Below are 55,510 nucleotides of genomic sequence, written 5' to 3'. Positions count from 1 at the left end.
CTCGTCGTCAGGCGATTTCGCAGATCAAGGATCAGGACGCTGTTCGCAAGCTGTTCGACGCGATCGCAGCACGTTACGCAAACCGTAACGGCGGCTACCTGCGTATCATGAAGGCCGGCTTCCGCCAGGGCGACAATGCCGCTCTCGCCGTCATCGAATTCGTCGAGCGCGACGTTGACGCCAAGGGCGCAGCCGACAAGGCTCGCGTTGCCGCTGAAGCTGCTGCTGCCGAAGCTGCATAAGGTTTGATGCCTTTCGGGTGTCATGAGTTAAAATGCCGGGCGAGAGATCGCCCGGCTTTTTTGTTTGCGTTGTTTTCTGTGTTTAAGGCTGGCGATCGGGCGAATATTGGCTGATTTGACGAATAAGATCGGCAAGTGGCGCCATCAGGGCTACACGGTCCGAAGCATGATGAGCCAGCCAAAGCTTTTGCAGGTCTTCTTCATTGATCTCGCCATTCTCAATGTGTTCGAGAAGCTTTGATAGTGCGTTCCGATGACCGCTGTTCATCGTCCGGGCAATATCAGTGGGGGCGAGAGCCATCCCCATTGCCATGATGCTGAAAATCTCTGAAACAGCCGCTTGACTGGAGCCGGCAATTTTAGGGCGTTGCGAGGTTTTCGGGTTTTGGTCCGTCGGTTTCATGTTTTTGACGGGCGTTGCTGTGCATTGCCAACGGCGCGTCTTCCCCGCTTCCGCGCCATGATCGACGGCCGTACCAGCCGATAGCCCAACAGCACCACCATCATGCTGATATAAAACACCGGCTCCAGCGTGATCGATTTTCGCGCCAGCACGAAATGCAGCACGCCGACGATGAGCACGAGATAGACGAGTTTATGCAGCGTGTTCCAGCGGCTGCCGAGTTTGCGGATCGACCAGCGGTTGGAGGTGAGCGCCAGGGGAAGGAGCATGACGAGCCCCGCCATGCCGAACATGATATAGGGCCGTTTCAGGATATCACCGGCAATGGAACTGAAGACGAGGCCACGGTCCAGCACCAGATAGACGGTAAAGTGCGCCAATACGTAATAAAAGGCAATCAGGCCCAGCGCCCGACGATAGGCGATGAGGTTGATGTTGAAGAGATCGCGTAGCGGCGTCACCAGCAGGCCTAGACAGAGGAAGCGAAGCGCCCAGATGCCGAGGAGGTGTTCGAAATCCTTGACCGGGTTGAAGCCGAGGCCTCCGGTTGCGGCGAGGTAGAAATACCAGACGCCGGGAGCAAGGCCGATGACATACAGCGACCAGATGGCCGCCGGTTGGTAACGCTTCGGCAGAGAGGGTAAGGTGAAGGCGAAAGCCATGGTCAATAATTCGCCTTCAGGTCCATGCCGGCGTAGAGGCTCGCTACTTCATCGTAGCCATTGAACATCAGGGTAGGGCGGTTCTGGGTGCCAAAGAAGCCGCCTTCGCCGATGCGCTGCTCCGTCGCCTGGCTCCAGCGGGGATGGTCCACATGTGGATTGACGTTGGAATAGAAGCCGTATTCGCGGGCGTTGGAATTTTTCCAGGTCGTTTCCGGTTGTTTCTCGACAAGCGAAATGCGGACGATGGATTTGATGCCCTTGAAGCCGTACTTCCACGGCACGACAAGCCGGATCGGTGCGCCATTCTGGTTCGGCAACGTCTCGCCATAAAGGCCGACGGCAAGGATGGTCAGGGGATGGCGGGCTTCATCGAGGCGCAAACCTTCGACATAGGGCCATGACAGGGGCTGGAACAGGCCGCTCTGTCCGGGCATTTCCTCTGGCCGCACCACCGTCTCGAAGGAAACATATTTCGCGCTGCCCAGCGGTTCGACCTTGTCGAGCAGGCTTGTAAGTGGGAAGCCGATCCATGGAATGACCATCGACCAGCCTTCGACGCAGCGCATGCGGTAGGTGCGTTCCTCAAGCTGATATTTCATCAGCTCTTCGATGCCGAATTCCTGTGGCTTGGAAACGAGGCCATCCACTTTCACGGTCCAGGGTGTGGGTTTGAACTTGCCGGAATTTTCCTTGGGGTCGGATTTGCCGACGCCGAATTCGTAGAAGTTGTTGTAGCTGGTGACGGCATCAAGCGGCGTGAGTTTTTCATCCAGCTTGTAAGCGCCGGGTTTCGCCGCGAGCGGAGCGGCAACCGCCTCACGGCCCGCAAGCCCTATTGCCGCAAGGCCCGCCGCTGTGCCGAGGAAGCCGCGTCTGGAAAGGTAGATGTTTTTCGGCGTGATTTCGCTTGCCGAAATATGGGGCGGACGATAGGCGGGCATTGGAACCTCCACAAAAGCCGGGTGCATCGGCGATAAATCGATTATGATAGCCAATACGGCCGCTGCACAGATATGTTTCAGTCTGCTGCGGAAAAACAGCGCCGGGCAGACGGAAATCGCGCATTTGTGATAGGCCGTCGTCCGCTCGCCCGCGTTAAGGGAAAGGCGTACCGTACCGAACCGTACTGTTTTGCCCTAAGGTGACAGTGACAGCGCTTGCGGTTTGCGTTAGAAACACCGCAAAATAGGGCAGAGGCAGCTTCCACCGCGTTGCGGGCAGGCGCGCTTCGCCCCGAGATTGAGGAAAACACCATGCCAGCCTATCGCTCAAGAACGACAACCCACGGCCGCAACATGGCGGGCGCGCGCGGCCTTTGGCGCGCCACCGGCATGAAGGACAGCGATTTCGGCAAGCCGATCATCGCTGTCGTCAATTCCTTCACGCAGTTCGTGCCCGGCCACGTCCACCTCAAGGATCTCGGCCAGCTGGTTGCCCGTGAAATCGAGGCGGCCGGCGGTGTTGCCAAGGAATTCAACACCATCGCGGTCGATGACGGCATCGCCATGGGCCATGACGGCATGCTTTATTCGCTGCCCTCGCGCGAGATCATTGCTGACTCGGTCGAATATATGGTCAATGCCCATTGCGCCGATGCCATGGTATGCATTTCCAACTGCGACAAGATCACCCCCGGAATGTTGAATGCTGCCATGCGCCTCAACATCCCCGCCGTCTTCGTGTCCGGTGGTCCGATGGAAGCGGGCAAGGTTGTCCTGCATGGCAAAACCGTCGCGCTCGATCTGGTCGACGCCATGGTGGCTGCCGCCGATGACAAGATTTCTGACGAGGACGTCAAGGTTATCGAGCGATCTGCCTGCCCGACCTGCGGTTCCTGTTCCGGCATGTTCACCGCCAATTCGATGAACTGTCTGACCGAGGCGCTCGGCTTGTCTCTGCCCGGTAACGGCTCGACGCTTGCCACCCATTCGGATCGCAAGCGACTGTTCGTCGAGGCCGGTCATCTGATCGTCGATCTGGCCCGCCGTTATTACGAGCAGGAAGACGAAACCGTTCTGCCGCGGACCATCGCCAACAAGGCGGCGTTTGAAAACGCCATGTCGCTGGATATCGCCATGGGCGGCTCCACCAACACGGTGCTGCATATCCTCGCTGCCGCGCACGAGGGCGGGGTGGATTTCACCATGGAAGACATCGACCGTCTTTCCCGCAAGGTTCCGTGCCTTTCGAAAGTCGCGCCCGCCAAGCAGGACGTTCACATGGAAGACGTTCACCGCGCGGGTGGCATCATGCGCATTCTTGGCGAGTTGGAGCGCGGCGGTCTGATCAACCGCGATACCTATACGGTGCATGAAGCGACGCTCGGTGACGCCATCGACCGCTGGGACATCACCCGCACCAACAGCGAGACGGTGCGCGAATTCTTCAAGGCGGCCCCCGGCGGCGTGCCCACGCAGGTTGCCTTCAGCCAGTCCTCGCGCTGGGACGACCTGGATACCGACAGCGACAATGGCGTCATTCGCTCGGTCGAGAAACCTTTCTCCAAGGATGGTGGTCTTGCCGTGCTTTACGGCAACATCGCGCTCGACGGCTGTATCGTGAAGACGGCAGGTGTTGATGAGTCCATCCTGAAATTCAACGGCCCGGCGGTCGTTTACGAAAGCCAGGACGCGGCGGTTAAGGGCATTCTGGGCAACGAGGTCAAGGCGGGCGACGTCGTCGTCATCCGTTATGAAGGTCCTAAGGGCGGCCCGGGCATGCAGGAAATGCTCTATCCGACCAGCTACCTGAAATCCAAGGGCCTCGGCAAAGCCTGCGCGCTGATCACCGACGGTCGCTTCTCTGGTGGCACGTCAGGCCTTTCCATCGGCCACGCCTCGCCGGAAGCGGCACAGGGCGGCGCCATCGGCCTCGTGCGTCAGGGTGACCTGATCGAGATCGACATTCCGAACCGCACGATCAACCTGAAGGTTTCCGACGCGGAACTGGCCTCGCGCCGGGCCGAGCAGGACGAGAAGGGCTGGAAGCCGGAAGCACCGCGCAAGCGCAATGTCACGACGGCGCTGAAGGCCTATGCGGCCTTTGCTTCGAGCGCAGACAAGGGTGCTGTGCGGATATTGCCGGAGTAATCCTATCGCAGAGTGGGTTGGAAGGTTACGCCTGATGCGTCGCTTTCTTCCCGGAGTGCTCGAAGAGCGATAACAAGCACGCTTCGTCACCCCGGAACCTATCCGGGGTCCAGCGCGATCAAGTCCTTGATCGCAAGAGACTCTTCTTACGGCGCAGACGCGCCATGCCTGATGCCGGATCAGGTCCGGCAGGACGGAGGAGAAAGCTCTCCACCTCCATTTAAATTGAGCCGCTCTCTGAGCGGCTTTTTGCTGTCTGAATTTGGAGTGAATTCGGCTCACAAACAGATTCAATTACTTCGCGGGATGATTCCTGGTATCCCTTCAACGTTCTGTTTTTCCATCGTAATTGTGGAGCTGACTGCAGATTGTTTCTGGCGTGGCAGTCACATTGGAGTGATGTTCGTCCAGCGACCCTTTTCCAGAAAGCAGCGATGCCTAACTTCATTACCATGAAAAGACGAACCGCACTCGCCCTCATGGCATCGCTACCCTTCGCCTCACTTGCCCGTGCCCAGAGCGCCGGGAACAACGTCCGTTTCGGTCCGTTGCTGCGGGAGGCGGATGGGCTTTCCAGTCTCAAGACCGTCATCGTCAGCATCGATGGCGAGGAGATCGCTAGCCGCGCCTATCATGGTGCCGGTTTGAACGGCTCCACCAATATCAAATCGGCCTCAAAATCGATCATCTCCGCGTTGGTCGGCATGGCGATCGACCGCAAGATTCTCCAAGGTGCGGACCAGCCGATCGCGACCATTCTGCGCGGTGAATTTCCGCAAATTCCTGATCCCCGGCTGGAGCGGATCACCGTTGGTAACCTCCTGTCAATGCAATCCGGTCTGGAGCGCATGTCCGGGCCGAATTACGGCCGTTGGGTCGCCAGCCGCAACTGGGTGCGGATGGCCTTGGGGTCGGGTTTCGCCGGAGAGCCGGGTGGCGGCATGCTTTATTCCACGGCGTCGACACATCTGCTGTCGGCGATATTGACGAAGGCATCCGGCCGTTCGACGCTTTCTCTCGCCCGAGACTGGTTTCGGCCCCTGGAAGGGTTTTCCATCGGCGGCTGGGAGCGCGATCCGCAGGGCATCTATCTCGGCGGCAACCAGATGGCGATGACCGCGCGGTCGCTGCTGGTCTTCGGTGAGCTTTACCGCAGAGGCGGCGTGACACCCGGTGGTGAGCGGTTGATTTCGCAGGACTGGATCGAGCAATCATGGCGACAGCGCACCAATTCGGTCTTCAACGGCGACGGTTACGGTTATTGCTGGTTCATCAGGGAGATGGCGGGCGAGACGGTCTATTATGCCTGGGGTTATGGCGGGCAGATGCTGTACATCGCGCCGGCAAAACGACTGTCCGTCGTGATGACCTCCCGTGAAGACGCGCCATCGGCCCGAACCGGTTATCGCGACCAGCTGCATGGCCTCATGGAGAACGTCATCCGCGCGGTGTGATCGGGTCAGAGCGGCCGGTTGATGCTCTGAAACGCCTCTCCGAGACGTTTCATGCGCTCCTCATAGGCGCCGGTAAGGCAGGCAACGTCGGCTGCACATTCCTGGCGCTTCTTCAGCCACTGGCTCTGCTCGTCGCGCAACGTGTCGCGGGCGCCCATGGCCATCAGCTGGGTTAGGATATCGAAGGTGGTGGCCATCTTCACGTCCTGATCGTTCAGGGCGCGGTTGTCGCAGATGGCCTTTTCATCCGCTGCGAGATCGGATTTCGTGCAGTCGAAACTTGCAGCACCGGCCGTTGAGAGGAGCGAGGAAGCAAAAAGGATGCCGCAGGCGAGGAGGGGCTTTTTCAAATGCATGGCTTGTCTCTGTTGAGGACTGCTGGTGCGGATGAAACCAAAATACGCCTTTGCTGGTTCCATCAGCGGACGCCGCCGTGCCTGAAACCCACGGTCATCATCTTGCCGCTCTTTGCTTTACAGGCTTTGACGTTATAACTCCATCATACTGATGACGATGAGGAATCACATGCGAAGCGTGTTGAAGTATCTGTCCACCGGCTTTCTCGCCGCGCTCATTCTCCTGCCAGCGGGTGCCCGGGCGCAGGACAACAGGACCGTGCCGTCCAGCCACACGGAAATGCAGCTTTCCTTCGCGCCGCTGGTCAAGCGCACCGCCGGCGCGGTGGTGAATGTCTATGCCGAACGCATCGTGCAGCGGCGGTTGTCGCCCTTCGCCGGTGATCCCTTCTTCGAACAGTTTTTCGGGCAGCAAATGCCGAACCGCACGGAAAAGCAGTCGTCGCTCGGTTCAGGCGTCATCGTCACAGCCGGCGGTCTCGTGGTGACCAACAATCATGTCATTGACGGTGCTGACGACATCAAGGTGGCGCTTGCGGATGGGCGCGAATTTTCCTCCAAGGTTCTCATGAAAGATGACCGGGTCGATCTTGCCGTGCTGCAGATCGACGCCAAGGAGCAGTTCCCGGTGCTGCCGCTCGGCAATTCGGACAAGATCGAAGTCGGCGATCTGGTGCTGGCGATCGGTAACCCCTTCGGCGTCGGTCAGACCGTGACCAGCGGCATCATCTCGGGCCTTGCCCGCAACCAGGTGACGCAGGGCGATTTCGGCTTCTTCATCCAGACCGACGCCTCCATCAACCCGGGCAACTCCGGCGGCGCGCTGATGAATATGGCTGGCGAGCTGATCGGCATCAACACTGCCATCTTCTCCAAGGGCGGCGGCTCGAACGGCATCGGTTTCGCTATTCCGGCCAATCTGGTCCGGGTTTTTGTGGCTGCTGCTGAACGGGGCGATGCGAACTTCCAGCGGCCCTACATTGGCGCGACCTTCGATCCCGTCACTTCGGATGTCGCGGAGGCCCTTGGCCTGCATCGCGCCCGGGGAGCGCTGGTCGTCAGCGTTGTCAAAGGCAGCCCCGCGGAAAAGGCCGGCATAGAGCCGGGCCAGGTGGTGACTGCGGTCAACGGATTGGAGGTGGAGCATCCCGATGCGCTCGGTTACCGCCTGACCACGGCCGGCATAGGCAAATCTGCTGAACTGACCGTCATGGACAAGGGCAAGGAAAAGAAGCTGACGATTGCACTTGATATTGCGCCCGAGACCGCTCCCCGCGACGAACGGCTGATCGAAGGGCGCAATCCGTTCGCCGGCGCGACCGTCGCCAATCTTTCGCCGAAGCTTGCTGACGAATTGCGCATGCCCTCGCAGGTCACGGGTGTCGTCATCACCGATGTGAAGCGTGGCTCGCCGGCTTATCGTGTCGGTTTTCTGCCGAAAGATGTGATCCTTTCACTGAACGGCGCAGATATCGGCTCCACGGCCGCTGTCGAAAAGGCGCTGGATGACAATCCTGGTTTCTGGCGGGTGGAAATCCTGCGTGACGGGCAGCGTATCCGGCAGTTCCTCCGATGAGTGACGATCTCTTCGCCCCGCAAGTGCCGGTGGAGGTCGCTAACCGGCGGCCTCTCGCCGATCGCCTGCGCCCGAAGACGCTGGCGGAAGTAAGCGGGCAGCCGCATCTGACGGGCGAGGAGGGCGTTCTGCGCCGCATGATCGATAGCGGCTCGCTGGGGTCGATGATCTTCTGGGGGCCGCCCGGCACCGGCAAGACGACGGTCGCCCGCCTGCTTTCCGGCGAGGCGGGGCTGGCTTTCGAACAGATATCAGCGATCTTTTCCGGCGTCGCCGATCTCAAGAAGGTTTTCGAAGCGGCGCGTGCAAGGCGCATGAACGGTCGCCAGACCCTGCTTTTCGTCGACGAAATTCACCGTTTCAACCGTGCGCAACAGGACAGTTTTCTGCCTGTCATGGAGGACGGCACCATTATTCTGGTGGGGGCGACCACCGAAAATCCCTCGTTTGAACTGAATGCCGCTCTGTTGTCGCGGGCCCGTGTCCTGACATTTCGGTCGCATGACGAGGACAGTCTCAGCGAGCTTCTGAAGCGCGCGGAGGAGGCGGAGCAGAAGCCCCTGCCACTGACGGAGGATGCACGCGCAAGCCTGATCCGCATGGCCGATGGCGACGGTCGAGCGGTGTTGACGCTTGCCGAAGAAGTCTGGCGCGCGGCGCGGAAAGATGAAACCTTCGACACGGAAGGGCTCACGCGCATCGTGCAGCGCCGTGCGCCCGTCTACGACAAGAGCCAGGACGGCCACTACAATCTCATTTCCGCGCTGCATAAGTCGGTGCGTGGATCGGACCCGGATGCCGCACTTTATTATCTCGCCCGCATGTTCGATGCCGGCGAGGACCCGCTCTACATCGGCCGGCGGCTGGTGCGCATGGCGGTGGAAGATATCGGCCTTGCAGATCCGCAGGCGCTCGCCGTCTGCAATGCTGCCAAGGATGCCTATGATTATCTTGGTTCGCCGGAGGGTGAACTTGCGCTGGCGCAGGCCTGCGTCTACCTGGCCACCGCTCCGAAATCGAATGCCGTCTATACCGCCTTCAAGGCTGCGATGCGCGCCGCGAAGGAAAATGGCTCGCTTGTTCCGCCCAAACACATCCTGAATGCACCGACCAAGCTGATGAAGGGCGAGGGATATGGTGACGGCTACCGTTACGATCATGACGAGCCGGACGCTTTTTCAGGGCAGGATTACTTCCCGGAAAAAATGGGGCGGACCACCTTTTACGATCCACCGGACAGAGGTTTCGAACGCGAAATCCGCAAACGTCTCGACTGGTGGGCGAAACTGCGTCGCGAGCGGGAATCGCGTTAGCCCTCATCTTCACAAAATGATTCAGGCGCTTGCCAAAAAGAGTCGCGAAACTGCGCTATCGCATTGTTTTTTCAAATAAGTCAGGATGCCTTGCGCTGAGGCGCGGCCTGCGGCTGCGCCGGCAGCATCTTGACCGATGATTCCGCCAGGCCGTTATGCCCGTCGGCATCGATCACCAGATGCCAGTGCATCGTTTCGGGGATGGCGATCCGGATTGGCGACTTTTTCGCGACGCCGCCAAGATATTTGAAATCGAGCAGTTCGGTGAAGCGCTGGAAATTCGCGCCCGTCATCAACCGGACATTGTTGATGGCCGAGAGAGATACTTCAATGATCGTGCCCGCCCGCAATTCCTTCAGGTCATAATGCGTGTAGCGGAAATTCGGCCGTGCCATCGCGCGCCTCCAAGTACCGGTATTGTGGCAAAAGAGGATAGGGAGGCAGGGTTAACGCTGCCTTTAAATTCGTGCGGTTTCATCGAATTACTGGCTGTCCCGCCGGCGGCCAATGGCGATGGTGAGTATTTCAGGCCGTGTTCGACGCCCATGAAGATAATACCAACGTATAATGGGCGTATTTAATCATAATAAATTTTTTCCCCTTAGCATCGGCTCGTCGAAGTGCACTCATCGACGTTGGGGGGAATATGAAAAACGTCACTATATCTATGCGCCTATATGCGCTCGTCGCATTGTTTCTGGCAATCCTGACCGCAGCGCTGACATTCAGCCTGTTCGAAACCTTTGGCGAGATGGAACGCGAGCGCAAAGCCGGGCTTGCGGCGATGAACGAAACGGCCGTCGCTATTCTCGATCAATATTATCGCCTGGAACAAAGCGGCAGCTTGACGCGGGAGGCGGCGCAGCAGCAGGCCAAGGTCACAATCGCGGCCATGCGGTATGGCAACGGCAGCGGTTATTTCTGGATCAACGATATGCACCCCAAAATGGTGATGCATCCGATCAAGCCGGAAATGAACGGAACCGATCTTACCGCCAACAAGGACCCGAACGGCAAGGCGCTGTTCGTTGAGTTCGTGAATACGGTCAAGGCGGGCGGTCAGGGCTTTGTCGATTATTACTGGCCGAAACCGGGTGCCCCGGAGCCGGTGGAGAAATTTTCCCATGTCGCCGGTTTCGCACCCTGGGGCTGGATCGTGGGTACGGGTGTTTATGTCGACGACCTCGAAGCGGTGTTCTGGAGCGACGCGTATTTCAACATCGGCCTGTGCATCTTGTCCGGCCTTGTCGTCATTGCCGTGGCCGCCGCCGTCGTGCGTGGCGTCACTCGACCGATCGATCTCATCCGGCAGAGCATGAAGCAGATCGCCGACGGCGACGGCACGGCCGAAATCCGCTTCGCGGATCGCCGGAACGAAATCGGCGCGATTGCCAAGACATTGCTGGTGCTGCGTGACAGCGTCAATGAGCGCAGCGCCCTGCAGGCGCGTGAGGCCGACCAGCAGCGGGCGCTGGAGGAAGCGCGTCGGGGCAACGAGATGGTTCTTCGTTCCGCATCCGAGCGGCAGGCCCATGCCATGGAGCGTCTGGGGGAGGCGCTCGAGGCGCTTGCCAATGGGGATCTGACTGTTTCGCTGACAGATATCGGCGACGACTACGAAAAGCTGCGCACGGACTTCAATCGGGCCGTGGGTGCGCTCCATGGCGCCATCGAAGCGATTTCCCGGACCGGTCATGTCGTCAATGACAGCGCTGCGGATATCAGCGGCGCGACCGGCAATCTCTCGCGCCGGACCGAACAGCAGGCGGCGGCGCTGGAGGAAACGGCCGCAGCGCTTGACGAGATTACCGCCACGGTGCGCACCGCATCCGAACGGGCCAATGAGGCGCGGCAGATGGTGCAGGACACGAAAAGCAGCGCCGGCCGCTCAGGCGAGATCGTGCGCAACGCGGTCGATGCCATGGGCCGCATCGAGGAATCGTCAAAGCGGATCGGACAGATCATTTCCGTCATCGACGAGATCGCCTTCCAGACCAACCTGCTGGCGCTGAATGCCGGCGTGGAAGCGGCGCGGGCCGGCGAGGCCGGACGTGGTTTCGCCGTGGTGGCGCAGGAGGTGCGCGAACTGGCGCAACGCTCCGCCAATGCCGCCAAGGAGATCAAGACCCTTATCAATCGCTCGGCGGAGGAGGTCGGCGGCGGCGTCGCACTCGTCCGCTCCACGGGCGATGCACTGGAAGAAATCGTGGCGCTCGTAAACCGGGTTGAAGGTCACGTGAATTCCATCGCCACTGCGGCGCGGGAGCAGGCCACCGGCCTCCAGGAGATCAACACCTCCGTTAATCACATGGACCAGATGACGCAGCAAAACGCGGCGATGGTGGAAGAAACGACCGCCGCCAGCCAGACGCTCGCCGAGGAAAGCCGCCAGTTGCGCTCGCTTCTGTCGCGCTTCGAACTTGGACATGATGCCGAGCACGAGGTTTCGCGGGCGGCCTGACTTCAGGCGTCTCGATCTGATGAAGGGCGCGGTTCCGGCTGCGCCCTTTGTTTTGGGCTATCAGAACCAGCCATTCGTTATTTCCCGCAACCAATAAGGTTTCGTTTACCTCATTTCTTTAAAATTTGACCTGTATTGCCGCGGATTGCGGCCGCTGAAGGTACAGGTTCTCGTATGGCGTATGTTTCCCTTCCGCGTCGTCTTGTGACGTTGCTGATGATTTCCACGGTCATGGTGTCGTGTTCGGCGGAGGGCCTCGTGCCACCGGCGGAGGTGGACGGCACCACACGCGTGAGCGCAATCCGTTCCTCGCGGCAACAGGGCTACAGCGCGCCGGCAGGTGCCTTCCGTCAGGTTGAGCGGGCCGGACAGAGCAACGATTATCCTACGGCCATATCGCAGCCGATGCCGGAGCCTTATGCTTCGCAGGATCCGCTGCTGCAAACGCGCCAGGCAGGGCAGGGTTATTCCACCCTCGACGCACAGCATCAGGCACGCATGGCGGCTGGCGGTCATGGCAATCTGCCGGTGCAGGCGACGCAAAGCCAGGAGATGCCCCCGCAGCACATGGCCAGCAGCCAGATTGCCGAGGGCGAAGGCGGCGTGAACATGGATTCCATGCTCGGCGTGGAGCCGGTGCGGGGACTGGCGGAGGAGCAGGATGCCGAAATCGTCGAGGGGGCTTCGGCCCAGCCGGTGGTGGACGGCATCGGCACCGACAATCCGGTTGCGGTTTCTCCGGCGCGGCGCCAGTCCGGGCTCATTCCGCCGCCGCCACCCGGATCGTCCTCCCGCCGCCAGCCGGTGGAAGAGGTGGCCATGCTCATGCCGAATGATCCGACCGTTCGCGGCGGACTTCAGAGCGACCGGTCCATGCCGCCCGGCATCATGCCGTCTTCGGAGGTTGCCTGCCGCGCCGAGCTTCGCCGTCTGGGTGTCGCTTTTCGCGACGTCGCCCGTATTGCCGACGGGCCGACCTGCGGCATCGATTACCCGATCGAACTCAGCGGTCTCGCCAGCGGCGTCGCGGTTCGTCCGGCGGTGAAGCTCAATTGCCAGGTTACGCTTGCCTTTGCGAAATGGGTGAAGTTCGAACTCGTACCGTCCTCGCGTTTCCGCTATCTCTCCGGCGTCGGCCGCATAACGCCGATGGGTGGTTATTCCTGCCGCAAGATGAATTCCCGTTCCAGCAATCCGTGGTCGGAACATGCGCGGGGCAACGCCATCGATATCGGCACCATCACGCTGAAGAACGGCAAGGAAATCGATGTCCGCAAGAAGAGTTTCTTCGCTTTCCGCGAAAAGGCACTGCTGAAGGCCGTCAGATCGGATAGCTGCAAATATTTCTCCACCGTTCTCGGGCCGGGCAGTGATCCCAACCACTGGAACCATTTTCACTTCGACCTGCGTACCCGCAAGTCAGGTTACAGGCATTGCGATTAAGTCGCGCCGTTGGAGGTTGGCGGCTGAGTTTGAAAGCGTCTCCTCCGTCATGCTCGGGCCTGTCCCGAGCATCTGCAACGCCGCTATTGGCGATACTCGGCACAAGGCCGAGGATGACGTCGAACACGGAGTGCGGCTTGTCATAGGGCTGCCGCCGATGACATAGGCGCCGGATCTTTGGATATGGTCGGAATGACGAAGCTTGAGGATGTTTTGCTGCCGCTAGCTCGATAATCGCCCGCCACATTCCCACAAAAAAAAGACCGGCCCGAAGGCCGGTTGAAGAAGACAGCCTTATCGGGGGGATATCGGCGTCTTTGCAAGGGCATGAAATGGGAAGCGATCCCACAGAACGGTCCATCCGGCGCGGATTTGCGGCAAAAGATGTCGCGCCGTACTGACCTGCGGCCAACATGGCTTGCCGCCCTTTTCTGATACGCTATGAGCGTCACATGTTTGTGACAACGGCCTTCGGGAGCCTGCCTTCATGCCCCCAGTTTCAGAGATAATGATCTTCGCTGCGGCACTTGCTGCTGCGGGTGTGGTTGCAGGCCTTCTGGCTGGCCTGTTCGGTATCGGCGGCGGCGCGGTGCTGGTGCCGGTTTTTTACCAGGTCTTCGGACTTCTGGATGTGCCTGAGGCGGTGCGAATGCATCTTTCGCTCGGAACGTCTCTCGCCATTATCGTGCCGACGTCCATCCGCTCGTTCCTGACGCATCGCCAGAAGGGCGCCGTCGATATCGAGCTTCTGAAAGGCTGGGTCGTCGCCGTGCCGCTTGGCACCGTTCTCGCCTCTATTGTTGCAGCCTATGCCTCGAGTGTGGCGCTGCGCCTGATCTTTGCCTTCATCGCGCTCGCGCTTGCCTTCCGGATGATCTTCAACCGGGCGAGCTGGCATCTCGGTTCCGATCTGCCGCCAAACCCGGCCCGTTTTCTGGTGGGCACCGGCATCGGGCTGTTTTCCGGGCTGATGGGCGTGGGCGGCGGGGTGATGAACAACACCTTCATGACGCTTTACGGACGCAGCATTCATCAGGCGGTTGCCACCTCTTCCGGTGTCGGCGTGTTGATTTCGCTGCCGGGGCTTGCGGGTTACATCTGGGCCGGCTGGGGCGATGCGGGGCTGCCGCCATTTTCCACCGGCTTCATCAACTGGATCGCCGTGGTGCTCCTGATCCCCATTACCCTTGTCGTCGCGCCCTATGGTGCACGGCTGGCGCATGCGCTCAGCAAGAAGCAGCTGGAGCGGGCCTTCGGCGTGTTTCTGGTTTTCGTCGCAGCGCAGTTTTTCTATAGCGTCTACGGCTGATTTTCCGCTCCCGCCGAACGCAGTGTTCAGTCCGCCGGGCTGGCATTTGCAACCTCTGCGGTCTATATGGCGTTCATCTTACTCGGTTTTTCGAAAGAATTCGCCATGAATGCCATTGTTTCGATACGGAATCTGACCAAATCCTACGCAAATGGCTTCCAGGCGCTCAAAGGTGTCAGCCTCGATATCCGGGAGGGGGAGATACTCGCTCTTCTCGGTCCCAATGGCGCCGGCAAGACGACACTGATCTCGATCATCTGCGGTCTCGTCAATCCGGGTGACGGTTCGGTGCTGGTTGGTGGGCACGATGTGGTGAAGGATTTTCGCCAGACCCGCGCCCTCATCGGCCTCGTGCCGCAGGAACTGACGACCGACCAGTTCGAGACGGTTTGGAACACCGTCAGCTTTTCGCGCGGACTACACGGACAGAAGAAGAATCCGGAGCTGATCGAAAGCATCCTCAAATCCCTGTCGCTCTGGAACAAGAAGGACAACATGCTGCGGGAGCTTTCCGGCGGCATGAAGCGGCGTGTGCTGATTGCCAAGGCGCTGGCGCACGAGCCGAAGGTCCTGTTTCTCGATGAGCCGACGGCGGGCGTGGATGTGACCCTGCGCCGCGACATGTGGAATGTGGTCTCCGAGCTGCGCGCCAAGGGTGTCACCATCATTCTCACCACGCATTACATTGAGGAGGCGGAAGAAATCGCCGACCGGGTGGGTGTCATCAATGGTGGCGAATTGCTGCTGGTGGAAGAAAAGACGGCATTGATGAAGAAACTCGGCCGCAAGCAGCTTTTTCTTGAGCTTTCCCAGCCGGTGGAGACTTTGCCGGAAAGTCTCGCGCCCTTCGGCCTCACGCTTTCCGAAGATGGCTGCACCATCACCTATGAAATCGAGGATAATGGCGAGCAGGGCCGCATTGCCGATGTCCTGAGCGCGCTTTTCGCCGCCAACATCCATTTTAAGGATATTTCCACGCGGCAGAGTTCGCTCGAAGATATCTTCGTTTCGCTGGTGGGAGGCCAGAAATGAATTTCGAAGCCATCAAGTCCATCTACCTGTTCGAAATGGCGCGCACCCGCCGCACCCTGCTGCAAAGCGTGGTCTCTCCGGTCATTTCCACCTCGCTCTATTTTATCGTGTTCGGCACAGCGATCGGTTCGCGGATTCAGGAGGTTGGTGGGGTTTCCTATGGCGCTTTCATAACGCCCGGCCTCATCATGCTGACGCTTCTGACGCAGTGCATCGGCAACGGCTCCTTCGGCATCTACTTCCCGAAATTCACCGGCACGATCTATGAAATCCTCTCCGCACCGGTGGCGATGACGGAAATCCTTGTCGGCTATGTCGGAGCGGCGGCGACAAAGGGGTTGATGATCGGTACGATCATCCTGATAACCGCGTCGTTCTTCGTGGATATCAGCATCGCCCATCCGTTCATGATGATCCTGTTTTTTGTGCTGACGGCTGTGAGTTTCAGCCTGTTCGGCTTCATCATCGGCATCTGGGCAACGAATTTCGAGCAGTTGAACCTCATTCCCATGCTGGTGGTGCCGCCGCTGACCTTCCTCGGCGGCAGCTTCTATTCCATCGACATGCTGCCACCCTTCTGGCAGACGGTCAGCCACTTCAATCCGGTGCTTTATCTCATCAGCGGCTTCCGCTGGAGTTTCTATGAGATCGCTGACGTCAATCCCGTCATCAGCCTGGCGATGATCACGCTGTTTCTGGCGCTATGCCTCGGTGTTGTCGGCTGGATGTTCAAGACAGGGTATCGGCTGCGCAACTGATCCAGAAACGCTTTCCTGAAAATTGGACGCCCGGTCTGCGCCGGGCGTTCTCGTATTCAAAGCACAACGCGAACGCAGGTCAGGCGACCTGCTTCTGCGCCACTTCCTCGACAACCTCACCCTCGAGATAGGAAACGAGGTCCTTGATCGTCACGACCAGCAGGCCGTGGCGCTCGGCGAAGACTTCGAGTTGGGGCAGGCGGGCCATGGTGCCGTCGTCATTGGCGATTTCGCATATCGTGCCGGAGGGGAACTTCCCGGCGAGACGGCAGAGATCAACGGCGGCTTCGGTATGGCCCGTGCGTCCGAGGACGCCCTGCGGGTTGGCGCGCAGCGGGAAGATATGGCCCGGGCGAGCGAAATCTTCGGGGCGCGAGCCTTCCGATACCAGCGCGCGCACGGTCTTTGCGCGGTCGGCGGCGGAAATGCCCGTCGTGGTGCCGGGAATGTAATCCACCGACACGGTGAAGGCCGTCTTGAGGGATTCGGTATTGCGCGACACCATCAGCGGAATGTCTAGCGCGTCGAGGCGCTCTTCGGGCATGGCCACGCAGATCAGCCCGCGTGCATGGTTCATCATGAAGGCGATCTGCTGGGGAGTGATGCTGTCGGAGGCGGCGATGATATCGCCTTCGTTTTCGCGGTCTTCATCGTCAACCACAATCACCATCTCGCCGCGGGAAATGGCGTTAATGGCGTCTTCAATTCTGGCAACTGTCATTCTATTTCAAGCCTTTCAAGGGTTATGCCGTTTTGCGGCATTTTCGCGCTTCGAGAAGCGCCAAATATCCCTTGGGCGAACAATGCAATACGAAGCCCGCTAACGCGCAGGCGTCCCATGCCTTGTCCTCTTCCATCCGGACTATACCGTCGGCTCCGGCCTCTCACCGGATCTGCTGACCTTCCGGCTTTGGAAACCGGAAGCGCTCGCGGGCTCCGGGAAAGTCCCGATACCGCCGGTGGGGAATTGCGCCCCGCCCTGAGAACAGCAACAACTTAAATTATCAAATGCGAGGGAATCAAGGGGCAATGGCCCGCCGCAGCCCTTGCGCGTGAAAAGAATATCCCGATTGCAGACGCGACGAGGAATTTCCTTTCCGGTACCAAGACGTGAGAAAACTCCCCGAAATGAATCTCGAGGGGGCAGTGCTCACCGATCCCGCAACCGCAATTCGTCGGTCTGCATCTGCAGCGAACCAAGCGTCGACAAAAAGCTCATGCCAAGCAGGCTCCGGCCCAATTGGCCATCCTGGGCGATGAGGGCGGGGATGTTGCGCCGCACGATCGGGCCAATGCTGATTTCCGACAGCGTGACGGGTGCTGCCGCCGTGCGGCCATTGGCGGTCATTACCGGTACGGTATAGCGAAGATTTGTGGTGTCGATGCCGATCGCGGTCGCATCCGCATTTGCGAGCACCACGGAGCTGGCGCCTGTATCGACCAGCATGTGGATCGTCCTGCCCTCAATCCCGACATTCGCTTCGAAGTGGCCGCTCATGGATTTGTGCAGCACGATTTCCTGCTCGCCTGCCGATGTCGTCACCACGACGGCGCGGCCGGGCATCAGACCGCCGAGCAGCCGGTCGCCGAAGGATTGCAGGTCGTAGCGATAGAGATAGAGCGAGACGAGGCCGAGGATGATGACGAGCCAGACGGCGAGCTGCCGGATGACGGTGCCGAAGTTGCCGCGTCTTCCCGCCAGAATGCCGGCCGACAGCAGCCCTGCGATGGGCAGAAGATAAAGGACCTGGGCAAACTGATCATTATCGATGCCGAGCGTTCGGCCACCATTGTGATTAACGACGAGCAGGCCAAGGCCGACGGCCAGCAGAAGGAGAACGATGGTCAGTCTGTTCATGCGGTATGTGTCTCCTTGGCGGACTCGGACAGATTTGCCAATCTTTGCGGCAGCGCGCGCATGATCAAGCGGCGCGTCTCGTCGCTATAACCCGTCCAGCCGCCGATTTCATCCAGCGTGCGGCCGCAGCCGATGCAGAGAGTGTGGGTCGTGTCGAGGCGACAGATCTGGACGCAGGGTGTTTCCATGGTGATCTATATCAGGCCCTCACGCCGCAAGGGCAAGTGCGACGAGAATCACGATCTCCGTGATCTGCTGGCAAGCCCCAATGGTATCCCCGGTATGGCCGCCAATCTTCCTCTCGCACAGCCTGCCGAACAGCATGGCCGCGATGACCGCCACCGCCAGCACAAGCGCGATCTCAAACAGTGGCAGCGCGTGCAGCGTGAACAATATGAAGAGAAGAAGCCCGGCGGCCAGCGCGATGTTGCGTTCGCTTTCTCCGGGCTGGCCGGCATTGACGGCGATGCCGGAGGTCTTGGCGGCGGGCAGGGACTGCCAGTGCCACACCATCAGCGCGCGGCTCGTGACAAGCGCTGCAATCAGGCAGGCGGCAGCGGTTTTGCCCGGCAGGGTTTCGATCAGTGAGGCGAGTGCAGCGGCGCGGAGCGCGAAGGAAAGAACCATGGCAATGGTGCCATAACTGCCGATACGGCTGTCCTTCATGATTTCAAGCATACGAGACTTGTCCCTGCCGCTGCCGAAGCCATCGGCCGTGTCGGCAAGCCCGTCCTCATGCAGCGCGCCTGTCATGAGCGCCGTCAGGCCGATGGCGAGCCACCCGGTGAGCTGCGGAGAGGCATCGAAGCGCGCAAACACGACAACCAGGAAAGCGGCGGGCAGGGCGATCAGCAGTCCCGCGGCGGGGAAGGCGCGGGCGGCCCGGTCCATCGACACGCCCGAGTCGCCTTCGAAGAATCGCGAAGGGACGGGCAGGCGGCTCAGAAAGGCGAGGGAATGCATGACATCTGTTATAAAATCCCGGGCCTTCATGCTCTCTCCGTTGCAGTCGCTGCATTTCCGGTTGTTCCGCGGCGCATCCGCTATTATGAGAGGCGCAACAAAGACCGATTTGCCGGAAAACACAAGTTTCCGGACGCATGAGCCGATGCGAAAGCCAGACCGGCTATGAGAGAGACTGATATCATGAGCATGAGCGGATTGCCCTTCGATGATTTCCGCGCGCTGCTGCGCGAGCTTCCCGGCCCGGACACGCACGCGCTTGTTGCGGCGAAGGAGCGCAATGCGCAGCTGACGAAACCTGCCGGTTCGCTCGGCCGTCTCGAAGAAATCGCCATGTGGCTTGCCGCCTGGTCCGGCCGTTCGCCTGCCGTCAACCGTCCGCTGGTGGCAATCTTCGCCGGCAATCACGGCGTGACCCGCCACGGCATCACGCCCTATCCGACGTCTGTGACCCAGCAGATGGTGGAAAATTTTGCCGCCGGTGGCGCGGCGATCAACCAGATCTGCGTGGCCAATGATCTCGGCCTGAAGATTTTCGATCTGGCGCTGGATTACCCGACCGGCGATATCACCTGTGAACCGGCGCTTTCGGAGCGTGACTGCGCCGCCACCATGGCCTTCGGCATGGAGGCGATTGCCGGCGGCACCGATCTTCTCTGCGTCGGTGAAATGGGCATCGGCAACACCACGATAGCGGCTGCGATCAATCTTGCGCTTTATGGCGGTACGGCGGAAGAATGGACCGGTCCGGGCACCGGTTCGGAAGGTGACGTCATGGCCCGCAAGATTGCCGCGGTGAAGGCGGCGGTAGAGTTCCACAAGGACCACCTGTCCGATCCGCTGGAAATCATGCGTCGTCTCGGCGGACGCGAAATCGCGGCGATTGCAGGTGCCATTCTTGCTGCGCGCGTGCAGCGCATTCCCGTGTTGATAGATGGTTATGTGGCAACGGCCGCCGCGGCGCTGCTGAAGGCTGCCAATTCCTCGGCGCTCGATCATTGCCTTATCGGCCATGTCTCGGGTGAGCCCGGCCATCTGGCAGCCATCGAAAAGCTTGGCAAGACGCCGCTTCTGGCGCTTGGAATGCGTCTTGGCGAAGGCACCGGTGCGGCCCTTGCCGCCGGCATCGTCAAGGCCGCCGCCGCCTGCCATTCCGGCATGGCGACGTTTGAGACAGCAGGTGTCGACACACGCATCACCGCGCCCACCAATCATTGAGGCTGAAGATGGACGCGACGCCGCACATGCCACCGCCAGAACCGGTCTTTCGTAAAGAAAAGGGCTGGCGGCATCTGTTCGCTGCCGCGCGCTATTCCCTGCAGGGGCTCGGCCGGCTTTGGCAGGAAGCTGCCTTTCGTCACGAAGTTCTTGCCTTCTGCGTCGGGCTTGGCCTGCTTCTGGTCGTGGGCGCGCCGTTTGCGCATCTTCTCGTTTTCACGGTGTTGATGCTGCTTTTATTCTCGGTGGAAGCGCTCAATACCGCCATTGAGGAACTGGTGGACCGCATTTCGCCGGAAATTTCCTCCGTGGCCCGCCACGCCAAGGATCTCGGCTCCTTTGCCGTCTTCTGCCTGTTGATGGCGAACGGATTTTTCGTGCTGTATTCGCTGGTGACGACGCTGTTCTTCTGAGGTTGCCAGCTTCAAGGCATTTCCAGGTGGAAAGCCGGGCGACGCCTTCCTGTGGGCGCCTTAAGCGAAGGACCGTCGGCGTGGCTGGATGGCATGGGTTTCTTCGACCGCGGGCAGGCTCTGGAGCACGCGTTTCGCGGGCAGGATGGCGATGCCTTCCGTGCCCTCACGCAGTTTGGATTTCAGAATGAACTGGCCGTCATGCTTGGCGAGGATGGCCTGAACGATGGGCAGGCCAAGGCCGGTTCCCTGCTCGGCGCTCTTGATCGCGATTGATCCCTGACCGAAGGCTGACAGCACCACCGGAATTTCCTCCTCGGGAATGCCTGGGCCATTGTCCCTGATCGACACATATTGGCCGCCGCCGGCCGTCCAGCCCGCCTTTACGAGAATTTCTCCACCCTGCGGGGTGAACTTGACGGCGTTGGACAGCAGGTTGAGGACGACCTGGCGGATCGATTTTTCGTCCGCCCAGACCTGCGGCAGGCTGTTTTCAAACTGCTGGGAGATCCTGATGTTCTTGGCGCGGGCGCGAAGCTGGATCATGCCGATGCAATCTTCGGCGATTTCCAGCATCGAGATCGCTTCTTCGTTCAGGTCATAACGGCCCGCCTCGATGCGCGACAGGTCGAGGATTTCGTTGATGAGATCGAGCAGATGCTGGCCGGAGCGGTGGATATCGCCAGAATATTCCTTGTAGAGCGGATTGTTGAGCGGCCCCAGCACCTCCGAGGACATGACCTCGGAGAAGCCGAGAATGGCGTTGAGGGGCGTGCGCAGCTCGTGCGACATGGAGGCGAGAAAGCGCGACTTGGCCAGATTGGCCTCTTCCGCGCGTCGCCGCGCCTCGTCGGAAACCGAATTGGCGACTTCGAGCTCGGCGATCAGGTCGTCCTTTTCCGTCTGCGAGGAGAGGAGCTTGATGCTGGTCTGGTAAAGCCGGCTGGTGATGCGGTGGCAGAACAGGATCGCCATGCCGAACATCAGCGCAAGACCGACATCGAATGGATCGCGCGAGAAAACAGATGTGACGCACAGAGCCGCCAGCACTGGCAGGAAAGTCATGAAGGTTGCCCGCCGCAGCATGAAATTGGCCGTGGCGGTGAGTGAGAGCGCGATCAGCAGCGTCGAGCCCTTGAAGAAAAGCACGAGCGTCGGGTCATTACGCGTTGACTCCGCCAGCGCGAACATCGCCCAGATGCACCCGATGACGATCTGCATTCCGAGAAAGAGATTTTTCCAGTGCAGGAGGTTTTCGGCGGTGATCTCCTGTTTTGCAGCCCGTTTGGCGAGCATCAGCGAAATGGCGTGGAAACTCAATGCAGCTAGCGACCAGATGATGAGGCTGATATCGCGGGTTATGTAAACGCCGATGATGGAGGCAAGCACGATGAAAAGCGGCATGATCATCGCGCCCTGCAGGGTCTCGGCGATGTGCATGGTCAGCATCTCGCGTTCATAGGCGTCGCTTGCGCCTGCACCTTGCTGCAAGCGTTCACGCGTCGTCTTCACCGCGTCGAAAACCGCCTTGTTGCGATGTTTTTTCGAGCGGTCGACGATGATCTTGTCGGTGGACGTGCTGACGCTTTTACTCATTGTTACAACGCAGGGTGACATGAACCCTTGCAGACTACGCCCAAAATCTTAAGAAGATGCTGCCGTGAAAGGATTTGTTTGCCATCTCTGACAAGGGTTTGTTGTTACATGAGACGAAATGGAGGCAGGCGCGGGGGTTTTTCCGCAGTCCGCGACGGCGGCCTGTTCCTTGCTACGGTTTTTCTAGGGGTTCTGATTGCCGCCAAGCTCGATCATATCAACAGCGAAACCTATGGCGGCCGCTTCTTCGTGATTGATGGCGACACGCTCTCCAAGGGCAAGGAACGTTTCCGGCTGCTCGGCATCGATGCGCCGGAGCTTGCGCAGACATGTCAGCGCGCGGGCGAAAGCTGGCCATGTGGCGAGGAGGCGCGCCGTGTTCTGCAACGGCTGGCCGCGCCAGCGGATTTCTCCTGCTCCGGCAGTTCCAGAGATCGATACGCGCGACTGCTCGTCTATTGTTCCGCCGGCGGCAGGGATGTTTCGTCGGACATGGTGTCGGCCGGTTTTGCCGTCGCGTCGGGATATTTCCAGTTTTCGAGCGAGCAGGAAGCCGCGCGCAGGCAGGCGCTCGGCATATGGGCGGGAGAATTCGAAAAGCCCTCGCAGTGGCGGAGGGATCACCGTGCCGCGGATATGGAAACGCCGGCGGCGGGTTTCCTCACCATCATCCGCCATCTTCTGGGGTGGGATCATGGCTGAAGGAGAGAGGGTTGGGCCAGTGCATGATGATGGGCTGGACGGGCTGCGCGGTGAGATTGCCCGCTGTCGTCTCTGTCGCGACATGCCGCTCAAGGGAATGGCTGACCGCCTGCCGCATGAACCCCGGCCGGTGGTCGTCATGTCGGCAAGGGCACGCATTCTGATTGCCGGGCAGGCGCCAGGGCTGCGCGTGCATGAAACGGGCCTGCCATTCAACGATGCTTCCGGCGACAGGCTGCGCCAGTGGCTGAATGTCGACCGGGAGACATTTTACGATCCGGATCGTTTCGCCATCGTTCCCATGGGGTTCTGTTTTCCCGGTTATGATGACAAGGGAAGCGACCTGCCGCCACGGCGGGAATGTGCCCCGCACTGGCGCACGCGGGTCATGGCGGCGATGCCGCAGGTGGAACTGATCCTCGCGATCGGCCAATATGCCCAGGCTTTTCACCTGGGTGAAAGACGATGCAAAACCATGACCGAAACGGTGCAAAACTGGCGCAGCTATCTTCACGCCAATTCCGGCCCCGGCATTCTTCCTTTGCCGCATCCGAGCTGGCGCAACACGGGGTGGCTGAAAAAGAACCCGTGGTTTACGGAGGAACTGTTGCCGGTTCTGCGACAACATGTGGAAATGCGGCTTTGGTGAAACAATTTTCTGTTTTTCCGCAAAAATTAGTGTATTGAAAGGAAATTAATTCAGGAGGGTAGACGCATTGGATCGCCTAGACCGTAAGATTTTGCGCATTCTGCAAGAGGATTCCACGCTGGCTGTTGCCGATCTGGCGAAGAAGGTCGGCCTTTCCACGACGCCCTGTTGGCGGCGTATCCAGAAGATGGAAGAAGACGGCGTCATCCGCCGGCGTGTGGCCCTGCTCGATCCGGTCAAGGTCAATACCAAGGTCACGGTTTTCGTCTCCATCCGCACCGCCTCCCATTCCATCGAATGGCTGAAGCGCTTCTCCGAAGTGGTTTCCGAATTCCCGGAGGTTGTCGAATTCTACCGTATGAGCGGTGATGTCGACTATCTGCTGCGCGTGGTCGTGCCCGATATCGCCGCCTATGACGCTTTCTACAAGCGGATGATCGCCAAGATCGAAATCCGCGACGTCTCCTCCGCCTTTGCGATGGAGCAGATCAAATATACGACGGAACTGCCGCTCGATTACATGCTGCTGGATAATCCTAAATCCGGCGAAGAGTGATCCGTCGCTGGTCAGTTTTTGATCAACGCCCTTTCCGGCCGCCGGGGAGGGCGTTTTAATTCGTGGGTGGTTTTTTGGGCGCCGGTCGGGCCTGCCTGGGCTGATACTGTCGGAAGGTCCGTCCGGTAGCTGCCGCAGAGGCACGACAATTCTATTTCGCCGGTAACGGCAAATTCGCACATTCAATTCTCTCAACGCCGTCTGCGCGCAAACCAGGATTTTGATAAAATCGCTCGAATATCTACGCTTTTACTGTCGAAGGATGGAATAGCGAGGGATATCCATATGCTGACACGACGCGGAACATTGGGACTGATTGCAGGTGCGACCGGGGCGGTGTTTCTGCCGCATATCCGGCGCGCGAGCGCCGCAACCACGACGTTGCGGATTGGCTGGCAGAAGAATGGCGTGATAGCGCTCGCGAAGAGCCAGGGCGCGCTCGAAGCGCTGCTGAAGGATCGCGGCATCGAGGTCAAGTGGTCTGAATTTTCCTCCGGGCCGCCGCTTCTTGAAGCGCTGGGTGCCGGTGCGCTGGATATCGGCCCGACCGGCGATGTGCCGCCGCTTTTCGCGCAAGCCGCCGGCGGCAATCTGCGTTATGTTGGCACCTACAAGGCGGCGGCAGGCGGATCGGCGATCCTCGTGCAGAAGGATTCGCCGCTGAAGACGCTCCAAGACCTGAAGGGCAAAAAGGTCGCCTTCAAGCGCGGCTCCAGCGCCCATAACGTCACTGTGAAGGCGTTGCGAGAGGCGGGGCTGACCTTGGCAGACATCACGCCCGTCGATCTTGCCCCGCCGGATACGGCGGCCGCCTTTCGAAGCGGCAGCATCGATGCCTGGTCGATCTGGGATCCCTATTTCGCCGTGGCGGAGAAAGAGCCGACGACGAGGGTACTCTCGACAGCCGAAGGCATCGTCGATCCGTGGAGCTACTTCCTCGCCAATGGCGATTTTGTTGAAAGTAATCCCGATCTCGTGCCGCTGATTCTGAAGGAACTGGCGAATGTGGGTGCGAAAGCGCAGACCAACATCGACGCGACAGCCAAGTCGCTGTCGGCCATCACCGGTGTCCCCGAGGATGTCACGAAGGTCTCGCTGACGCGCCCCGGTGCCGATCTCGGACGGGTCTCGCTGGTTCCGGATGAAGCCATCGCCTATCAACAGGCGCTTGCGGACGAGTTCTACGATCTGAAGATCGTGCCGAAGAAGCTCAAGGTGGCGGATATCGTCTGGCGTCCCAAGGCGAGTTGATGGGCGGAAAGTGGAGTCTCTTCAACCGGCTGGCGGATGTTGCTCAGAGGTTGATTCAGGCCGTTGGTGTTAAATGTGAGGCGATTGGATGCCGCTTGTTTCTTCTCCCCGTGGGGGAGAAGTCCGCGGCAGCGGGATGAGGGGGCGAGGGTAGAGATAGACTGAGAGCCAGCCCCCTCATCCGACCCTTCGGGCCACCTTCTCCCCGGCGGGGAGAAGAAAATTGCCTCAAGGTCACCGCATCAGCCCTTGAGCTTCGCAATCACCAGATGACCGGGCGTCGGATTGCCGTCCTGCATGCGCACATTGATGTCGGTCACTTCAATCACCTCGAAACCGGTCGCCGCCAGTCGTTCGCGGACATAGGTTTCGGCATGGGCGAAACGCTGGTGCGGGCCGACCATGTAGGGGCGCCCGGCCATGATTTCTTCGGGCAGGGTCTCCGACGAGAAGATCAGCAGGCCGCCGGCATTGAGGTTTTCGGCGGCGCCGAAAAACAGCGGTTCCAGCGCGCCGAGATAGGGCAACACATCGGTGGCGGTGATGATGTCGAAGGGCTCGTCGTCATTGTCCTCGAGGAAATCCTCGACTTCGGCGACGTAGAGCGTCTCGTACAGGTCCTTTTCATGGGCGATCTCGACCATGTTTTCGGAAATATCGATGCCGGTGATGTCGTCAGCCATATCGCGCAGCGCCTCACCGGTGAGGCCGGTGCCGCAGCCGAGATCGAGCAAGCGTTTGAAAGGGCCGAGGTTGAGCGTCTGCAGCCGTTGGCGCACCATCATTGGCACGGCGTAGCCCAGTTGCTCGACAAGAATGTCTTCGAAGGCTTCGGCATGCTGGTCGAACAGGGTTTCGACGTAGGCGTCGGGCGCTTTGGACGGCTGTTCGCCCCGGCCCATGGCGGCAATGCGCACGGCTGCGCCACCGTGGTCTTCCGGATCGATGGCAAGGACCTCCTCATAGGCCTTCACCGCCGCATCCACATCACCGGCCTTTTCAAGCGCGAGTGCGCGGTTATAGGCCTCGGCGAGCGCCTCTTCGTCGATCTTCTGGTTCTTGGTCATCGTGCCTTATCCGTCAGCGTCTTCAATTGACGTTTGCTGTAAGCCGCATCGGGGACGGGCGCAATGTTTATGTGGCGTGAGGGCTTAGTGGAGGATGAACTCCCCTTTCAGCGCCCGCCATTCCTGCGCCGAGATAGCCTGTCGGTGCACATAGCGGACGGAGTGCAGGGGACCGTCGAGCTTTTCCTGCCAGAACTTGAGGAAGCCGTGCATTTTGGGGAAATCAGGGGCCAGGTCATAGTTCTGCCAGACATAGGTCTGGAGAACCAGCGGATGGTCCGGCAGGCGGTAGAAAATCTCGGCGGTGGTGAGGCCGTAGCCTCGCAGCATCATTTCCATGTCCTTGTTCATGAGGGCGGTTCCCATATCGATGATGACCGATCACAGCATTGCCGCTGTATCCGATATGGGAACACGGCATGGTTAACCCAACCTTGCCAAGGAGAGGGTTGCGTCACAAATTTGTTATATTTTTCAAAATGTTGGCAGCCTCTTGTGATGAGTGCTGCCAATCCCTGCGGTTCAACGCTTGAGGTGTCGCGTCAGTCGGGCTTCCAGCCAGGCCCAGACATGCCGCAGCGTTTCGACGATCGTCAGATAGAAGATCGCGGCCCAGAGATAGGCCTGATAATCGAAGGTGCGGGAAAAGGCGTAACGGGTCTGCCCCATCAGATCGAAGACCGTGACGATGGAGACCACCGCCGAGCCCTTGATCATCAGGATAATCTCGTTGCCATAGGGGCGCAAAGCGACGATCAGCGCCTGCGGCATTATGATCTTTCGGAAGGTGATGAACTTGGAAATACCGAGCGACGCCGCCCCTTCGTGCTGGCCGCGCGGCACACTCTGGATCGCCCCGCGCAGGATCTCCGCCTGATATGCGGCGGTGTTGAGCGTCAGCGACAGGAGGCCGCAATACCAGGCTTCGCGGAAGAACCACCAGAGATCAACGGCTTCCAGCGCCGGGCGGAAGCTGCCGAGACCGTAATAGATCAGGAAAAGCTGCGCCAGCAGCGGCGTGCTGCGGAAGACATAGACGTAGGCATAAGCGAGCGCGCCAATGACGCGATTTTCAGACATGCGGGCAAAGGCGATGGGCACGGACAGGATGGCGCCGAGAATAATCGAGCTGCCGACCAGCGTGATTGTGGTGATGAGGCCATCGATATAACGGGGCCCATACCGTTCAAATTTGTCCCAATCCCAACCCTCGATCATCGCAAATAACAGCCCGGCGGCGAGAAGCAGCCAGAGCGTAATGACAGCGATGCCGACGACACGGGAGATGTTCAGCGGTTTGTCCGCAACGATGGGCGCTGGGCGTGGCGGAATGAGTTCCTTGATATGGCTCATCGTCTGGCCTCCGACTTGCGCGACCAGCGATCTATGAAACCGATGCCGATGGATGAGAGGAGCGCGAGAATGAGGTAAAGCAGGCAGGCGATGCCGTAGAAAAAGAAGGCTTCCTTGCTGACGCGGGCGGCGATGCCGGTCTGGCGGATGATATCGGCAAGGCCGATGATCGATACGTAGGACGTGTCTTTCAGCAGGATGACCCACAGGTTGGTCATGCCGGGAAGGGCGATCCGCACCAGCTGCGGAATGATGATGAGCACCATGGTGCGGCTGCGGGAAAGTCCGAGTGCGTCACCCGCCTCATATTGCCCTTTCGGTATGGCCTTGAAGGCCGAGAGAAGCACCTCAGACGCATAGGATGAAAACACCACCGAAAGCGCCACCATGCCGGCAACGAAGGCGTTGATTTCGATGGGGCCGGTAATGCCGATGTAACCTGCCACGGATTGCAGCAGCATCTGGATGCCATAATAGACGATGAAGAGCGTCAGCAGTTCGGGTAGGCCACGAAAGATGGTGGTATAGATTCCGGCGGCCAGCCGAAGCGATTTTTCTTCCGATTGCGCGGCGAGCGCGATCAGGAAGCCGATCACTAGCCCGACTGGCAGGGTGGCAAGCGCCAGCGAGATCGTGACCTTGACGCCGAAAGCGATTTCATCGCCCCAGCCCGCATCGCCGCAGGCGACGAGAGTGCCGTTTCCGAAAAGCGAGAAGAGACCGACCGGCCCACAGAAGGGATCGAGAAGTGTCGAGACATAGGTCCAGAACGCACCTATGGCGGAAAATGCTCCGCTCATGCCAATTTTCCCCTGCGGTCTTAAGCCGCCGTGATTGTTATGGTGACGTTTTCAAACAAAAATGGCGGAAGGGCAAGCCTTCCGCCACGAGATTTCAACAGATCGAACCGGCTTACTCGCCGTAAACGTCGAAATCGAAGTATTTTTTGTTGATCTCCTGGTACTTGCCGCTGGCGCGGATGCCGGCAATGGCAGCCGTGAACTTGTCGGCCAGCGCCGTGTCGCCCTTGCGAACGGCAATGCCTGCGCCGTTGCCGTTGATGTCGACGTCTACCTTGAGCGGTGTCAGGATCTTGCAGCACTTGCCGGCATCGGTCTTCAGCCATTCCGACAGCACGACGATATCGTCGATGACGGCGTCGATACGGCCATTGGCGATGTCGAGCTTATACTCGTCGGCGGTCGGATACATCTTCACATCGGAATCCGGGAAGTGTTTTTCAGCGTAGTTGGAGTGGGTGGTGGAGCCCTGTGCGCCGAGCGACTTGCCCTTGAGATCGTCAAGGGACTTGATCGGCGAATCCTTCGGCACGGCGATCGCCGGCGGCGTGTTGTAATATTTCTTGGAGAAGTCGACCTTCTGGAGACGTTCCGGGGTGATCGACATGGACGCGATGATGGCGTCGAACTTCTTGGCCTGAAGGGCGGGGATGATGCCGTCCCAGTCATTGGTGACGAAGGTGCACTCGGCCTTCATTTGTTCGCACAGCGCCTTGGCGACGTCGATATCGAAGCCGGTCAGCGTGCCGTCGGCTTCGAGATTGTTGAAGGGCGGGTAGGCGCCTTCGGTGCCGATGACGATCTTGTCCTGCGCGAGAGCCGCGCCGGAAAAGAGCGAGATGGCGGCAATCGATACGGCTGCGAGCAGACGGGTGGAAATAGGCATTTCGATCCTCTCTTTTGGTCGTTCATCCGCGGTCTGTTGTTGTTTTCAGTGCGGACGCCATGGGCGCCAAGGCGCGGCAGGACGGAGGATACCGCCTGTGGCCTTCAGCGCGGATGTGATTATTCATCCGCTTGGTCAAAAAATGCAACTGCAATATTAGCGACCTTCTTTGTGCCGCAGAGCCTCCACGAAAAGGCCTTGATCTGTTCATTTCCGGTACAGAAGGCTTTGGTCATCATGGGAACCGGAGCGTGTGTAAGGCGTTGAACAGCGCCTGCGTGCCAAGCCGGGCCCACGACGTCGCGTCATTCGCGACCCATAAAATGACGGCAGATGAGGAAGCACTGATGCTGAAAAAGAAAAACACATTGCTGACCGGGGTGGTTTTTCCACTCATGTCTCTCGCGATCGCGGTTGAGCCAGCAGCGGCAGGCTTTGCCGGCGCGGCCCGCGCCCAGGCGCCTGTTTCTCAAACCGCGCCCGGCCAGATAATCCTGGCGCAGGCGGAGCCGGCGCAGGAAAACCCCGAAGAAGAACTCAAGAAGAAGCGTCAGCGCGCCGAAGAGGCGCAACCTGCCGAACCGAAGCGTGAAGAGCGCGCACCGGAGCCCCAGCGCGAGCCGGAGCCCAAGCGCGAGGCGGCCCCGGCTGAACCTCGCCCCGAGCCCAAGCGCGAAGCGCCGCCGGAACCGCAGCAGCGTGAGGCCCGCCCGGAGCCTGCGCCGGCCGAGCAGCCGCAGGAGCGTCCCCGCAAGCCTGAACGGGCGCAGGAGCCGCAGGGCGAGGGTGAACAGCGCCCGGCTCGTCAGCGTGAGGCCGCGCCTGAAGCTGCGCCTGCCGAACAGCAGCCGAAGGAACGTCCGCGCAACCCGGAACGGGCCGAGCAGCCTGCAGGCGACGGCGAACAGCGTCCCGAGCGTCCCCGTAAGGAGCGTGCGAAAGAGCCTGCGGCCGAACAGGAGCCAGCAGCTCGCCCTGAAAATGCCGAGCAGCCGGCCAAGCCCCGTGAGCCGGCACCCGCCAAAAAACCGGCAGTAGAGGAAAAGGCCCCGGAACAGAAAGCCGAACCGGCCGAAAAAGCCGTTCCTGAGAAAAAGCCTGCCGCTCCCGAGCCCGCCGCGAAGGAAGCACCTGTTCCGACAGAAGCGCCGACGCCCGCGCGCCCACCGGCACCCGAGGCCCAGCCAAACCCTGCACCTGGCCGCCAGCCTTCCGAACAGCCTCCGGTAGAAGGTCAGGGTAGAACGGAACCCGCAGCCCCGCTGCCAGGTGCGCCGACCCCGCCGCCGAGCGGTGCGACGACCGGGCAGGCGCCTGCCGGCGAACCGGTGCCGAACCAGGTTGCCGTTCCGCAGACGGAAGCCCCGCCGATGACGAAGGAGGAGCTGGACAAGGCCAAGGCGATCGCCAAGGACCCGTCCAAGACGGCCGACACCGTCATCCTGCCGGTCGACAAGGGTGCTGCCGTTCTCGACAGCGACAAGGAAGTGGAGCGCTCCGGCAACCGCCAGACCCGCGAGGAACGCCGTCGTGAACGCGAACAGGCTGGCGACTTCAAGGTCCCGACCTCCGACGCCGAGGCGCAGCGCGCCGGTGCTGCTGAAGGCAAGGCTCCGCCGCCACCCGTAAAGCTGGAAGCCATCACTTCCCAGCAGGGCGAGCGCATCGACCGCCGCCCGCAATATGAGCGGCCGGACGGTGTACGCGAATGGCAGCCGCGCGAGGGTCGTCCGCGTGATCGCGATGGCGATGCGCCGATCATCCTGCAATTCGGTGACCGCGTCGTCGTTCGTGGCGATGACAACCAGCGCTTCATCCGCGATGGCGGCGAGCCCTATTACGAGCGCCTGCAGGGCGGCCGTGTCCGCGAAACCGTGGAGCGCCGGGATGGCACGCAGGTCGTGACGATCCGCAACCGTTATGGCGACGTGATCCAGCGTTCGCGCATTGACGATCGCGGCCGCGAATATGTGCTGTTCTACGCACCGGAGCTGATGGACGACCCGGACCGCGATTACGTTTATCGCGACCCCGGTCTCGATCTGCCGCCCATGCGTCTGCGCATCCCCGTGACGGACTACATCATCGACACGTCGAGCGATCCGGATCGCGATTATTACCGCTTCCTGGAACAGCCGCCTGTCGAGCCGGTGGAACGTGTCTATTCGCTGGATGAAGTGCGCTATTCGGCTCGCATCCGTGACAAGGTGCGCCGTATCGACCTCGATACGATCACCTTCGCGACCGGCAGCGCTGAAATCCCGATGGCGCAGGCTCGCTCCTTGCGCAAGGTGGCCGACGCAATCAACAAGGCGCTGGAAAAGAACCCGGCGGAAACCTTCCTCATCGAAGGCCATACCGATGCCGTCGGTTCGGATGAAAGCAACCTCGTGCTGTCTGACGAGCGCGCCGCCTCCGTCGCCAACGTGCTGACCGACGTCTACGGCATCCCGCCGGAAAACCTCGCGACGCAGGGTTATGGCGAGCGTTACCTGAAAGTCCAGACACTCGGGCCGGAACAGCAGAACCGCCGCGTCACCATCCGCCGCGTGACGCCGCTGGTGAAGCCGGTCGCTCAGAACTGACCGGGTTCAAATAGAAAAACAAGGCCCGGAAGCGAAAGCTCTCCGGGCCTTTTTTATTGCTTACGATGTCCCCAGCGCCGAGGCGTTTGGCAGAACTTGATCATCCGCAATCCGTCACCCCGGACCAGATCCGGGGTCCAGCGTGATCAAGTCCTTGATCACGAAAGACTCTTTCACGGCGCAGACGCGCCGTGGCTGGATGCCGGATCTAGTCCGGCATGACGGAGGCGAGGTTTTCGAACCCTGGCGTCACCCGCAAGCTTGAGGATGATCCCAACCCCGACGGTTAGCTCAGCGCCACCGCAATCTCAGCCGCTAACTGCGCGTTGTTGCGAACCAGCGCGATATTGGTTTCGAGGCTGCGGCCGTCCGTCAGGCGGAAAATGTCACCCAGCAGATACGGCGTGACCGCCTTGCCGGTCACTTCATCCCGCTCGGCATGCGAGATGGCGCGATTGATGTAGATTTCCATTTCCTCGCGCGGAATTTCGTCAGCTTCCGGCACGGGATTGGCCACCAGCATGCCGCCATCGATGCCGAGCTGTTCGCGGGTTACCTGGAAGTTGGCGATTGCGGCCGGGCTGTTGAGCGAAAGCGGGCTTGGCAGGCCGGAGGAGCGAGACCAGAAGGCCGGGAATTCTTCCGAACCGAAAGTGACGACGGGTACGCCGTTGGTTTCGAGGACTTCGAGCGTCTTCGGAATATCAAGGATCGCCTTGGCGCCGGCGCAGACGACGATCACTCCGGTCTTTGCAAGCTCCGTCAAATCCGCGGAGATGTCGAAGGTTTCTTCCGCACCCTTGTGCACGCCGCCAATGCCGCCGGTCGCGAAAACGCGGATGCCGGCGCGGGCAGCGGCAATCATGGTGGCGGCAACTGTCGTCGCGCCCGTGCGGCGCTCGGCGATCGCAAAGGCGATATCGGCGCGTGAGACCTTCATGGCGTCAGTAGTCTGGGCCAGCGCCTCGAGCTGATCCTTCTCAAGGCCGATATGCAATGTGCCGTGAATGACGGCGATGGTGGCCGGAACCGCGCCCTGATCACGGATGATCTGCTCGACGCTTTCCGCCATCTCGATATTGCCGGGGTAGGGCATGCCATGGGTGATGATGGTCGATTCAAGCGCGACGATCGGCGCACCGCGCTGCTTGGCGGCGGCAACTTCCTGAGAATAGACGATGGGCAGGAGAGGGGAGATGGGGCGGGTCATTTCATCTGTTCCAGTTTTTAAAAGCGGGTTCATGCCAGCATTTCAGCCTGGGGAACAAGCCCCAACATGGCCTCGACACTGTCTTTTGATAGGTCGTGCGCGGTGGCAAAGGGCGATTGCACGGTGATTGCAGCTGCCGCAGCGCCCCGTCTCAGGGCTTCGGCAATCGTCTTTCCTTCGGCAATGGCGGCGAGGTAACCGGAGGCCATGGCGTCGCCCGCACCGGTTACATCCTTCACCTCGCGGATGAGGGGCGGGTGGAGGATTGCTTTTTCATTTCCGTCGAAGGCCACGACTTCGCTTGCGCCGCGGGTGACGACGCCGCCGGAAAGCCCGGCCTTGCGCAGGATATCCGGCCAGTCACGAACGTCAGCGGCCGTCTCGCCGGTGAGCGCGCGCGCTTCCGCCTCGTTCATGAAGAGGATGTCGATGTCGGCCAGCGCCGCTTTCAGCTTCACGGCCTTGGCCGGCGAAATGGCTATGGCCGCCAGCGGCTTTTCGCAGGCGCGGGCAACGAGGCCAAGTGCAGCCAGCGTGTCCTCGGGCAGGTTGGCGTCGCAGAGCAGGATATCGCTTGCGGTGATGGCCTCCCGGACGGCGCGGACCTTGAGCCGGCGCGGCGTGAAGAGCTTGTAGAGATCCATATCGGCGAGCGCGATGACGAGGTTGCCGTCACGCTCCAGAATGGCGGTATAGCTCGGTGTGCGCCGGTCGAGGAAGGTGAACGGCGTGTCCTCCACGCCAGCCTGTCGTGCAGCCTCCGCAACGGCTTCTCCCGTCACGTCGCCGCCCCGCGGGGCGATGATCCTGACTTGAAAGCCGAGCCGGGAGAGATTGCGTGCAGCATTGAAACCGCCGCCGCCCGCCTCTTCCATCCAGGAGCCGGGGTTGCTGGCGCCCGGCGCCGTTTCAGTCTCGATCATGCCGCGCCTGTCGATATGCGCGCCGCCCAGAACGAGTATTTTCTTCACGCTTGCGTTTCCCTCTCTGGCGGATGGTAAGGCCGGACGATTCGGCCTAAACTGACGTCTTCCTGACCTCGCCTCCGGTTTGCGGCAAGGGGCCGCGCACAGAAAAACGAAAGTAGAACAAACGACTTATCACTATTTGTTTTCAATATGCTGGCTCAGCATTGTTAAATGAGAACAAATAGAGTACATACCGTTCCCATACTGCTACATTGCCTGTGCGGCTTCAATAACCTAAAGGTGGTTCGGATGGCACAAAATTCTTTGCGTCTCGTAGAGGATAAATCGGTGGATAAAAGCAAGGCACTGGAAGCGGCGCTCTCCCAGATCGAACGGTCGTTCGGCAAGGGATCGATCATGAAGCTCGGTTCCAATGAAAATGTGGTTGAGGTGGAGACCGTTTCGACGGGTTCGCTCAGCCTGGATATCGCGCTCGGCATCGGCGGACTGCCGAAGGGGCGCATCATTGAAATTTACGGTCCGGAAAGCTCGGGTAAAACGACGCTGGCGCTGCAGACCATTGCGGAAGCCCAGAAGAAGGGCGGCATCTGCGCCTTCGTTGACGCCGAACATGCGCTTGATCCGGTCTATGCGCGCAAGCTTGGCGTGGATCTGCAGAGCCTGCTGATCTCGCAGCCGGATACGGGCGAGCAGGCGCTTGAGATCACCGATACGCTGGTGCGCTCCGGAGCGGTCGACGTTCTCGTGGTCGACTCCGTTGCGGCGCTGACGCCGCGGGCGGAAATTGAAGGTGAGATGGGCGACAGCCTGCCGGGTCTTCAGGCGCGTCTGATGAGCCAGGCGCTGCGCAAGCTGACCGCTTCGATCTCCAAGTCGAAGTGCATGGTCATCTTCATCAACCAGATCCGCATGAAGATCGGCGTCATGTTCGGTTCGCCGGAAACGACGACCGGCGGTAATGCGCTGAAGTTCTACGCTTCCGTTCGCCTCGACATCCGCCGTATCGGCGCTGTCAAGGAACGCGAAGAGGTTGTCGGTAACCAGACCCGCGTCAAGGTCGTCAAGAACAAGATGGCGCCGCCTTTCAAGCAGGTGGAATTCGACATCATGTATGGCGAAGGCGTTTCCAAGACCGGTGAGCTTGTCGACCTCGGCGTAAAAGCCGGTATCGTTGAAAAGTCGGGTGCCTGGTTCTCCTATAACAGCCAGCGTCTGGGGCAGGGGCGTGAAAACGCCAAGACCTTCCTGCGCGATAACCCCGATACGGCAAACGAGATCGAGCTGGCGCTGCGCCAGAACGCCGGCCTGATTGCGGATCGTTTCCTGCAGAATGGCGGTCCTGATTCCGGCGATGACGGCGACGGTGACGAAGGCTGATCCTGCCGTCGAGCTTCAGGCATCCGTTGCCGGATCGCCTGTCTCGATGTGAATCGAATTGAACAAAATGGGCCGTGCGATTTCTGTCGTGTGGCCCTTTTTCTTTGTCGGTACGCCTTCGCCGGTCTCCATGGCTGGACAGGGCAGGATGCGGACGATAAAAGCCATTGATTTTGCAATATAGCCATCATTTCCGATGGCGGTGATGGACTCCAGCTGTGAGCGGTGTGTGGGCATGAGCGGTGTAAATGAAATTCGGTCGACCTTCCTCGACTACTTCAAGAAGAACGGACACGAAATTGTGCCCTCCAGCCCGCTGGTGCCGCGCAACGATCCGACGCTGATGTTCACCAATGCCGGCATGGTGCAGTTCAAGAACGTCTTCACCGGTCTGGAAACCCGTCCTTATTCTACTGCGGCATCTGCGCAAAAATGCGTGCGCGCTGGTGGCAAGCATAACGACCTCGACAATGTCGGTTATACCGCCCGTCACCACACCTTCTTCGAAATGCTCGGCAACTTCTCCTTTGGCGATTATTTCAAGGAAGAGGCGATCACGCACGCCTGGAACCTGATCACCAGGGAATTCGGCATCGACCGCAATCGCCTGCTGGTCACGGTTTATCATACCGACGACGAGGCCTTTAACCTCTGGAAGAAGATCGCCGGTTTCTCCGACGACCGCATCATCCGCATCCCGACCAGCGACAATTTCTGGGCGATGGGCGATACCGGACCCTGCGGCCCCTGTTCCGAAATCTTCTACGATCACGGCGATCATATCTGGGGAGGCCCGCCCGGCTCGCCGGAAGAGGATGGCGATCGCTTCATCGAAATCTGGAACCTCGTCTTCATGCAATATGAGCAGGTGACGAAGGAAGAGCGCATCGACCTGCCGCGCCCGTCGATCGATACCGGCATGGGTCTGGAGCGTATCTCCGCATTGCTGCAGGGCAAGCATGACAATTACGATACGGACCTGTTCCGCGCGCTGATCGCCGCTTCCGTCGAAGCGACGGGTGTTCCGGCTGAAGGCGAAAAGCGCGCCAGCCACCGCGTCATCGCCGATCACCTGCGGTCGTCTGCGTTCCTGATCGCCGATGGCGTGCTGCCGTCCAATGAAGGCCGCGGTTATGTTCTGCGCCGCATCATGCGTCGCGCCATGCGTCATGCCGAACTGCTCGGCGCGCGCGAGCCGCTGATCTACAAGCTGCTGCCGTCGCTGGTACAGCAGATGGGCCGCGCTTATCCGGAACTGGTCCGCGCCGAAGCGCTGATCTCCGAAACCCTGAAGCTTGAGGAAACCCGTTTCCGCAAGACGCTGGAACGCGGCCTGTCGCTGCTGTCGGATGCCACCTCGACCCTGCACAAGGGCGACATGCTGGATGGCGAGACCGCTTTCAAGCTTTACGACACCTATGGTTTCCCGCTCGACCTGACGCAGGACGCACTGCGCGCCCGCGAAATCGGCGTCGATATTTCCGGCTTCACGGATGCCATGGAGCGCCAGAAGGCGGAAGCCCGCTCGCATTGGGCCGGTTCCGGCGACAAGGCCACCGAAACGATCTGGTTCGAACTCAAGGAAAAGCTCGGTGCCACCGAGTTCCTCGGTTACGACACGGAAACCGCCGAGGGCGTCGTGCAGGCCATCGTCAAGGATGGTAAGGCCGTCGAAAGCGCTGTGGATGGTGAGACCGTGCAGGTCGTCGTCAACCAGACGCCGTTTTATGGCGAGTCCGGCGGCCAGATGGGCGATACCGGCGTCATCTCCGGCGATAACGGCGCTTTTGCCGTTTCCGACACCCAGAAGCGCGGCGAAGGCCTCTTCGTTCATATGGGCACCGTCTCCAAGGGCGGCCTGAAAGTGGGCGACGCCGTTCAGCTGACAGTCGATCATGACCGCCGCTCGCGTCTGCGCGCCAATCACTCCGCCACCCATTTGCTGCATGAGGCGCTGCGCGAAGTGCTGGGCACCCATGTCGCGCAGAAGGGTTCGCTGGTCGCGCCCGAGCGCCTGCGCTTTGACGTTTCACATCCGAAGCCGATGTCTGCCGAGGAGCTGAAGGTCGTTGAAGACATGGCCAACGAAATCGTGTTGCAGAACTCGCCTGTCGTCACCCGCCTGATGAGCGTCGATGACGCCATTGCCGAGGGCGCGATGGCGCTGTTCGGCGAGAAATACGGTGACGAGGTTCGTGTCGTCTCCATGGGCACCGGCCTGCATGGCGCGAAAGCCAACCGTCCTTATTCCGTCGAGCTTTGCGGCGGCACGCATGTGGCTGCGACCGGCCAGATCGGTCTCATCCGCATTCTCGGTGAAAGCGCCGTGGGTGCGGGCGTGCGACGCCTCGAGGCCGTAACTGGCCAGGGCGCGCTTGCCTATCTCGCCGAACAGGACGAGCGGGTAAAGGCGCTCGCCTCGTCGCTGAAGGTTCAGCCGGGCGATGTCCTGTCGCGCGTTGAAGGCCTGCTGGACGAGCGCAAGAAGCTGGAGCGTGAGCTCGCCGATGCCCGCCGGAAGCTCGCCATGGGCGGCGGTTCGGCGGATGCCGGGGCAAGCGACGTCAAGCAGGTCGCGGGCGTCAACTTCCTGGCAAAATCCCTTGCTGGTATCGATGCCAAGGATCTGAAGGGGCTCGCCGACGAGGCCAAGGCCAATCTCGGTTCTGGCGTCGTGCTGCTGATCGCCGTTTCCGAGGATGGCAAGGCAAGCGCTGTCGCCGCCGTGACGGAAGATCTGACGTCCCGTTTCAGCGCCGTCGATATCGTCCGCACTGCTTCCGCCGCACTTGGCGGCAAGGGCGGCGGCGGCCGACCGGACATGGCGCAGGCAGGTGGTCCTGATGGCGCCAAGGCGCAGGAGGCCATCGAAGCGGTGGCAGCGGCTCTGGCGGCCTGATCGACAGAAAAGAGAAGGCGGGATTTTGGCCCGCCTTTTTCTTGTGAATTTCCGTTTGTGGATGGTTCAGGGACTATTCTGCGCTGGGCAGCGCCAAGCCTGCTGGAGCATTTCCAGCCGAAGCGTGTTCGCTTCGGCGTCGGACAATGCGGTAAAAACAAACACTAGAGCATTTCCGGTGATCCCGTGATCACCGGAAATGCTCTAGTCCGTCGCTTTCATATCCTTCACCGCTTCCTCATCGAGCTGCGCGGCCCGCTTAAATGCCGGGCGCTCGGTCAGATGCGACAAGTAGTCGATGAAGGCCGGGCGTTTTTCAATCGTGCCGAATTGCAGGCCCCAGCCGACATGGGCGCCGACATAGACATCCGCGGCGGTAAAAAGATCGCCGGCGATGAAGCGGTTTTCGCTGACGGCCCGTTCCAGCGTGTTCATCACATCCGCATAGCTGCCGCAGCCGGCCATACGCAATTTTTCCTTCGGCACTTCAAAACCCATTGCCTTCATGCTCGCCGCCATTTCCAGCGGGCCTGCGGCAAAGAACATCCAGCGGTAATAAAGCCCGCGTGACTTGGGTGTGGGCGCTAGGTTCGCACCGGGAAAGGCGTCAGCCAGATAGGCGCAGATCGCGGCGGCCTCGGTGACGATGGTATCGCCATGTTTGATGGCGGGCACCTTGGCCATCGGATTGATCAGCCGATAGGCGGGCGATTTCATCGAGGTTTCGAAACGAAGTATCTCGGTTCGATAGGGAACGCCCACTTCCTCGAGCATCCACCGCGCGATGCGCCCGCGCGACATGGGGTTGGTGTAAAAGATCAGTTCACTCATGCTCTTTTGCCTCCCCAAGCAAAATCGTCGAAACGTCAGGCGAACCCAAAGGGCTTTCGGCCTGCGTTTCATATTTTTAAAGTCCGCAACATCCCTAGCGTCTTTCCAAGATCGCGTGGATGCTACGATGAACGTTTGACTGTGTCGGGCAAGTTGTGTGCAAGTAGATGCTGTTTAATCTTAGTCTTATTGTCCTGCTGGCCCTGGACACGCAGAATCAAATTCTGCGCTTAGTGCAACCGCTAATCAAGATGCCGTGAACAAAAAGAAATCTGCGTTGTGTCAGAGTTTTTTCTCTTGGCTCAACCAGCCGGCACGTAACGATATTTGTTCGCTATCTGGTTGTCCATTTCGTTTCTATTGAACGAATGCCTCGTCTATACCGTGCAAATAAAAAACCCGGCACTGAGGCCGGGTTTTGACGTCTTGGGAAAGCAGGCTTAGGCAGCCATAGCCTTCTTGAGGTTTTCGTCGATCTTGTCGAGGAAGGCGGTGGTGGAGAGCCAGGGCTGGTCCGGGCCGATGAGGAGCGCGAGGTCCTTTGTCATGTAGCCGCTTTCGACGGTGTCGACGCACACGGTCTCGAGCGTTGCCGCGAACTTTGCCAGTTCCGCATTGTCGTCCAGCTTGGCGCGGTGGGCGAGGCCACGGGTCCAGGCGAAGATGGAGGCGATCGAGTTGGTCGAGGTTTCCTGACCCTTCTGGTGCTGGCGGTAGTGGCGCGTGACCGTGCCGTGTGCCGCTTCGGCTTCGACCGTACGGCCATCGGGGGACAGAAGAACCGAGGTCATCAGGCCGAGCGAGCCGAAGCCCTGAGCAACCGTGTCCGACTGAACGTCGCCGTCATAGTTCTTGCAGGCCCAGATGTAGCCGCCAGACCACTTCAGCGCGGAAGCGACCATGTCGTCGATGAGGCGGTGCTCATAGGTGATGCCGATTTCGTCGAACTGCTTCTTGAATTCGGTCTGGTAGACTTCTTCGAAGATATCCTTGAAGCGGCCGTCATAGGCCTTGAGGATGGTGTTCTTCGTGGAGAGGTAAACCGGCCACTTGCGCATCAGGCCATAGTTCATCGAGGCGCGGGCGAATTCGCGGATGGATTCGTCAAGGTTGTACATGGCAAGAGCCACGCCGGCGCTCGGAGCGTCGAAAACGTCCTTTTCGATAACCTGGCCGTCTTCACCGACGAACTTGATCGTCAGCTTGCCCTTGCCGGGGAATTTGAAATCGGTTGCCTTGTACTGGTCACCGAAAGCGTGGCGGCCGACAACGATCGGCTTCGTCCAGCCCGGAACGAGGCGCGGAACGTTCTTGCAGATGATCGGCTCGCGGAAGATGACGCCGCCCAGAATGTTGCGGATGGTGCCGTTCGGGCTCTTCCACATCTCCTTCAGGCCGAATTCCTCAACGCGCTGCTCATCCGGGGTGATGGTGGCGCACTTGATGCCGACGCCGTGCTTCTTGATGGCGTGGGCCGCGTCAACCGTGACCTGGTCGTTGGTGGCGTCGCGGTTTTCAACCGAGAGGTCGTAATATTCGATGTCGAGATCGAGGTATGGCAGGATCAGCTTGTCCTTGATGAGCTGCCAGATGATACGGGTCATTTCGTCGCCGTCGAGATCGACGACTGGATTGGCTACCTTGATCTTTGCCATGAATTCCTCACCTTCGAAGCTGTGGCGCCTGTTGACGCCCATAGTCGGAAAAATATCCGGTGCGGCTATAGCATCGCACGCGCCTGAGGCAAAGCCATGGGGGGCGCTTTTTTGGCGCAGCGCAATAACGCTTTGCGCATTGCCAAACCATAATGCCGGAATACAGTCAGGCGAATCGCTTCGCCCGTCTCTGGGCCTCTACCGGGATCATATCATGCGGAAAATTCTGCTTCTGTCTGCCGCCGCCCTCTTTTCCCACGCCGCCCTCGCCGCCGGTCCCACCGATCCCGTCCAGAAGGTGATGGATATCACCGTCAAGAACTGGTCCGGCGATGCGGAAAACTGGAAATACATATTCGACGAGGACATGCTGACGAGCCTCTTCAGCAAGGAGTTCGTCGCGCAATACCGTGAAGCCTCCAAGAAGCCGGCTTACGAGGCCGAAAGCGGCGAGAAGGGCGATCCATTCGGTTATGATGTCGTGACCAACTCGCAGGATGGCTGCCCGCTTCAGGATGTGTCCGTGACGGCGGGTGCGGTGAAGGATGGCGTGACTGACGTGACGGCCAAATTCAAGCTCTGGGCCTGCATGGATGAGGCGGAGATGAAGGCGACCGTGGACGAGGTGCATTTCGATGTGATCGAGGAGGAGGGGCGGCCTGTCATCAGCGACATTCACCGGGTGGGCGACGAAGGCCGGGACTCGCTGCGTGAGGAGATGGCGAACATCATCAAGGGGGAGTAATGGGTCCCGTTTGAGCCGGTGGAGAGTGATGCGAGGTTTTCGCCACACTCCCCGTCATCCTCGGGCTTGGCCAGAGGATCCATTGATTTCAACGGGTTGTGGATCCTCGGTTCAAGCCCGAGGATGACGGGGTAGCGGTGTTGCTCTCATCTCCAGCAAAGCCGAGCGGGTGCGCGCTCTCTCCGACTTTGATTTTAACGGCAATCTGTGCCAGTGAAGCGCGCTTTACGGTATCGGCGTCAAAGTCTATGCCGCGCTTTTAAAAAAACGGACAAACAACGATGGCAGGCACAAACAGCGAGCTTGAACTTCTGGCGGAAGGCCCGGCGATCATTCTGGTCGAGCCGCAGCTTGGCGAAAATATCGGTATGGTGGCGCGGGCGATGGCCAATTTCGGGCTCGCCGAGCTGCGCCTCGTCAACCCGCGTGATGGCTGGCCAAGCGAAAAGGCGCGCTCCGCCGCTTCCAAGGCCGATCACGTCATCGACGCGACGACGGTGTTCGATACGCTGGAAGAGGCGATCAAGGATCTCAATTTCGTTTATGCCACGACCGCGCGCGAGCGTTATGGGTTCAAGCCTGTACGATCGCCAGTCACTGCGGCCGATACGCTCAGGGCAAAATTCAAGGCGGGCGAAAAGACAGGCATCCTGTTTGGTCGTGAACGCTGGGGCCTGACCAATGAGGAAGTGGCGTTGGCCGATGAGATCGTGACATTTCCGGTCAACCCCGCCTTTGCATCGCTCAATATTGCGCAGGCCGTGCTCCTGATGTCCTATGAGTGGATGAAGTCAGGCATGGACGATCTGGGCGAGACGCTTTTCCAGTCCGTCGAGCAGCGGCCTTCGACCAAGGAGCAGGTTTTTGGCCTGTTTGAACATCTCGAGGAAGCGCTGGATGCGCGCGGTTATTTCCATCCCGCTGAAAAAAAGCCGAAAATGGTCGACAATCTGCGTGCCGTGCTGTCGAGACGCGGTTTTTCCGAGCAGGAAATCAGTGTTTTCCGCGGCGTGATCAATTCGCTCGACCGTTTTCCCCGGCAGTGGCCGAAGCAGGCCGGTCGGGCAACGGGGCCATCGGCCGAGGGAGCAGGGGAGAATGCTGAAGACGAGTGAGGCGGCCACCGACGTGCTGAAGCCGGTGCTGGTGTTCGATTCCGGCATTGGCGGGCTGACTGTGCTGCGCGAAGCGCGCGTGCTGATGCCCGAGCGCGGTTTCATCTATGTGGCCGACGACGCCGGTTTTCCCTATGGCGGCTGGGAAGAGGAGGCGCTCAGGGCGCGCATTCTCTCGCTTTTTGAAAAACTGCTGCAGGATTTCAGCCCGGAGGTCTGCGTCATCGCCTGCAATACCGCCTTCACGCTTGCCGGTGCCGATCTGCGTGCCCGGTTTCCGCAGATGACCTTTGTCGGAACAGTACCCGCCATCAAACCGGCGGCGGAGCGCACCCGTTCCGGCCTCGTCTCCGTTCTGGCGACGCCCGGCACCGTCAAGCGTGCCTATACGCGCGATCTCATTCAGTCTTTCGCAACGCAATGCCATGTCCGCCTTGTCGGCTCGGAAAACCTTGCGCGCATGGCCGAAAGCTGGATCAGGGGGGAGCCGGTGTCGGAGGAGGCGGTGCTTGCCGAAATCGAACCCTGTTTTATCGAAAGCGATGGAAAACGCACCGATATCGTCGTTCTCGCCTGCACCCACTATCCTTTCATGGCCAACGTGTTTCGCCGTCTGGCCCCCTGGCCGGTAGACTGGCTCGATCCCGCCGAGGCAATTGCAAGACGTGCCCGTCATCTGGTGCCGATGCCCCAGGATGCCGAACACCCCGATGGATTCGACTTCGCCGTCTTCACATCAGGCAAGCCGGACTTTGCCACGCGGCGGCTGATGCAGGGTTTTGGCCTCAGCGTCTCCGTGTCCTGATTTCCCTTCCATGAGTCTGTTGCATTTTTGCATCTTTTTTGCGACTCTTTACAATTCGAGATTGCGACCTCTTGTCGCGCCGGATTTCCTGTGTAAGGTGTTTCTCGTCTGTAACCGCTATAAATGGAGGCGTGGAATGACCAATGACATGAATATGCGCCTTAACGGCATGTCTGGCCTTTCCGGCATGAATATCGGCGGTTATGGGATGCGAGGCATCTCCCTCCGATAAGGCTTAGGCCTGATTTCCCTGCCGTTTGGCGTTTTCATTTCGTTCGACGTGTGACCTGCGCGTTTGTGCGGCATCCTTGCTGTGCCCGTCGTTTCGTCCTGTCGTTTTTCATCGATAAAGGACCTGGCCGCTTTGCCGCGCCGGGATGGATTTCCCATGCAAAAAAATCAACCACTGGTAGCATATGCGCTGCCGGATGCGGTGGACCGTCTGTTCGTCACATTCGGCGTCTGGAAAACTCTCAAAGCGGTTCTCATTGCCGCTGTCGTGCCCCGCGCGCCACCAACTGACCCTGCCGATCTGCCGGAGCGCCTTCTGGTCGATATCGGCCTCGACCCTTCGCGCGTGAAGCGGCGGCGAGACTGGGAAACGCCCTACTGGGTGCCGCGGTTTTGACAATGGTGGCCTCTTCCGCACGCACATGCGGGAGAGGCCGGTCCCAGTTTGACCGCGGATTACGGAGAAACTCGTACCGGGACGTTTCCCGGGGGCATTAGGAGAGAGCTGCACAGCTCGTACAATCCGGCTTGAAGCAAAACATTTTCCGTGGCTTGCTCAAGACTCGGGATAGAGGAGATTCATCATGCCATTGGAAAACTGGCTGGCCTTCGTGGCCGCGTCCGCCATCATGCTTGCCATTCCAGGACCGACGATCCTGCTGGTCATTTCTTATGCGCTGGGCCATGGCCGCAAGGCGAGCACGGCAACGGTGACAGGCGTGGCGCTCGGCGATTTCACCGCCATGACGGCCTCGATGTTGGGGCTTGGGGCGCTGCTCGCCACATCCGCAGCGCTTTTTACCGGGCTGAAATGGATCGGTGCGGCTTACCTCATCTATCTCGGCATCAAGCTGTGGCGTTCGCCGGTTGGTGGCGAAGGTACCGATGGAACCGGCGTGACGGGCCGGGAAAGACCGCTCAAAATCTTCCTGCATGCCTATATCGTTACCGCGCTTAACCCGAAGAGCATCGTGTTCTTCGTGGCCTTTTTGCCGCAGTTTCTGGTGCCGACATTGCCGTTCTGGCCGCAGGTGCTGATTTTCGAGGCGACGTTCCTTGTGCTTGCCACTGTCAACGCGGCGCTTTATGGACTTCTGGCAAGTGCCGCCCGTAATACGATCCGCAAGCCGAAGGTTCAGCGGATTGTCAACCGCACGGGCGGTGGCCTCCTGATCGGCGCTGGTCTCGTTGCCTTTGGCTGGAAGAGGGCGGCCAGCGTATGACGCCCTCCATCGACTGACATTCGGACATAATAAAATGGCATTGCCGCATATACTTCTGGCCCTGGTTACCGTGTTTTTGTGGGGCTTCAACTTCGTTGTCATCAAGATCGGCGTCAACGATATGCCGCCGCTGTTTTTGACGGGGGTTCGTTATCTCTTTGCGGCAGTGCCACTGGTGTTTTTCCTGCCCAGGCCCAATGTGCCCTGGCGGCATATGATCGTTTACGGCATGGCCATGGGTTTTGTGCAGTTCGGCCTGCTTTATCCGGCCATCAAGCTTGGGCTGCCAGCGGGGCTTGCTTCGCTCGTCATGCAGTCGCAGGCCTTTTTCACGCTGGCGCTTGCCGTGGTGTTCCTCGGGGAACGGCCGTTGCCGTCGCAAATCCTCGGTGCAATCATCGCTTTTGGCGGGCTTGCGGTCATCGGCGTCGAGCGCATGACGGCGGCGGCGCTGGTGCCGCTTCTGATGGGCGTCGGTTCCGCCATTGCCTGGGCCTGCGGTAACATCGTCAATCGCCGCATCGGCCAGGTCAATGCGGTCTCCTTCGTTGCCTGGACGAGCCTTGTGCCTGTTCTACCGTTGATCCTGCTTTCGCTCGTGGTGGAGGGTCCTCGGGCGATAGTCGATGGGGTGGTCAATGCGACGCCGACCATGGCGTTCGTGGTGATCTATATGGCCTATGGTGCGACAATTGTCGGCGCTGGCATCTGGAGCTATCTGCTTCTGCGGTATCCGGCTGGAACGGTGGCGCCGTTTTCTCTACTGGTGCCCGTCGTTGGCTTCATCAGCGCCTATCTCGCTTTTGCGGAACATATCACAGTCTTCGAAGTGGCCGGCGCAGCGCTCGTGATTCTCGGGCTGGCGCTCAATGTCTTCGGGCGGCGTATTGCCTTTGCCCGCGCCTGGCGCCGTCCTGCTTAGGCCGGAACGCAAATGCCTGTGCATTACCGGCATAGGCGAGACGCAATCGACGATTTTTTGGTAAAGAGCATGTTCGGCCGCCGCGAGGGGAATCGGCCGGATCTGAGGCAGTACGAGGAACGGAACATTGCAGGTCGGCATCGACATGGGAACTCTATCGGGCGGGCAGCAGGCCAAGCTCGATATTGAAGAATTGCTTGCGACGCGTTTGCTGGTGCAGGGCAATTCCGGTTCCGGCAAGTCGCATCTGCTGCGCCGGCTGCTCGAGCAATCGGCGCCATGGGTGCAGCAGGTCATCATCGATCCCGAGGGTGATTTTGTTACGCTGTCCGATAAATTCGGCCATGTGGTCGTGGATGGCGAGCGCACGGAAGCCGAGCTCGCGGGCATCGCCAACCGCATTCGCCAGCATCGTGTTTCCTGCGTGCTGACGCTGGAAGGTCTCGATATCGAACAGCAGATGCGGGCGGCCGCTGCTTTCCTCAATGGCCTGTTCGATGCCGATCGTGAATTCTGGTATCCGGTGCTTGTGGTGGTGGATGAAGCGCAGATGTTTGCGCCGTCGGTTGCCGGTGAAGTCACGGAAGATGCACGCAAGGCTTCGCTTGGCGCGATGACCAATCTGATGTGCCGTGGCCGGAAGCGTGGTCTTGCCGGCGTCATCGCCACGCAGCGACTGGCCAAGCTTGCCAAGAACGTGGCCGCGGAAGCCTCCAACTTCCTGATGGGCCGCACTTTCCTCGATATCGACATGGCGCGCGCGGCAGATCTGCTCGGCATGGACCGGCGGCAGGCGGAAATGTTCCGCGATCTCCAGCGCGGCAATTTCGTGGCGCTCGGCCCGGCGCTTTCGCGCCGTCCGCTGCCAATCGTCATCGGGGCGGTGGAAACCTCGGCGCGCTCTTCTTCACCGAAGCTGATGCCGCTGCCGGATGCGCCGCAGGACGTCGAAGACCTGATCTTTACGCCGGACCCGGAAGAATTCACGCGTCCCGCAGTTCGTCGCACACCGCCGGCTCCGCGTCCAACAACGGATATTCTGGCTGAATTGTCCCGGTCTACTCCCGCGGCCGTCGGCCCAGCACCGGAGCATTCGCCTCGTGCGGGCCAGCCGGAAATAACGCCCGAGGAGCGCGAGGAAAAGATTTCAGCGGTTCTCGTCGAAATTCTCGATGACCCTCAATCCGCCTATCGTACCGATGCCGTGCTTTATCAGGATTTTCTGGTCCGTGCCCGCATGCGCCGCATTCCCGGCACGCCGATGACGCTGGCGGAATTCCGCCGGCAGGTGGCGATTGCCCGTTCAGGCGTTGATGCGGCTATGGCGGCTAGCGAAGGCTGGGAGAAGGCGCTGGAATTGTCGATGTCGGTTTCCGATGACCTGCAGGGCGTTTTTCTGCTGCTCGTCAAGGCAGCGCTCGGCGAGGAACCTTGCCCGTCCGATGCCCGAATTGCCCGCGCCTACGGCACCCATTCCGCCCGCCGCGCACGGCGTCTCCTTAGTTATTTCGAGGAGAAGGAGCTTGTGGTGGTGCATGCCGATTTCTCCGGCAAGCGTATCGTGGCATTTCCCGATCTCGACGCAAAAACCGCGCCCGGCGATGCGGATGCGGCTGAGGATGATGCAAGGCTGGCGGCGGAGTAATCACCAATCTGCAAAAAGCCGCACTGCGGAGCCGATTGTCGTGTAGAGACCCACGAGGCTGAGGGCCAGGAGGCAAACCAAAGAGACGATCGCCAGTATCGAGGTCATGCGATGCGACCGTTGACAGGGACGAGCGTCGACATCAGTTTGTATTGGAACGATGTGGGAGAGTTGCACCGCAGTCCATCCGCTGCGTTCGAATTCTGGCGAAGCGACAAATTCCGCAAGATGCCGTTGCCGTCTCATGGAAGAGGGCAACCGCGCCAGAAAGCGTTGCGGTTCGCGCCTGTCATTTCTTGAGAGGAAGATATCGATCGCTTCCCGGAAGCGCTCGTCCCTTGCGCCCGAGCGGAACAACATACGCCCCGCTTCGATGAAATCGTTCATCTCAAGCAGCACTTCGCCATATTTATGAAAGAGCGCCAGATCGACTTCGGGATGGCTGAGCCTTCCTTGAAGTATTTCCTTCGCTCGCCAAAGCTTCTGCTCAGAAATTGCCTGGTCGATCGATTCAAATCTCATATGTTGCACTTATAAATTTCGAAATAAAGACGTCTATGTCGGCCTAATATGTCTTAGTAAATCGAGTAATCGTCGATTAATTCCCCGAATAAATATCACTAAATCTACGATTCTGGATTCAATTCAGGATGTATTTCAATCAGGGGGAATATAATGTCTCTAGCAATATATCCCATTAAATCATTTGCTGATTTATAGAGTGCGAATTTAATTTTTTCGTCGGATATTTTTTCTATGCATTCGAACATTTGCCCCAGAATCGTGTCAATAGATATAGACAATTCTATTATTGATTTTGCTACATCCTTTTCCATCTTATCCTCTTTCCAAACAATATAGGCTATTTAAAATGCTTCGAGAGATTTTATCGCGTTTCTTCTAAGAATTGCAAAAAAACACGTGAGCGTCGCGGTAATATTTCATCTCGATAAAGTAACCAAACCGGCCAGTTCTTAAAATGTTACGAAGGAGGCAGCTTTTCTGCCTCCTTCGCGCGTGTAATTACTCGATGGCTTTCGCTTCCTTGCGTGTCGCGATCAGCGAACCGACGACGCCGGTGACGAGAATGGCGACGGTGACACCCAGCGAAACGGCCGGCGGAATCTTGGCGATGCCGAGCATGTCGGCCACGAAAATCTTGGAACCGACGAAGACCAGAACCGCAGCCAATGCATATTTCAGGTAGGCGAAGCGATGGATCAGGGCGGCAAGCGCAAAATAGAGGGCGCGCAGGCCGAGGATCGCGAAGATGTTCGAGGTATAGACGATAAACGGATCGGTGGTGATAGCGAAGATCGCCGGGATCGAATCGACGGCAAAGATGAGGTCGGCGATTTCGACCATGATGAGCGCCAGGAAGAGCGGCGTCACGAAGGTCTTCAGTTTTCCGGTTGTCTCATCGGTTTCCTTGACGAAGAACTTTTCGCCATGCAGCCTGTTTGTCACTGGCAGGTGACTGCGCAGGAATTTCAGGATGCGGTTGTTGCCGATGTCGTTCTCGTCATGGTCGGAGGAAAACAGCATCTTGAGGCCTGTGAAGACGAGGAAGGCCGCAAAGAGGTAAAGCACCCAGTGGAAGTTTTCGACGATGGCCGCGCCGCCGGCAATCATGATGCCGCGCAGGACGATAACGCCGAGGATACCCCAGAGCAGCACGCGGTGCTGGTATTGGCGCGGAATGGCAAAATAGGAGAAGATCATGGCGATGATGAAGATATTGTCCATCGCCAGGCTTTTTTCGACCACGAAGCCCGTGACATATTCCATGGCGGACTGCTGGCCGGACTGATACCAAATCCAGCCACCAAAGGCGAGGCCGATGGCAATATAGAAGCCTGACATCAGCAGGCTTTCACGAACGCCGATTTCCTTGGAATTCTTATGAAGTACGCCGAGATCGAGCGCGAGCAGGCCAAGGACAAGAGAAATAAAGACACCCCACATCCAGGTGGGTGTGCCGAGAAAATCCGATAGAAGAAAGTCCATCAGTCAACCTTTAGCCGGACGAGGTTGGCTTTACGGATGGGGAACGCGTGTCAAGAATATACGTGGGCCCCAACCTTAACAAACTCGACATCACGTGTTGTCCGGTAACACGCCAGAGGGGCCCGAGTTCTGATCACGACGAAGAGATGGGTGGGCACTTTTGCTTTTCAAGGGCAGACTTTAGAAAAAAGCGAAAGGCCTTGTTTGACAAAACCGTGAAAGCTCTGTAGAAGCCGCCCCAACGCCGGGCAGTGATGTCCGGTGTGTTTTGTTGACTGCCCTGCAGTTTAAGAACTGACGTTCGGCGGTCAATATCACCGACATGTCCCGTGGTTTCTCCATTCGCATGTGAGAAGCCTGTCAGAGGCCCTGCAACGGGCCTCAGAGGAGGGCGTGTTTCCTTAACCCGGTTTGGCAACAAGCCGGTATAAACCTTTGAGAAGGAAATACGATGAGCAAGCGCGAATCGGCTAAGTACAAAATCGACCGCCGCATGGGCGAAAACATCTGGGGCCGTCCGAAGTCCCCGGTTAACCGCCGCGAATACGGCCCGGGCCAGCACGGCCAGCGCCGCAAGGGCAAGATGAGCGACTTCGGCACGCAGCTGCGCGCCAAGCAGAAGCTCAAGGGCTACTACGGCGAACTGCGCGAAAAGCAGTTCCGCGCTACCTTCGACGAAGCAAACCGTCGCAAGGGCGATACCTCTGAAAACCTGATCGGCCTGCTCGAGTCGCGTCTGGACGCCATCGTCTACCGCGCCAAGTTCGTTCCGACCGTTTTCGCGTCGCGCCAGTTCATCAACCATGGCCACGTCACGGTTAACGGCGTTCGCGTCAACATCGGTTCTTACCGCTGCAAGCCGGGCGACGTTATCGAAGTTCGCCAGAAGTCCAAGCAGCTCGTAACAGTTCTGGAAGCCGTTCAGCTCGCTGAACGCGACGTTCCTGACTACATCGAAGTTGACCACAACAAGATGGTTGCGACCTACGCTCGCGTTCCGTCGCTCTCCGACGTTCCTTACCCGGTCGTCATGGAACCGCATCTGGTCGTCGAATTCTACTCGCGTTAATCGACGCGTTTCAGTATTCAGGAAGCCGCCCTTCGGGGCGGCTTTTTTGTTTGCTGGGGAAGGCTTTGCATGCAGGACATTCAGGGTATCGTCGATTCCATCCATGACAGCATGCTGCCGAGGCTGGGCGAGGGGAAGGTTGCGGATTACATTCCCGAACTCGCCAAGGTCGATCCCAACCAGTTCGGCATCGCCATCACCACGGTCGATGGAACGACTTATACGGCTGGCAATGCGCTGACGCCGTTTTCGATCCAGAGCATTTCCAAGGTCTTCATGCTGACGCTGGCGCTCGGCAAGGCCGGTGAGACGGTGTGGAACCGGGTGGGTCGCGAACCGTCGGGATCGTCCTTCAACTCCATAGTCCAGCTGGAGCACGAGCACGGAATTCCCCGCAACCCCTTCGTGAATGCCGGGGCGATCGTGGTGACCGATATCGTTTTGTCCGGCCATCAGCCGCGCGAGGCGATCGGCGAGCTCCTGCGGTTCGTGCGGTATCTCGCTGATGATGACACGATCAGCATCGACGATACGGTGGCGAAATCCGAGCAGGCGACGGGTTTCCGCAATTTCGCGCTCGCCAATTTCATGCGCTCCTTCGGCAATCTGCATCACCCCGTGGAATATACGCTCGGGGTCTATTTCCATCAGTGCGCGCTTTCCATGACCTGCGCGCAGCTATCCCGCGCCGGCCTGTTCCTGGCCAATCGCGGCCGCAACCCGCTGACGGGGCATACCGTCGTGTCGGACCGCCGCGCAAGGCGCATCAATGCGCTGATGCTGACCTGCGGTCATTATGACGGGTCGGGCGATTTCGCCTATCATGTCGGCCTGCCGGGCAAGAGCGGCGTCGGCGGCGGCATCATGGCGGTGGCACCCGGCAAGGCATCGATCGCGGTCTGGTCGCCCGGCCTCAACAAGGTCGGCAACTCGGCGCTCGGGTCACATGCGCTGGAAATGCTGGCGACGAAAACAGGTTGGTCGGTATTCGGGGCTTGATCTTCCGGGCGGATGGGAGCATTGCCTGCATGGATAACGGCAGTCGTGCCGGAGCGAGCGGATGATGAATATTCTCACCAGGGTCGATGACATCGCGGAAAAGATCGGGGCAGATCAGGAATCGCCGGAAGAAGCTGGCAGCTCGCATCCGCTATTTGAAAATGCACCGCGCTCCGTCTCCTTCAACAAGCTGCGCAAGCGGCTGCTGCGCAATGTGCGTCAGGCCTTTGAAGATTTCGACATGCTGAAAGGCCAGAAGCGCTGGCTGGTCGGCCTTTCCGGTGGCAAGGACAGCTACGGGCTTTTGGCGCTGCTGCTCGATCTCAAATGGCGCGGCCTGCTGCCCGTTGAACTGATCGCCTGCAATCTGGATCAGGGTCAGCCGAATTTTCCAAAGCAGGTCTTACCGGAGTATCTGGCGAAGATCGGCGTTGCCCATCGCATCGAATATCGCGACACCTATTCTGTGGTGAAGGAGAAGGTGCCCTCCGGCGGCACTTACTGTTCGCTCTGTTCGCGGCTCAGGCGCGGCAATCTTTACCGCATCGCGCGGGAGGAGGGCTGCGACGCGCTGCTGCTCGGCCATCACCGTGAGGATATTCTCGAGACCTTCTTCATGAACTTCTTCCATGGCGGACGTCTGGCCGGCATGCCGGCAAAGCTTTTGAATGACGAGGGTGACCTGATGGTCATGCGCCCGCTTGCCTATTGCGCCGAAGAAGACATGGCGAAATTTGCGGCCGCAATGGAGTTTCCGATCATCCCCTGCGACCTTTGCGGCTCGCAGGACGGACTTCAGCGCAACGCCATGAAGGAAATGCTGGCGGATATCGAGCGGCGTATGCCCGGTCGGAAGGATGTGATGCTGCGGGCGCTGGCGCATGTGAACCCTTCCCATCTCCTCGACCCCAGACTTTTTGATTTTTCGGCGCTTTCTGTCACGGGGGCGTCATCTGAAGAGCCTAGGGAGGCCCACCCTCCCTTATGAAGAAGTGCCCCGCGCGATGACCCTTTCCGATAAAGATATCGATTTCCTCGTTACCACCGTTGCCGCAGCCGGTACGGATGAAATCATGCCCCGCTTCAGGAACCTGAGCGCTGGCGCCATCTCCGAAAAGACATCCGCCGTCGATCTCGTCACCGAGGCGGATGTTCTGGCCGAAAAGCTGATAACCGCAGCGCTGCTCGAGCGGTTTCCAAAGGCGCATATCGTTGGCGAAGAGGCCTATGACGCGGATCATTCCGTCATTCCCGCCCTTGCCGACGCGCCGCTTGCCTTCGTGATCGATCCCATCGACGGCACCTTCAATTACGCTTCCGGCTTTCCCGCCTTCGGTACGCTGCTCGCGGTCACCGTCAAGGGTGAGACCGCGGCTGGACTTATCCACGATCCCGTGATGGGGGACACCATCATTGGTCTGAAAGGCGAGGGCGCCTATCTCCACCGCAAGAACGGCTCGCAGGCAAAGCTGAAGGTTGCCGATCCCGCGCCACTGTCCGACATGGTCGGCCTCTTTTCTTGGGGTCACAGCCATCCGGATCGCCGGCCGGTGATCGCCGCCAATATGGCGAAGATAAAGATGGCATTGTCGCTTAACTGCTCCGCACATGAATATTGGCTCGCTTCCGCCGGCAATCTTCATTTCATCGGCCATGAAAAGCTGATGCCATGGGATCACCTTGCAGGCGTGCTCATCCATCAGGAAGCGGGTGGCTACACGGCGCGTTTCGACAACACGCCCTATCGGCCCGGCCAGACGACCGGGGGCATACTTTCTGCTCCCGACAAGGAAAGCTGGAAGATGCTGCGGCGGGAAATCGTCGCCTTATAAGATTTATGCTCAAATGGAAGGATCTCGCCCATGGCTCTCGAACTCGACATCGCCTCTCTTGCCAATGCGCTTCAGGAGGCTGCTGCGGTTGAAATCCTGCCGAGGTTCCGCAATCTGGGCGATGGCGACGTCAGGATCAAGACCGAAGCGATCGACCTGGTTACCGAGGCTGACGAGGCCGCAGAGCGGTTGATCCGCGCCCGCGTGCAGGAGATCATGCCGGATGCTCTGTTCATTGGCGAGGAGGCTGTGGCGGCCGATGCTTCGCTGCTTGGCAAGCTTGCCGATGCCGATCTGGCTGTCGTGGTCGATCCGATCGATGGCACCTATAATTTTGCGTCCGGCCTGCCGCTTTTCGGCGTGATGATGAGCATCATCTCCAAGGGCGAGACTGTCGCCGGCCTGATCTTCGATCCCATGGGCAATGACTGGGCCATTGCCGAAAAGGGCTCCGGCGCATGGCTGTGCAGCGCCGATGGCGCGCAGACGCAGATGTCGGTCGTGCCGGCGCCGGAACTGTCGCAGATGGTGGGTATCGCCAATACCGGCTATTTCGACGTGGAGACGCGCCGCAAGATTCTGGTGAACCTGGCCGATGTGCGGCTCTTCACCAGCTATCGCTGCGCCGCGCATGAATACCGCCTGTTCTGCGGCGGTCACATGCATTTCCTGATGTACAACAAGCTGATGCCTTGGGACCACCTGGCCGGCACATTGATCTCGCAGGAATCGGGCGCCTATGCCGCCCGCCTTGATGGCTCGCCTTATCTGCCACGCCATGTGGATGGCGGGCTGCTGCTGGCGCCTAATCAGGAGACGTGGGAATTGCTGCGCGAGAAGATTTTCACGGTCTGAGGCTCCGGATTCGTGGGGTGTGCACAACCTTCACCGTCATGCCGGACTTGATCCGGCATCCAGCTGCGGCGCGTCTGCGCGGAGGAAGGACCTTTTTCAGCCCAAGGGCTTGGGCTGGCTGGACCCCGGATCAGCTCCAGTGTGACGGCCGTCGGCGAGACCCACCAGCAAACAAAAAAGGGCGCGGAACAGAATTCCGCGCCCTTTTATTTTTCCATGTCCCTTAGCGGATCGGCTTGTTGTGGGCATGAAATAACACACCCTTTTCGCCGATCAGTACAAAGATCAGGCCGATAATGGAGACGACGAAGAAGCCCGCCACCATTGGCAGTGCGGTACCGTCGAAAGCCTGGCCGATGGCGGCGCCGATCAGCGAACCGCCAATGGTTCCCATGAAGCCGATCACCGAGGAGGCTGTGCCGGCGACGTGGCCAAGCGGTTCCATCGCCAGCGAGTTGAAGTTCGAGCCGATCCAGCCGAACTGGAACATGGCAAGCGCGAAGAACACGATGAAGATGGCGAAAGGCATCGGATCCGGTCCCAGCACCTGCACCACAAGCCAGATGTCGCGGACGATCGAGATGGTGATGACGCGTGTTGCCGCAGAACCGATGCCCTGAATGAAACGCAGGAGCAGCAGGCCGGAGAAGGACGGCACAAAAACAACCGCAAGCGCTGAAACGATGTAGATCGCAAGACCAAAGAGCATCGGCTTGCGGCGACCGAAACGGTCCGAGATCGGCCCATAGAGAAGCTGGGCGACGCCGAAACCGAGAAGGTAGGCCGAAATGACATATTGGCGATGGTTTTCATTCTCGACGCCCAGCGAGGCGCCGATTTCCTGAAGCCCGGGCAGCATGATATCGATGGCGAGCGCGTTCAACGCCATCAGCATTGCGGCCAGCGCAATGAATTCCGTACGCCCCATCGAGCCTGCGCGCGAAGCGGTGGATTGTGAAAGATTTGTCACAGGATTGCCCCAAAAAGAACGGCAAAGGCGTTGCATGAAGCAACGCCTGGCATAAATTTCTGACAATCAGGGTGGGCCGGATGAACCGGCCGAAATCAGGCCGCGCCGCGGACGCTGATACCCTGTTCTTGGAAGTGGCTCTGCAATTCGCCGGACTGGAACATCTCTCTCACGATGTCACAGCCGCCAACGA

At 59.6% G+C, this 55,510-nt stretch carries 56 protein-coding genes and 1 riboswitch (2 of these 57 running past the window's edge); of the genes, 31 read left to right on the top strand and 25 right to left on the bottom strand.

The annotated features are described in order from the left end of the window. Positions 1-242, top strand: the 3' portion of a protein-coding gene (gene rplQ, locus EGT36_RS15970; RefSeq protein WP_003521014.1) for a 50S ribosomal protein L17. Its footprint begins 184 nt before the window's first position; only the last 242 of its 426 coding nucleotides appear in the window; its start codon lies off the left edge, out of view; it ends in the stop codon at positions 240-242. An 82-nt stretch (positions 243-324) separates the two neighbouring features. Here the strand turns inward: rplQ and EGT36_RS15965 are convergent, their stop codons facing one another. Genes EGT36_RS15965 through msrP form a run of 3 tightly spaced genes read right to left on the bottom strand, consistent with a single transcriptional unit; the run spans position 325 to position 2,251 of the window. Continuing rightward, positions 325-645: a hypothetical protein gene (locus EGT36_RS15965; protein ID WP_004442573.1), complete on the bottom strand. Its 321-nt coding sequence runs from the start codon at positions 643-645 to the stop codon at positions 325-327. Continuing rightward, positions 642-1,307, bottom strand: coding sequence for a protein-methionine-sulfoxide reductase heme-binding subunit MsrQ (gene msrQ / locus EGT36_RS15960; RefSeq protein WP_037092979.1), 666 nt, complete (start codon positions 1,305-1,307; stop codon positions 642-644). Before msrQ ends, EGT36_RS15965 begins: the two co-directional genes overlap by 4 nt. A 2-nt stretch (positions 1,308-1,309) precedes the next feature. Then, complete coding sequence (gene msrP / locus EGT36_RS15955; protein ID WP_037092978.1) at positions 1,310-2,251, bottom strand: protein-methionine-sulfoxide reductase catalytic subunit MsrP; 942 nt, start codon at positions 2,249-2,251, stop codon at positions 1,310-1,312. A gap of 312 nt (positions 2,252-2,563) precedes the next feature. Between msrP and ilvD the strand changes: the two genes are divergently transcribed. Together ilvD and EGT36_RS15945 are read left to right on the top strand one after the other, a co-directional pair. Continuing rightward, the gene (ilvD, locus tag EGT36_RS15950; protein WP_125270533.1) at positions 2,564-4,399 is read left to right on the top strand and encodes a dihydroxy-acid dehydratase; all 1,836 of its coding nucleotides are present in this window, start codon (positions 2,564-2,566) and stop codon (positions 4,397-4,399) included. A 452-nt stretch (positions 4,400-4,851) separates the two neighbouring features. Then, the gene (locus EGT36_RS15945; RefSeq protein WP_037092977.1) at positions 4,852-5,853 is read left to right on the top strand and encodes a serine hydrolase domain-containing protein; all 1,002 of its coding nucleotides are present in this window, start codon (positions 4,852-4,854) and stop codon (positions 5,851-5,853) included. A 5-nt stretch (positions 5,854-5,858) separates the two neighbouring features. Here the strand turns inward: EGT36_RS15945 and EGT36_RS15940 are convergent, their stop codons facing one another. Further along, positions 5,859-6,209 (bottom strand): lysozyme inhibitor LprI family protein, encoded by a 351-nt coding sequence (locus EGT36_RS15940; RefSeq protein ID WP_004442563.1) that lies wholly within the window; start codon positions 6,207-6,209, stop codon positions 5,859-5,861. A gap of 169 nt (positions 6,210-6,378) precedes the next feature. Between EGT36_RS15940 and EGT36_RS15935 the strand changes: the two genes are divergently transcribed. Together EGT36_RS15935 and EGT36_RS15930 are read left to right on the top strand one after the other, a co-directional pair. After that, positions 6,379-7,785, top strand: a complete 1,407-nt coding sequence (locus EGT36_RS15935) for a DegQ family serine endoprotease (RefSeq protein ID WP_125270532.1) — start codon at positions 6,379-6,381, stop codon at positions 7,783-7,785. Continuing rightward, complete coding sequence (locus EGT36_RS15930; protein WP_035211375.1) at positions 7,782-9,098, top strand: replication-associated recombination protein A; 1,317 nt, start codon at positions 7,782-7,784, stop codon at positions 9,096-9,098. Before EGT36_RS15935 ends, EGT36_RS15930 begins: the two co-directional genes overlap by 4 nt. A gap of 80 nt (positions 9,099-9,178) precedes the next feature. Here EGT36_RS15930 and EGT36_RS15925 read toward each other — a convergent pair whose 3' ends face one another. Beyond that, positions 9,179-9,493 (bottom strand): DUF1883 domain-containing protein, encoded by a 315-nt coding sequence (locus EGT36_RS15925; RefSeq protein WP_004442557.1) that lies wholly within the window; start codon positions 9,491-9,493, stop codon positions 9,179-9,181. A 251-nt stretch (positions 9,494-9,744) separates the two neighbouring features. On the opposite strand from EGT36_RS15925, the gene EGT36_RS15920 reads away from it, so the two are divergent. The 5 genes from EGT36_RS15920 (at position 9,745) to EGT36_RS15895 (ending at position 16,101) form a co-directional block, all read left to right on the top strand. Continuing rightward, positions 9,745-11,559 (top strand): methyl-accepting chemotaxis protein, encoded by a 1,815-nt coding sequence (locus EGT36_RS15920; protein WP_037092976.1) that lies wholly within the window; start codon positions 9,745-9,747, stop codon positions 11,557-11,559. 174 nt (positions 11,560-11,733) lie between these two features. Next, positions 11,734-13,002: an extensin-like domain-containing protein gene (locus EGT36_RS15915; protein WP_037092975.1), complete on the top strand. Its 1,269-nt coding sequence runs from the start codon at positions 11,734-11,736 to the stop codon at positions 13,000-13,002. A gap of 487 nt (positions 13,003-13,489) precedes the next feature. Then, positions 13,490-14,311 (top strand): sulfite exporter TauE/SafE family protein, encoded by an 822-nt coding sequence (locus EGT36_RS15905; RefSeq protein WP_037092974.1) that lies wholly within the window; start codon positions 13,490-13,492, stop codon positions 14,309-14,311. A gap of 105 nt (positions 14,312-14,416) precedes the next feature. Next, entirely contained in the window at positions 14,417-15,343 is a 927-nt protein-coding gene (locus EGT36_RS15900) for an ABC transporter ATP-binding protein (RefSeq protein WP_006697634.1), read from the top strand. Continuing rightward, entirely contained in the window at positions 15,340-16,101 is a 762-nt protein-coding gene (locus tag EGT36_RS15895; RefSeq protein ID WP_004442548.1) for an ABC transporter permease, read from the top strand. The genes EGT36_RS15900 and EGT36_RS15895 overlap by 4 nt, the downstream gene beginning before the upstream one ends. A 79-nt stretch (positions 16,102-16,180) precedes the next feature. On the opposite strand, the gene ribB is transcribed toward EGT36_RS15895, so the two are convergent. The 4 genes from ribB to EGT36_RS15875 all read right to left on the bottom strand — a co-directional run bounded on the left by ribB (position 16,181) and on the right by EGT36_RS15875 (position 18,952). Continuing rightward, on the bottom strand, positions 16,181-16,822 hold the full coding sequence (gene ribB, locus EGT36_RS15890; protein WP_125270531.1) for a 3,4-dihydroxy-2-butanone-4-phosphate synthase: 642 nt from the start codon (positions 16,820-16,822) through the stop codon (positions 16,181-16,183). 120 nt (positions 16,823-16,942) lie between these two features. Beyond that, positions 16,943-17,092, bottom strand: a riboswitch (FMN riboswitch). A 159-nt stretch (positions 17,093-17,251) separates the two neighbouring features. Further along, positions 17,252-17,959: a TIGR02281 family clan AA aspartic protease gene (locus EGT36_RS15885; RefSeq protein ID WP_037092973.1), complete on the bottom strand. Its 708-nt coding sequence runs from the start codon at positions 17,957-17,959 to the stop codon at positions 17,252-17,254. Continuing rightward, positions 17,956-18,147 (bottom strand): DUF1289 domain-containing protein, encoded by a 192-nt coding sequence (locus EGT36_RS15880; protein ID WP_006697635.1) that lies wholly within the window; start codon positions 18,145-18,147, stop codon positions 17,956-17,958. The genes EGT36_RS15885 and EGT36_RS15880 overlap by 4 nt, the downstream gene beginning before the upstream one ends. Positions 18,148-18,166: 19 nt before the next feature. Further along, complete coding sequence (locus EGT36_RS15875; protein WP_037092972.1) at positions 18,167-18,952, bottom strand: adenosylcobinamide-GDP ribazoletransferase; 786 nt, start codon at positions 18,950-18,952, stop codon at positions 18,167-18,169. Positions 18,953-19,105: 153 nt separating this feature from the next. On the opposite strand from EGT36_RS15875, the gene cobT reads away from it, so the two are divergent. Both cobT and EGT36_RS15865 read left to right on the top strand, forming a co-directional pair. Continuing rightward, entirely contained in the window at positions 19,106-20,140 is a 1,035-nt protein-coding gene (gene cobT / locus EGT36_RS15870) for a nicotinate-nucleotide--dimethylbenzimidazole phosphoribosyltransferase (protein WP_125270530.1), read from the top strand. A gap of 8 nt (positions 20,141-20,148) precedes the next feature. After that, on the top strand, positions 20,149-20,553 hold the full coding sequence (locus EGT36_RS15865) for a diacylglycerol kinase (protein ID WP_125270529.1): 405 nt from the start codon (positions 20,149-20,151) through the stop codon (positions 20,551-20,553). 60 nt (positions 20,554-20,613) lie between these two features. Here EGT36_RS15865 and pdhS2 read toward each other — a convergent pair whose 3' ends face one another. Next, entirely contained in the window at positions 20,614-22,149 is a 1,536-nt protein-coding gene (gene pdhS2, locus EGT36_RS15860) for a two-component system sensor histidine kinase PdhS2 (RefSeq protein WP_125270528.1), read from the bottom strand. Positions 22,150-22,257: 108 nt separating this feature from the next. Here pdhS2 and EGT36_RS15855 point away from each other — a divergent pair, with 108 nt between their 5' ends. The 4 genes from EGT36_RS15855 to EGT36_RS15840 all read left to right on the top strand — a co-directional run bounded on the left by EGT36_RS15855 (position 22,258) and on the right by EGT36_RS15840 (position 25,307). Beyond that, positions 22,258-22,851, top strand: a complete 594-nt coding sequence (locus EGT36_RS15855; protein ID WP_037092971.1) for a thermonuclease family protein — start codon at positions 22,258-22,260, stop codon at positions 22,849-22,851. Continuing rightward, a complete protein-coding gene (locus EGT36_RS15850; protein ID WP_162699433.1) occupies positions 22,844-23,500 on the top strand; it encodes a uracil-DNA glycosylase family protein in 657 nt (218 codons plus the stop codon). Before EGT36_RS15855 ends, EGT36_RS15850 begins: the two co-directional genes overlap by 8 nt. A gap of 67 nt (positions 23,501-23,567) precedes the next feature. Continuing rightward, positions 23,568-24,056, top strand: a complete 489-nt coding sequence (locus EGT36_RS15845; protein WP_003507846.1) for an Lrp/AsnC family transcriptional regulator — start codon at positions 23,568-23,570, stop codon at positions 24,054-24,056. A 285-nt stretch (positions 24,057-24,341) separates the two neighbouring features. Further along, positions 24,342-25,307: an aliphatic sulfonate ABC transporter substrate-binding protein gene (locus EGT36_RS15840; protein ID WP_125270527.1), complete on the top strand. Its 966-nt coding sequence runs from the start codon at positions 24,342-24,344 to the stop codon at positions 25,305-25,307. 242 nt (positions 25,308-25,549) lie between these two features. Here EGT36_RS15840 and EGT36_RS15835 read toward each other — a convergent pair whose 3' ends face one another. The 5 genes from EGT36_RS15835 to EGT36_RS15815 all read right to left on the bottom strand — a co-directional run bounded on the left by EGT36_RS15835 (position 25,550) and on the right by EGT36_RS15815 (position 29,413). Further along, entirely contained in the window at positions 25,550-26,374 is an 825-nt protein-coding gene (locus EGT36_RS15835; RefSeq protein ID WP_037092968.1) for a class I SAM-dependent methyltransferase, read from the bottom strand. Between the two features lie 84 nt (positions 26,375-26,458). Next, positions 26,459-26,725: an usg protein gene (locus EGT36_RS15830; protein ID WP_037092982.1), complete on the bottom strand. Its 267-nt coding sequence runs from the start codon at positions 26,723-26,725 to the stop codon at positions 26,459-26,461. Between the two features lie 171 nt (positions 26,726-26,896). Then, on the bottom strand, positions 26,897-27,727 hold the full coding sequence (locus EGT36_RS15825; protein ID WP_037092967.1) for an ABC transporter permease: 831 nt from the start codon (positions 27,725-27,727) through the stop codon (positions 26,897-26,899). After that, on the bottom strand, positions 27,724-28,527 hold the full coding sequence (locus EGT36_RS15820) for an ABC transporter permease (RefSeq protein WP_037092966.1): 804 nt from the start codon (positions 28,525-28,527) through the stop codon (positions 27,724-27,726). The genes EGT36_RS15825 and EGT36_RS15820 overlap by 4 nt, the downstream gene beginning before the upstream one ends. A gap of 112 nt (positions 28,528-28,639) precedes the next feature. Beyond that, positions 28,640-29,413, bottom strand: a complete 774-nt coding sequence (locus EGT36_RS15815; RefSeq protein WP_037092965.1) for an ABC transporter substrate-binding protein — start codon at positions 29,411-29,413, stop codon at positions 28,640-28,642. Positions 29,414-29,760: 347 nt separating this feature from the next. On the opposite strand from EGT36_RS15815, the gene EGT36_RS15805 reads away from it, so the two are divergent. Then, positions 29,761-31,998, top strand: a complete 2,238-nt coding sequence (locus EGT36_RS15805) for an OmpA family protein (RefSeq protein ID WP_037092964.1) — start codon at positions 29,761-29,763, stop codon at positions 31,996-31,998. 286 nt (positions 31,999-32,284) lie between these two features. Here EGT36_RS15805 and EGT36_RS15800 read toward each other — a convergent pair whose 3' ends face one another. Further along, the gene (locus EGT36_RS15800) at positions 32,285-33,208 is read right to left on the bottom strand and encodes a pseudouridine-5'-phosphate glycosidase (RefSeq protein WP_004442502.1); all 924 of its coding nucleotides are present in this window, start codon (positions 33,206-33,208) and stop codon (positions 32,285-32,287) included. Positions 33,209-33,237: 29 nt separating this feature from the next. Beyond that, a complete protein-coding gene (locus EGT36_RS15795) occupies positions 33,238-34,179 on the bottom strand; it encodes a carbohydrate kinase family protein (protein ID WP_004442500.1) in 942 nt (313 codons plus the stop codon). 246 nt (positions 34,180-34,425) lie between these two features. Here EGT36_RS15795 and recA point away from each other — a divergent pair, with 246 nt between their 5' ends. After that, positions 34,426-35,514, top strand: coding sequence for a recombinase RecA (gene recA, locus EGT36_RS15790; protein ID WP_004442498.1), 1,089 nt, complete (start codon positions 34,426-34,428; stop codon positions 35,512-35,514). Positions 35,515-35,529: 15 nt separating this feature from the next. Here the strand turns inward: recA and EGT36_RS15785 are convergent, their stop codons facing one another. Then, positions 35,530-35,751 carry a hypothetical protein gene (locus tag EGT36_RS15785; protein ID WP_006698766.1) on the bottom strand — a complete coding sequence of 74 codons (222 nt, stop codon included), beginning with the start codon at positions 35,749-35,751 and terminating at the stop codon, positions 35,530-35,532. Here EGT36_RS15785 and alaS point away from each other — a divergent pair. Beyond that, on the top strand, positions 35,750-38,413 hold the full coding sequence (gene alaS / locus EGT36_RS15780; protein ID WP_037092963.1) for an alanine--tRNA ligase: 2,664 nt from the start codon (positions 35,750-35,752) through the stop codon (positions 38,411-38,413). The genes EGT36_RS15785 and alaS overlap by 2 nt on opposite strands. Before the next feature lie 204 nt (positions 38,414-38,617). Here alaS and EGT36_RS15775 read toward each other — a convergent pair whose 3' ends face one another. Continuing rightward, complete coding sequence (locus tag EGT36_RS15775; RefSeq protein WP_006698768.1) at positions 38,618-39,244, bottom strand: glutathione S-transferase family protein; 627 nt, start codon at positions 39,242-39,244, stop codon at positions 38,618-38,620. 440 nt (positions 39,245-39,684) lie between these two features. Beyond that, a complete protein-coding gene (locus EGT36_RS15770; protein WP_125270526.1) occupies positions 39,685-40,899 on the bottom strand; it encodes an NADP-dependent isocitrate dehydrogenase in 1,215 nt (404 codons plus the stop codon). Positions 40,900-41,113: 214 nt separating this feature from the next. Between EGT36_RS15770 and EGT36_RS15765 the strand changes: the two genes are divergently transcribed. The 7 genes from EGT36_RS15765 to EGT36_RS15730 all read left to right on the top strand — a co-directional run bounded on the left by EGT36_RS15765 (position 41,114) and on the right by EGT36_RS15730 (position 47,585). After that, positions 41,114-41,644, top strand: coding sequence for a hypothetical protein (locus EGT36_RS15765; protein WP_004442489.1), 531 nt, complete (start codon positions 41,114-41,116; stop codon positions 41,642-41,644). Between the two features lie 281 nt (positions 41,645-41,925). Then, the gene (locus EGT36_RS15760; protein WP_004442488.1) at positions 41,926-42,759 is read left to right on the top strand and encodes an RNA methyltransferase; all 834 of its coding nucleotides are present in this window, start codon (positions 41,926-41,928) and stop codon (positions 42,757-42,759) included. Next, positions 42,743-43,564 carry a glutamate racemase gene (gene murI / locus EGT36_RS15755; protein WP_004442486.1) on the top strand — a complete coding sequence of 274 codons (822 nt, stop codon included), beginning with the start codon at positions 42,743-42,745 and terminating at the stop codon, positions 43,562-43,564. Before EGT36_RS15760 ends, murI begins: the two co-directional genes overlap by 17 nt. 388 nt (positions 43,565-43,952) lie before the next feature. Then, positions 43,953-44,192 carry a hypothetical protein gene (locus EGT36_RS15745; RefSeq protein ID WP_037092962.1) on the top strand — a complete coding sequence of 80 codons (240 nt, stop codon included), beginning with the start codon at positions 43,953-43,955 and terminating at the stop codon, positions 44,190-44,192. Between the two features lie 187 nt (positions 44,193-44,379). Further along, positions 44,380-45,018: a LysE family translocator gene (locus EGT36_RS15740; protein WP_004442479.1), complete on the top strand. Its 639-nt coding sequence runs from the start codon at positions 44,380-44,382 to the stop codon at positions 45,016-45,018. A gap of 34 nt (positions 45,019-45,052) precedes the next feature. Then, complete coding sequence (locus EGT36_RS15735) at positions 45,053-45,940, top strand: EamA family transporter (RefSeq protein ID WP_004442477.1); 888 nt, start codon at positions 45,053-45,055, stop codon at positions 45,938-45,940. A gap of 127 nt (positions 45,941-46,067) precedes the next feature. Beyond that, positions 46,068-47,585 carry a helicase HerA domain-containing protein gene (locus tag EGT36_RS15730; protein ID WP_037092961.1) on the top strand — a complete coding sequence of 506 codons (1,518 nt, stop codon included), beginning with the start codon at positions 46,068-46,070 and terminating at the stop codon, positions 47,583-47,585. Here the strand turns inward: EGT36_RS15730 and EGT36_RS15725 are convergent, their stop codons facing one another. The 3 genes from EGT36_RS15725 to EGT36_RS15715 all read right to left on the bottom strand — a co-directional run bounded on the left by EGT36_RS15725 (position 47,586) and on the right by EGT36_RS15715 (position 49,592). Beyond that, positions 47,586-48,107 carry a hypothetical protein gene (locus tag EGT36_RS15725; protein WP_037092960.1) on the bottom strand — a complete coding sequence of 174 codons (522 nt, stop codon included), beginning with the start codon at positions 48,105-48,107 and terminating at the stop codon, positions 47,586-47,588. Positions 48,108-48,211: 104 nt separating this feature from the next. Then, positions 48,212-48,421 (bottom strand): hypothetical protein, encoded by a 210-nt coding sequence (locus EGT36_RS15720; protein WP_037092959.1) that lies wholly within the window; start codon positions 48,419-48,421, stop codon positions 48,212-48,214. A gap of 187 nt (positions 48,422-48,608) precedes the next feature. After that, complete coding sequence (locus EGT36_RS15715; protein ID WP_004442467.1) at positions 48,609-49,592, bottom strand: TerC family protein; 984 nt, start codon at positions 49,590-49,592, stop codon at positions 48,609-48,611. A 451-nt stretch (positions 49,593-50,043) separates the two neighbouring features. Between EGT36_RS15715 and rpsD the strand changes: the two genes are divergently transcribed. The 5 genes from rpsD (at position 50,044) to EGT36_RS15690 (ending at position 54,347) form a co-directional block, all read left to right on the top strand. Then, positions 50,044-50,661 carry a 30S ribosomal protein S4 gene (gene rpsD, locus EGT36_RS15710; protein ID WP_004442465.1) on the top strand — a complete coding sequence of 206 codons (618 nt, stop codon included), beginning with the start codon at positions 50,044-50,046 and terminating at the stop codon, positions 50,659-50,661. A 69-nt stretch (positions 50,662-50,730) separates the two neighbouring features. Beyond that, positions 50,731-51,660: a glutaminase gene (locus EGT36_RS15705; protein WP_037092452.1), complete on the top strand. Its 930-nt coding sequence runs from the start codon at positions 50,731-50,733 to the stop codon at positions 51,658-51,660. Positions 51,661-51,721: 61 nt separating this feature from the next. Continuing rightward, a complete protein-coding gene (ttcA, locus tag EGT36_RS15700; RefSeq protein ID WP_479829287.1) occupies positions 51,722-52,648 on the top strand; it encodes a tRNA 2-thiocytidine(32) synthetase TtcA in 927 nt (308 codons plus the stop codon). 16 nt (positions 52,649-52,664) lie between these two features. After that, entirely contained in the window at positions 52,665-53,492 is an 828-nt protein-coding gene (locus EGT36_RS15695) for an inositol monophosphatase family protein (RefSeq protein ID WP_037092454.1), read from the top strand. A gap of 30 nt (positions 53,493-53,522) precedes the next feature. Further along, a complete protein-coding gene (locus EGT36_RS15690; protein WP_035210118.1) occupies positions 53,523-54,347 on the top strand; it encodes an inositol monophosphatase family protein in 825 nt (274 codons plus the stop codon). A 223-nt stretch (positions 54,348-54,570) separates the two neighbouring features. Here EGT36_RS15690 and EGT36_RS15685 read toward each other — a convergent pair whose 3' ends face one another. After that, the gene (locus EGT36_RS15685; RefSeq protein WP_125270598.1) at positions 54,571-55,275 is read right to left on the bottom strand and encodes an MFS transporter; all 705 of its coding nucleotides are present in this window, start codon (positions 55,273-55,275) and stop codon (positions 54,571-54,573) included. A 137-nt stretch (positions 55,276-55,412) separates the two neighbouring features. Beyond that, a protein-coding gene (gene grxD / locus EGT36_RS15680) for a Grx4 family monothiol glutaredoxin (protein ID WP_004442454.1) crosses the window boundary here: on the bottom strand, positions 55,413-55,510 show its end. 238 nt of this gene lie beyond the right edge of the window; the window shows 98 of its 336 coding nt (coding positions 239-336); its start codon lies beyond the right edge, outside the window — the gene reads right to left on this strand; the stop codon is at positions 55,413-55,415.

Origin of the sequence: Agrobacterium sp. FDAARGOS_525 (assembly GCF_003938925.1) — a bacterium.
Taxonomy (GTDB): Bacteria; Pseudomonadota; Alphaproteobacteria; order Rhizobiales; family Rhizobiaceae; genus Agrobacterium; species Agrobacterium pusense.
The sequence above is the reverse complement of the archived record's forward strand: the minus strand, read 5'-3'. Positions and strand labels throughout refer to the sequence as shown.

Coding starts and splice junctions, on each gene's coding strand:
- EGT36_RS15965 (WP_004442573.1), bottom strand. CDS start 645: ATGAAACCGACGGACCAAAACCCGAAAACCTCGCAACGCCCTAAAATT.
- msrQ (WP_037092979.1), bottom strand. CDS start 1,307: ATGGCTTTCGCCTTCACCTTACCCTCTCTGCCGAAGCGTTACCAACCG.
- msrP (WP_037092978.1), bottom strand. CDS start 2,251: ATGCCCGCCTATCGTCCGCCCCATATTTCGGCAAGCGAAATCACGCCG.
- ilvD (WP_125270533.1), top strand. CDS start 2,564: ATGCCAGCCTATCGCTCAAGAACGACAACCCACGGCCGCAACATGGCG.
- EGT36_RS15945 (WP_037092977.1), top strand. CDS start 4,852: ATGAAAAGACGAACCGCACTCGCCCTCATGGCATCGCTACCCTTCGCC.
- EGT36_RS15940 (WP_004442563.1), bottom strand. CDS start 6,209: ATGCATTTGAAAAAGCCCCTCCTCGCCTGCGGCATCCTTTTTGCTTCC.
- EGT36_RS15935 (WP_125270532.1), top strand. CDS start 6,379: ATGCGAAGCGTGTTGAAGTATCTGTCCACCGGCTTTCTCGCCGCGCTC.
- EGT36_RS15930 (WP_035211375.1), top strand. CDS start 7,782: ATGAGTGACGATCTCTTCGCCCCGCAAGTGCCGGTGGAGGTCGCTAAC.
- EGT36_RS15925 (WP_004442557.1), bottom strand. CDS start 9,493: ATGGCACGGCCGAATTTCCGCTACACGCATTATGACCTGAAGGAATTG.
- EGT36_RS15920 (WP_037092976.1), top strand. CDS start 9,745: ATGAAAAACGTCACTATATCTATGCGCCTATATGCGCTCGTCGCATTG.
- EGT36_RS15915 (WP_037092975.1), top strand. CDS start 11,734: ATGGCGTATGTTTCCCTTCCGCGTCGTCTTGTGACGTTGCTGATGATT.
- EGT36_RS15905 (WP_037092974.1), top strand. CDS start 13,490: ATGCCCCCAGTTTCAGAGATAATGATCTTCGCTGCGGCACTTGCTGCT.
- EGT36_RS15900 (WP_006697634.1), top strand. CDS start 14,417: ATGAATGCCATTGTTTCGATACGGAATCTGACCAAATCCTACGCAAAT.
- EGT36_RS15895 (WP_004442548.1), top strand. CDS start 15,340: ATGAATTTCGAAGCCATCAAGTCCATCTACCTGTTCGAAATGGCGCGC.
- ribB (WP_125270531.1), bottom strand. CDS start 16,822: ATGACAGTTGCCAGAATTGAAGACGCCATTAACGCCATTTCCCGCGGC.
- EGT36_RS15885 (WP_037092973.1), bottom strand. CDS start 17,959: ATGAACAGACTGACCATCGTTCTCCTTCTGCTGGCCGTCGGCCTTGGC.
- EGT36_RS15880 (WP_006697635.1), bottom strand. CDS start 18,147: ATGGAAACACCCTGCGTCCAGATCTGTCGCCTCGACACGACCCACACT.
- EGT36_RS15875 (WP_037092972.1), bottom strand. CDS start 18,952: ATGAAGGCCCGGGATTTTATAACAGATGTCATGCATTCCCTCGCCTTT.
- cobT (WP_125270530.1), top strand. CDS start 19,106: ATGAGCATGAGCGGATTGCCCTTCGATGATTTCCGCGCGCTGCTGCGC.
- EGT36_RS15865 (WP_125270529.1), top strand. CDS start 20,149: ATGGACGCGACGCCGCACATGCCACCGCCAGAACCGGTCTTTCGTAAA.
- pdhS2 (WP_125270528.1), bottom strand. CDS start 22,149: ATGAGTAAAAGCGTCAGCACGTCCACCGACAAGATCATCGTCGACCGC.
- EGT36_RS15855 (WP_037092971.1), top strand. CDS start 22,258: ATGAGACGAAATGGAGGCAGGCGCGGGGGTTTTTCCGCAGTCCGCGAC.
- EGT36_RS15850 (WP_162699433.1), top strand. CDS start 22,844: ATGGCTGAAGGAGAGAGGGTTGGGCCAGTGCATGATGATGGGCTGGAC.
- EGT36_RS15840 (WP_125270527.1), top strand. CDS start 24,342: ATGCTGACACGACGCGGAACATTGGGACTGATTGCAGGTGCGACCGGG.
- EGT36_RS15835 (WP_037092968.1), bottom strand. CDS start 26,374: ATGACCAAGAACCAGAAGATCGACGAAGAGGCGCTCGCCGAGGCCTAT.
- EGT36_RS15830 (WP_037092982.1), bottom strand. CDS start 26,725: ATGAACAAGGACATGGAAATGATGCTGCGAGGCTACGGCCTCACCACC.
- EGT36_RS15825 (WP_037092967.1), bottom strand. CDS start 27,727: ATGAGCCATATCAAGGAACTCATTCCGCCACGCCCAGCGCCCATCGTT.
- EGT36_RS15820 (WP_037092966.1), bottom strand. CDS start 28,527: ATGAGCGGAGCATTTTCCGCCATAGGTGCGTTCTGGACCTATGTCTCG.
- EGT36_RS15815 (WP_037092965.1), bottom strand. CDS start 29,413: ATGCCTATTTCCACCCGTCTGCTCGCAGCCGTATCGATTGCCGCCATC.
- EGT36_RS15805 (WP_037092964.1), top strand. CDS start 29,761: ATGCTGAAAAAGAAAAACACATTGCTGACCGGGGTGGTTTTTCCACTC.
- EGT36_RS15800 (WP_004442502.1), bottom strand. CDS start 33,208: ATGACCCGCCCCATCTCCCCTCTCCTGCCCATCGTCTATTCTCAGGAA.
- recA (WP_004442498.1), top strand. CDS start 34,426: ATGGCACAAAATTCTTTGCGTCTCGTAGAGGATAAATCGGTGGATAAA.
- alaS (WP_037092963.1), top strand. CDS start 35,750: ATGAGCGGTGTAAATGAAATTCGGTCGACCTTCCTCGACTACTTCAAG.
- EGT36_RS15785 (WP_006698766.1), bottom strand. CDS start 35,751: ATGCCCACACACCGCTCACAGCTGGAGTCCATCACCGCCATCGGAAAT.
- EGT36_RS15775 (WP_006698768.1), bottom strand. CDS start 39,244: ATGAGTGAACTGATCTTTTACACCAACCCCATGTCGCGCGGGCGCATC.
- EGT36_RS15770 (WP_125270526.1), bottom strand. CDS start 40,899: ATGGCAAAGATCAAGGTAGCCAATCCAGTCGTCGATCTCGACGGCGAC.
- EGT36_RS15765 (WP_004442489.1), top strand. CDS start 41,114: ATGCGGAAAATTCTGCTTCTGTCTGCCGCCGCCCTCTTTTCCCACGCC.
- EGT36_RS15760 (WP_004442488.1), top strand. CDS start 41,926: ATGGCAGGCACAAACAGCGAGCTTGAACTTCTGGCGGAAGGCCCGGCG.
- murI (WP_004442486.1), top strand. CDS start 42,743: ATGCTGAAGACGAGTGAGGCGGCCACCGACGTGCTGAAGCCGGTGCTG.
- EGT36_RS15745 (WP_037092962.1), top strand. CDS start 43,953: ATGCAAAAAAATCAACCACTGGTAGCATATGCGCTGCCGGATGCGGTG.
- EGT36_RS15740 (WP_004442479.1), top strand. CDS start 44,380: ATGCCATTGGAAAACTGGCTGGCCTTCGTGGCCGCGTCCGCCATCATG.
- EGT36_RS15735 (WP_004442477.1), top strand. CDS start 45,053: ATGGCATTGCCGCATATACTTCTGGCCCTGGTTACCGTGTTTTTGTGG.
- EGT36_RS15725 (WP_037092960.1), bottom strand. CDS start 48,107: ATGAGATTTGAATCGATCGACCAGGCAATTTCTGAGCAGAAGCTTTGG.
- EGT36_RS15720 (WP_037092959.1), bottom strand. CDS start 48,421: ATGGAAAAGGATGTAGCAAAATCAATAATAGAATTGTCTATATCTATT.
- EGT36_RS15715 (WP_004442467.1), bottom strand. CDS start 49,592: ATGGACTTTCTTCTATCGGATTTTCTCGGCACACCCACCTGGATGTGG.
- rpsD (WP_004442465.1), top strand. CDS start 50,044: ATGAGCAAGCGCGAATCGGCTAAGTACAAAATCGACCGCCGCATGGGC.
- EGT36_RS15705 (WP_037092452.1), top strand. CDS start 50,731: ATGCAGGACATTCAGGGTATCGTCGATTCCATCCATGACAGCATGCTG.
- ttcA (WP_479829287.1), top strand. CDS start 51,722: ATGATGAATATTCTCACCAGGGTCGATGACATCGCGGAAAAGATCGGG.
- EGT36_RS15695 (WP_037092454.1), top strand. CDS start 52,665: ATGACCCTTTCCGATAAAGATATCGATTTCCTCGTTACCACCGTTGCC.
- EGT36_RS15690 (WP_035210118.1), top strand. CDS start 53,523: ATGGCTCTCGAACTCGACATCGCCTCTCTTGCCAATGCGCTTCAGGAG.
- EGT36_RS15685 (WP_125270598.1), bottom strand. CDS start 55,275: ATGGGGCGTACGGAATTCATTGCGCTGGCCGCAATGCTGATGGCGTTG.